Source organism: Mucilaginibacter sp. NFR10 (genome assembly GCF_900100445.1).
Classification (GTDB): Bacteria; Bacteroidota; Bacteroidia; order Sphingobacteriales; family Sphingobacteriaceae; genus Mucilaginibacter; species Mucilaginibacter rubeus.
The window spans coordinates 1-57,671 of sequence record NZ_FMTV01000013.1 but is presented as its reverse complement, the minus strand read 5'-3'; the positions used below and the strand labels follow the sequence as shown (position 1 = coordinate 57,671).

At 43.3% G+C, this 57,671-nt stretch carries 50 protein-coding genes and 1 rRNA gene (1 of these 51 running past the window's edge); 13 read left to right on the top strand and 38 right to left on the bottom strand.

Features of this window, described 5'->3' with window-relative positions; all coding sequences use genetic code 11:
• The 7 genes from BLP33_RS25945 to BLP33_RS25915 all read right to left on the bottom strand — a co-directional run.
• Positions 1 to 543: the 5' end (the start) of a gliding motility-associated C-terminal domain-containing protein gene (locus BLP33_RS25945; RefSeq protein ID WP_175490125.1), read on the bottom strand. The gene continues 2,190 nt to the left of window position 1, outside the view; only the first 543 of its 2,733 coding nucleotides appear in the window; its start codon is at positions 541 to 543; the stop codon falls past the left edge of the window.
• A gap of 636 nt (positions 544 to 1,179) precedes the next feature.
• Positions 1,180 to 2,664 (bottom strand): oligosaccharide flippase family protein, encoded by a 1,485-nt coding sequence (locus BLP33_RS25940; RefSeq protein WP_090534694.1) that lies wholly within the window; start codon positions 2,662 to 2,664, stop codon positions 1,180 to 1,182.
• Complete coding sequence (locus tag BLP33_RS25935) at positions 2,661 to 3,797, bottom strand: glycosyltransferase (RefSeq protein ID WP_090534692.1); 1,137 nt, start codon at positions 3,795 to 3,797, stop codon at positions 2,661 to 2,663. The genes BLP33_RS25940 and BLP33_RS25935 overlap by 4 nt, the downstream gene beginning before the upstream one ends.
• 1 nt (position 3,798) lies before the next feature.
• Entirely contained in the window at positions 3,799 to 4,566 is a 768-nt protein-coding gene (locus BLP33_RS25930) for a class I SAM-dependent methyltransferase (protein WP_090534691.1), read from the bottom strand.
• 254 nt (positions 4,567 to 4,820) lie between these two features.
• Positions 4,821 to 5,852, bottom strand: a complete 1,032-nt coding sequence (locus tag BLP33_RS25925) for a LamG-like jellyroll fold domain-containing protein (protein ID WP_090534689.1) — start codon at positions 5,850 to 5,852, stop codon at positions 4,821 to 4,823.
• A gap of 121 nt (positions 5,853 to 5,973) precedes the next feature.
• Positions 5,974 to 7,977 carry a M56 family metallopeptidase gene (locus tag BLP33_RS25920; RefSeq protein WP_090534687.1) on the bottom strand — a complete coding sequence of 668 codons (2,004 nt, stop codon included), beginning with the start codon at positions 7,975 to 7,977 and terminating at the stop codon, positions 5,974 to 5,976.
• 2 nt (positions 7,978 to 7,979) lie between these two features.
• Complete coding sequence (locus tag BLP33_RS25915; RefSeq protein ID WP_090534685.1) at positions 7,980 to 8,351, bottom strand: BlaI/MecI/CopY family transcriptional regulator; 372 nt, start codon at positions 8,349 to 8,351, stop codon at positions 7,980 to 7,982.
• 157 nt (positions 8,352 to 8,508) lie between these two features.
• Between BLP33_RS25915 and BLP33_RS25910 the strand changes: the two genes are divergently transcribed.
• On the top strand, positions 8,509 to 9,912 hold the full coding sequence (locus BLP33_RS25910; protein ID WP_090534683.1) for an MBL fold metallo-hydrolase RNA specificity domain-containing protein: 1,404 nt from the start codon (positions 8,509 to 8,511) through the stop codon (positions 9,910 to 9,912).
• 142 nt (positions 9,913 to 10,054) lie between these two features.
• Here the strand turns inward: BLP33_RS25910 and BLP33_RS25905 are convergent, their stop codons facing one another.
• The 12 genes from BLP33_RS25905 to BLP33_RS25850 all read right to left on the bottom strand — a co-directional run bounded on the left by BLP33_RS25905 (position 10,055) and on the right by BLP33_RS25850 (position 22,195).
• Positions 10,055 to 10,909, bottom strand: a complete 855-nt coding sequence (locus BLP33_RS25905) for an NAD(P)-dependent oxidoreductase (RefSeq protein ID WP_090534682.1) — start codon at positions 10,907 to 10,909, stop codon at positions 10,055 to 10,057.
• Between the two features lie 87 nt (positions 10,910 to 10,996).
• Positions 10,997 to 11,569 (bottom strand): Crp/Fnr family transcriptional regulator, encoded by a 573-nt coding sequence (locus tag BLP33_RS25900; RefSeq protein WP_090534679.1) that lies wholly within the window; start codon positions 11,567 to 11,569, stop codon positions 10,997 to 10,999.
• A 153-nt stretch (positions 11,570 to 11,722) separates the two neighbouring features.
• Positions 11,723 to 12,148, bottom strand: coding sequence for a hypothetical protein (locus BLP33_RS25895; protein WP_254780272.1), 426 nt, complete (start codon positions 12,146 to 12,148; stop codon positions 11,723 to 11,725).
• 105 nt (positions 12,149 to 12,253) lie between these two features.
• Positions 12,254 to 13,006 (bottom strand): SDR family oxidoreductase, encoded by a 753-nt coding sequence (locus BLP33_RS25890; RefSeq protein WP_090534708.1) that lies wholly within the window; start codon positions 13,004 to 13,006, stop codon positions 12,254 to 12,256.
• A 143-nt stretch (positions 13,007 to 13,149) separates the two neighbouring features.
• Positions 13,150 to 13,890, bottom strand: a complete 741-nt coding sequence (locus BLP33_RS25885; RefSeq protein WP_090534677.1) for an SDR family oxidoreductase — start codon at positions 13,888 to 13,890, stop codon at positions 13,150 to 13,152.
• A 298-nt stretch (positions 13,891 to 14,188) separates the two neighbouring features.
• Positions 14,189 to 15,118, bottom strand: a complete 930-nt coding sequence (locus BLP33_RS25880; RefSeq protein WP_090534675.1) for a helix-turn-helix domain-containing protein — start codon at positions 15,116 to 15,118, stop codon at positions 14,189 to 14,191.
• Between the two features lie 122 nt (positions 15,119 to 15,240).
• Positions 15,241 to 16,701: a DUF4097 family beta strand repeat-containing protein gene (locus BLP33_RS25875; protein ID WP_090534674.1), complete on the bottom strand. Its 1,461-nt coding sequence runs from the start codon at positions 16,699 to 16,701 to the stop codon at positions 15,241 to 15,243.
• Positions 16,682 to 17,257: a hypothetical protein gene (locus BLP33_RS25870; protein WP_090534672.1), complete on the bottom strand. Its 576-nt coding sequence runs from the start codon at positions 17,255 to 17,257 to the stop codon at positions 16,682 to 16,684. The genes BLP33_RS25875 and BLP33_RS25870 overlap by 20 nt, the downstream gene beginning before the upstream one ends.
• Complete coding sequence (locus tag BLP33_RS25865) at positions 17,254 to 17,814, bottom strand: RNA polymerase sigma factor (protein ID WP_090534670.1); 561 nt, start codon at positions 17,812 to 17,814, stop codon at positions 17,254 to 17,256. The genes BLP33_RS25870 and BLP33_RS25865 overlap by 4 nt, the downstream gene beginning before the upstream one ends.
• Before the next feature lie 472 nt (positions 17,815 to 18,286).
• Positions 18,287 to 18,817 (bottom strand): AAA family ATPase, encoded by a 531-nt coding sequence (locus BLP33_RS25860; RefSeq protein WP_090534669.1) that lies wholly within the window; start codon positions 18,815 to 18,817, stop codon positions 18,287 to 18,289.
• A 193-nt stretch (positions 18,818 to 19,010) separates the two neighbouring features.
• The gene (locus tag BLP33_RS25855) at positions 19,011 to 20,318 is read right to left on the bottom strand and encodes a M20/M25/M40 family metallo-hydrolase (protein ID WP_090534667.1); all 1,308 of its coding nucleotides are present in this window, start codon (positions 20,316 to 20,318) and stop codon (positions 19,011 to 19,013) included.
• A 2-nt stretch (positions 20,319 to 20,320) separates the two neighbouring features.
• Positions 20,321 to 22,195: a M61 family metallopeptidase gene (locus BLP33_RS25850; RefSeq protein WP_090534664.1), complete on the bottom strand. Its 1,875-nt coding sequence runs from the start codon at positions 22,193 to 22,195 to the stop codon at positions 20,321 to 20,323.
• Between the two features lie 258 nt (positions 22,196 to 22,453).
• On the opposite strand from BLP33_RS25850, the gene BLP33_RS25845 reads away from it, so the two are divergent.
• Positions 22,454 to 22,735, top strand: a complete 282-nt coding sequence (locus BLP33_RS25845) for a hypothetical protein (RefSeq protein WP_090534662.1) — start codon at positions 22,454 to 22,456, stop codon at positions 22,733 to 22,735.
• A 102-nt stretch (positions 22,736 to 22,837) separates the two neighbouring features.
• Here BLP33_RS25845 and radA read toward each other — a convergent pair whose 3' ends face one another.
• From radA to BLP33_RS25830, 3 genes are all read right to left on the bottom strand, one after another.
• Complete coding sequence (gene radA, locus BLP33_RS25840; protein ID WP_090534660.1) at positions 22,838 to 24,250, bottom strand: DNA repair protein RadA; 1,413 nt, start codon at positions 24,248 to 24,250, stop codon at positions 22,838 to 22,840.
• A 103-nt stretch (positions 24,251 to 24,353) separates the two neighbouring features.
• On the bottom strand, positions 24,354 to 26,639 hold the full coding sequence (locus BLP33_RS25835) for a hypothetical protein (protein ID WP_090534658.1): 2,286 nt from the start codon (positions 26,637 to 26,639) through the stop codon (positions 24,354 to 24,356).
• Positions 26,569 to 27,594, bottom strand: a complete 1,026-nt coding sequence (locus BLP33_RS25830) for a hypothetical protein (protein ID WP_090534656.1) — start codon at positions 27,592 to 27,594, stop codon at positions 26,569 to 26,571. Before BLP33_RS25830 ends, BLP33_RS25835 begins: the two co-directional genes overlap by 71 nt.
• 148 nt (positions 27,595 to 27,742) lie before the next feature.
• Between BLP33_RS25830 and BLP33_RS25825 the strand changes: the two genes are divergently transcribed.
• Positions 27,743 to 28,120, top strand: a complete 378-nt coding sequence (locus tag BLP33_RS25825) for a barstar family protein (RefSeq protein WP_090534654.1) — start codon at positions 27,743 to 27,745, stop codon at positions 28,118 to 28,120.
• 74 nt (positions 28,121 to 28,194) lie between these two features.
• Here BLP33_RS25825 and BLP33_RS27250 read toward each other — a convergent pair whose 3' ends face one another.
• The gene (locus tag BLP33_RS27250) at positions 28,195 to 28,362 is read right to left on the bottom strand and encodes a DUF3606 domain-containing protein (protein ID WP_139160080.1); all 168 of its coding nucleotides are present in this window, start codon (positions 28,360 to 28,362) and stop codon (positions 28,195 to 28,197) included.
• A gap of 133 nt (positions 28,363 to 28,495) precedes the next feature.
• Here BLP33_RS27250 and BLP33_RS25820 point away from each other — a divergent pair, with 133 nt between their 5' ends.
• On the top strand, positions 28,496 to 28,735 hold the full coding sequence (locus BLP33_RS25820) for a hypothetical protein (protein ID WP_090534652.1): 240 nt from the start codon (positions 28,496 to 28,498) through the stop codon (positions 28,733 to 28,735).
• A 154-nt stretch (positions 28,736 to 28,889) separates the two neighbouring features.
• On the opposite strand, the gene BLP33_RS25815 is transcribed toward BLP33_RS25820, so the two are convergent.
• The 5 genes from BLP33_RS25815 to BLP33_RS25795 form a co-directional block, all read right to left on the bottom strand.
• Complete coding sequence (locus BLP33_RS25815; protein WP_090534650.1) at positions 28,890 to 29,129, bottom strand: hypothetical protein; 240 nt, start codon at positions 29,127 to 29,129, stop codon at positions 28,890 to 28,892.
• 66 nt (positions 29,130 to 29,195) lie between these two features.
• Positions 29,196 to 29,879 carry an SAM-dependent methyltransferase gene (locus BLP33_RS25810; protein ID WP_090534706.1) on the bottom strand — a complete coding sequence of 228 codons (684 nt, stop codon included), beginning with the start codon at positions 29,877 to 29,879 and terminating at the stop codon, positions 29,196 to 29,198.
• Positions 29,880 to 30,306: 427 nt separating this feature from the next.
• A complete protein-coding gene (locus tag BLP33_RS25805; RefSeq protein ID WP_090534648.1) occupies positions 30,307 to 31,857 on the bottom strand; it encodes an Rne/Rng family ribonuclease in 1,551 nt (516 codons plus the stop codon).
• A gap of 310 nt (positions 31,858 to 32,167) precedes the next feature.
• On the bottom strand, positions 32,168 to 33,022 hold the full coding sequence (locus tag BLP33_RS25800; RefSeq protein WP_090534646.1) for a tetratricopeptide repeat protein: 855 nt from the start codon (positions 33,020 to 33,022) through the stop codon (positions 32,168 to 32,170).
• A 12-nt stretch (positions 33,023 to 33,034) separates the two neighbouring features.
• The gene (locus BLP33_RS25795) at positions 33,035 to 33,331 is read right to left on the bottom strand and encodes an HU family DNA-binding protein (RefSeq protein WP_090534644.1); all 297 of its coding nucleotides are present in this window, start codon (positions 33,329 to 33,331) and stop codon (positions 33,035 to 33,037) included.
• 395 nt (positions 33,332 to 33,726) lie between these two features.
• Here BLP33_RS25795 and mutY point away from each other — a divergent pair, with 395 nt between their 5' ends.
• Positions 33,727 to 34,773 carry an A/G-specific adenine glycosylase gene (gene mutY / locus BLP33_RS25790; protein ID WP_090534641.1) on the top strand — a complete coding sequence of 349 codons (1,047 nt, stop codon included), beginning with the start codon at positions 33,727 to 33,729 and terminating at the stop codon, positions 34,771 to 34,773.
• Between the two features lie 24 nt (positions 34,774 to 34,797).
• Positions 34,798 to 35,208, top strand: coding sequence for a single-stranded DNA-binding protein (locus BLP33_RS25785; RefSeq protein ID WP_090534639.1), 411 nt, complete (start codon positions 34,798 to 34,800; stop codon positions 35,206 to 35,208).
• A gap of 90 nt (positions 35,209 to 35,298) precedes the next feature.
• Here the strand turns inward: BLP33_RS25785 and BLP33_RS25780 are convergent, their stop codons facing one another.
• Both BLP33_RS25780 and BLP33_RS25775 read right to left on the bottom strand, forming a co-directional pair.
• Positions 35,299 to 35,793 carry a hypothetical protein gene (locus tag BLP33_RS25780; protein WP_139160079.1) on the bottom strand — a complete coding sequence of 165 codons (495 nt, stop codon included), beginning with the start codon at positions 35,791 to 35,793 and terminating at the stop codon, positions 35,299 to 35,301.
• 112 nt (positions 35,794 to 35,905) lie between these two features.
• A complete protein-coding gene (locus BLP33_RS25775; protein ID WP_371328335.1) occupies positions 35,906 to 38,089 on the bottom strand; it encodes a S9 family peptidase in 2,184 nt (727 codons plus the stop codon).
• A gap of 108 nt (positions 38,090 to 38,197) precedes the next feature.
• On the opposite strand from BLP33_RS25775, the gene BLP33_RS25770 reads away from it, so the two are divergent.
• Positions 38,198 to 39,730 carry a serine hydrolase gene (locus tag BLP33_RS25770; protein WP_090534633.1) on the top strand — a complete coding sequence of 511 codons (1,533 nt, stop codon included), beginning with the start codon at positions 38,198 to 38,200 and terminating at the stop codon, positions 39,728 to 39,730.
• A 251-nt stretch (positions 39,731 to 39,981) separates the two neighbouring features.
• On the opposite strand, the gene BLP33_RS25765 is transcribed toward BLP33_RS25770, so the two are convergent.
• The gene (locus BLP33_RS25765; protein WP_090534630.1) at positions 39,982 to 41,352 is read right to left on the bottom strand and encodes an NHL repeat-containing protein; all 1,371 of its coding nucleotides are present in this window, start codon (positions 41,350 to 41,352) and stop codon (positions 39,982 to 39,984) included.
• 223 nt (positions 41,353 to 41,575) lie between these two features.
• Here BLP33_RS25765 and BLP33_RS25760 point away from each other — a divergent pair, with 223 nt between their 5' ends.
• Positions 41,576 to 42,040 (top strand): DUF4920 domain-containing protein, encoded by a 465-nt coding sequence (locus tag BLP33_RS25760; protein WP_090534629.1) that lies wholly within the window; start codon positions 41,576 to 41,578, stop codon positions 42,038 to 42,040.
• Positions 42,041 to 42,063: 23 nt separating this feature from the next.
• Here the strand turns inward: BLP33_RS25760 and BLP33_RS25755 are convergent, their stop codons facing one another.
• Both BLP33_RS25755 and carB read right to left on the bottom strand, forming a co-directional pair.
• The gene (locus tag BLP33_RS25755) at positions 42,064 to 42,711 is read right to left on the bottom strand and encodes a hypothetical protein (RefSeq protein ID WP_090534627.1); all 648 of its coding nucleotides are present in this window, start codon (positions 42,709 to 42,711) and stop codon (positions 42,064 to 42,066) included.
• A 99-nt stretch (positions 42,712 to 42,810) separates the two neighbouring features.
• Entirely contained in the window at positions 42,811 to 45,627 is a 2,817-nt protein-coding gene (carB, locus tag BLP33_RS25750; RefSeq protein ID WP_090534624.1) for a carbamoyl-phosphate synthase large subunit, read from the bottom strand.
• Positions 45,628 to 45,956: 329 nt separating this feature from the next.
• Between carB and BLP33_RS25745 the strand changes: the two genes are divergently transcribed.
• Complete coding sequence (locus BLP33_RS25745; protein ID WP_090534622.1) at positions 45,957 to 46,484, top strand: hypothetical protein; 528 nt, start codon at positions 45,957 to 45,959, stop codon at positions 46,482 to 46,484.
• 2 nt (positions 46,485 to 46,486) lie between these two features.
• On the opposite strand, the gene BLP33_RS25740 is transcribed toward BLP33_RS25745, so the two are convergent.
• The 3 genes from BLP33_RS25740 to panC all read right to left on the bottom strand — a co-directional run bounded on the left by BLP33_RS25740 (position 46,487) and on the right by panC (position 48,815).
• Complete coding sequence (locus BLP33_RS25740; RefSeq protein ID WP_090534620.1) at positions 46,487 to 47,458, bottom strand: energy transducer TonB; 972 nt, start codon at positions 47,456 to 47,458, stop codon at positions 46,487 to 46,489.
• 25 nt (positions 47,459 to 47,483) lie between these two features.
• Positions 47,484 to 47,834 carry an aspartate 1-decarboxylase gene (panD, locus tag BLP33_RS25735; RefSeq protein WP_090534618.1) on the bottom strand — a complete coding sequence of 117 codons (351 nt, stop codon included), beginning with the start codon at positions 47,832 to 47,834 and terminating at the stop codon, positions 47,484 to 47,486.
• Positions 47,835 to 47,984: 150 nt separating this feature from the next.
• The gene (gene panC, locus BLP33_RS25730) at positions 47,985 to 48,815 is read right to left on the bottom strand and encodes a pantoate--beta-alanine ligase (protein ID WP_090534617.1); all 831 of its coding nucleotides are present in this window, start codon (positions 48,813 to 48,815) and stop codon (positions 47,985 to 47,987) included.
• 153 nt (positions 48,816 to 48,968) lie between these two features.
• Here panC and BLP33_RS25725 point away from each other — a divergent pair, with 153 nt between their 5' ends.
• The 4 genes from BLP33_RS25725 (at position 48,969) to BLP33_RS25710 (ending at position 54,093) form a co-directional block, all read left to right on the top strand.
• Entirely contained in the window at positions 48,969 to 49,793 is an 825-nt protein-coding gene (locus BLP33_RS25725) for a glycogen/starch synthase (RefSeq protein WP_090534615.1), read from the top strand.
• A 66-nt stretch (positions 49,794 to 49,859) separates the two neighbouring features.
• Positions 49,860 to 51,212, top strand: coding sequence for a DUF4270 family protein (locus tag BLP33_RS25720; protein ID WP_175490124.1), 1,353 nt, complete (start codon positions 49,860 to 49,862; stop codon positions 51,210 to 51,212).
• A 190-nt stretch (positions 51,213 to 51,402) separates the two neighbouring features.
• Complete coding sequence (gene glmS / locus BLP33_RS25715) at positions 51,403 to 53,238, top strand: glutamine--fructose-6-phosphate transaminase (isomerizing) (RefSeq protein ID WP_090534611.1); 1,836 nt, start codon at positions 51,403 to 51,405, stop codon at positions 53,236 to 53,238.
• Between the two features lie 84 nt (positions 53,239 to 53,322).
• Positions 53,323 to 54,093 carry a TerC family protein gene (locus BLP33_RS25710; RefSeq protein WP_090534610.1) on the top strand — a complete coding sequence of 257 codons (771 nt, stop codon included), beginning with the start codon at positions 53,323 to 53,325 and terminating at the stop codon, positions 54,091 to 54,093.
• A 298-nt stretch (positions 54,094 to 54,391) separates the two neighbouring features.
• Here BLP33_RS25710 and BLP33_RS25705 read toward each other — a convergent pair whose 3' ends face one another.
• Positions 54,392 to 56,809, bottom strand: coding sequence for a glycoside hydrolase family 31 protein (locus tag BLP33_RS25705; RefSeq protein ID WP_090534607.1), 2,418 nt, complete (start codon positions 56,807 to 56,809; stop codon positions 54,392 to 54,394).
• A gap of 578 nt (positions 56,810 to 57,387) precedes the next feature.
• Positions 57,388 to 57,499: ribosomal RNA gene (gene rrf, locus BLP33_RS25700) — 5S ribosomal RNA — on the bottom strand.
• Between the last annotated feature and the right edge of the window lie 172 nt (positions 57,500 to 57,671).

The window sequence follows — 57,671 nt, the reverse complement described above, 5'->3', positions numbered from 1 at the left end:
AGTATCATTGTTTAGCACCGGCGGGTCATAGTTTTTTGATACAGCACCCGAAATATCATTAAATGTTGCGTTATCTGTGGATGATTGCCATTGATATGAAAAAGTACCATCGCCCCCCCCGGGCGCACTGCCTGTAATAGCTGTTGGATTGCCTGTTGAACAAAATTGGGTAACAGCCGGCGCTACTATCGTATTGTTGTTTACCGCTGCTATCGGCCTTACGGTAACATCATAATAAGAATCATAATCTACTACGCCGGCGATAGAGATCTTGCGGCGAAGGCTGTATACAATACTCGAAGCAGATGTATTTGTTAACGAAGATGTGATATAATCTTTTTGAGTATTTGCCGACGGCGCATTTACCCAGTTCCCGTTGTTATTTATTTGCCATAGATAACTGTCGGGCACTGTGTTTTTTATATCGCCGTTAAGTACAGCTGCAGCAGCGGAGCAAATGGTAATTGCCTGCAGGGGGGCAACCGTAATATGGTATGTAGTAAACCGTGGTTCAACAGACCGCGGCTCCGTGTTAACAGTCAATGGGTTTTCAAATGCCCGGCTAAAACCAGCGGACGGGAGAAAAAACAGGCAAAATATTGCCCATAATACTATTTTATATAGAAGTGCAGGTTTAGGGTGCATAGCTTAAATTAACGGATAATGATAATAATTATCTTTCATATTACTAAACTTTCAAAATATTTAATCACTAATCAAACGGTTTCAACGCCAACCAGCGTTAAGTTGACCCAATCAGTTATGTTAATTAATTATTTTATTGTTAATCCAGGTTTATTAATAACGTTATATTACAACGGTATCCTAAGCCCTTCTACGATATAATTAATTATAATGTTCACATTATCAAAAAATTTCAAACTAAGCTTTACTGCAATTGAAGCTGTTACAAATTTTACCTTTTAAAGGTGAGTGCAAACCCGTACCGGTTGAGTGCATGATGTAAAAAACCATGAGTTATCGATAATTCAATTTACATGAAGTACATTCAATAAGGGACTGATGAAGGGCAACCTGCGCCGGTAGCGGTTTTATTTAATTAACCATAAACGGTAAATGCGGCCCGGCTAATAACATAAACGGCAATATTATTGTGAACGCGGCGGCAATAAAACTATATAAAGGCCTGGAATACTATAGCAATTAATACAACTTAACTCATACCTTTTTCAGGATGCGATCAAATACTATATTAATATCTTCTGAAATTTTTAAAATATATGCCAAAAACACGTAAACCATGCCCACGATAACCGATCTGTAAATCATATCTGCAAATAGATTCTTTAACGAGGGAAGATAAAGCCCGATAAGCAGGCAAACCGTAAAGATCAGTAATATATATACGTGTGCCATTGCGAGAGGCTGCAGGTTAAACTTAATTTTAACAAACAGCCAATAAGCAAAGTTTAGTACAAACATGGTGATCAGGTATGATAAGGCAGCTCCCATCATACCTAACATAGGTATCAGAACCAAATTTGACAGCACACAAAAAACCACCCCCGAAACAATAAAAACAGTGGTAAGCTTGTAATATTTAGATACATTCATGATGTAGCCATTTAACCCTCCTGTCATATCAACCAGAAAGGCCACGCCCACTATAATAAATACATTGAAATAATTGGCGTACTCAGGTTTATGTAACAACATTATAATAAACGACCTGTTAATAACCAAGCCTATGAAAAGCAGGCAGCCGATAAGCATTTGTACTACTGATGTTTTGTAATAAATTTTACCAATCTTGGCCAAATCATTAGTAACCCATGACTGGGCTATGATCTGCAGTGAGGTGCGGCTCAATGCCTTGGCCGGTAAACTTATCACTACCGCAATGGCGAAAAACGTACCATAAATACCTACATAACTAAATGACTCTTTGGTAAGCATGCTCAGCATCAGGGTATCAAGGTTCTGGATCATTACAAAGGAGCTGCCACTTAATACCGTAAAAATGCCATAGCTCAAAAACGTTTTTCTTTCGCTTAGCAGCTGAGCACCAACAGTCGAAAACTTAAAGTGCCGGCCTTTGCTAATATAGGCAAGCAACACCAATACAGCCACCAGGTTAGCTGTTATATATATCATCAAAAAAACATGATAATCAACCAGCTTAATGGCTATGAGCAAAACGCCCGCGGTTGTGAACAAACGTAACCCTACTTCGCGCAAAAAGGAAGAAAGTACATTTTTAAATACCGTAAGCGCCAGGTTTTCCAGAACAGAAAATACCAGCGTAAAAAATGACAAAGGAATAAGGTAATAGAAATACCTGATTAGTAGCGGAGCTCCATTCTTATTCTTATAGTAACTAATAATAAAATCCTTAAAAACTACAAAAAGCACCGTGAAGATCGCAAAACCTATCAGGCTCCAAACAGTAACAAAAGATGCGAAACCGCCATGTTTTTTATCGTCGCTGCGATAGTAAGGGAAATATTTAAGAATGATATTACCAATACCTAATCCTGCAAACTGTGCATAAAGCAGCGATATAGTCCCCATTAAAATAAAAAAACCGATCTCTTCTGTGGTAAGGATCCGCTGAAAAAGAATGATAAGGTTAAAGAAACCTAAAGCAACTCCCGCATACAATATGAGGCTGTTAAAAAATCCCTGTTTTTGTAATAGGTTCATTTAATTTTGTTATTGCTGATGCTGCTTTGGATAATATGATCAAGCAAAGCGATGCGCATGTGAATATCATAATTATTAATCATGTGGTTCCGCGCCGCTTTACCCATTTGCACGGATAATTCAACCGATTCCGCAAGGATGCTCATTCTTTCGGCCATTCCGGCTATATTGTATTCATCAACCAAAAAGCCTGTCTCGCCATCAATAACAGCTTCCTTGATTCCCGAATGGCGGGTTGAAACTACCGGCAAACCTGATGATGATGCTTCGAGCACGGTAACCGGGGTACCTTCTTTGTCGCCATTGGCCGCTGTAACCGAGTGTTGTACAAATGCCCGCATGGTTTTCATTAACGTGCGTATTTCTTCAGGCTTTAATACCCCGGTAAGCGTAACCTGCTCATTAAGCCCAAGGTTGGCAATCAGCTCCCGGGTTTCATCAAACAGCGGTCCGCCCCCAACCATCCACAGCCTGGCATCGGGGTGTTTTTCCTGTAAAATTTTAAAGGCCTTAACTAAGGATTGAGGAGATTTTTTTTCAACAAAACGCCCTACGAATAAAAAATCTTTAGCGGAGGCTGATGTATCAAGTAAAGGGAAAGCAGCAGTATCCACTCCACATGAAGCGGTAAACACTTTATCGGCAGGAGCCCCCATTTCTTTCAAAGTAGCAGCCATATCTACCGATACAGCAATAAAGGCACTCGCGTACTTAAATGCATCCTGGTAAAGTTCGGCATACTCAGCAACTGTATCGCGATGATAAACATCGGCTCCATGAAAATGAATAATCAGGAGAACTCCGGCTAATTTACAAGCTTCAGTAACAGATGCGCCAACCATGCCATATTCAGCAAATACAGCATCTATTTTATGCTCTTTTAAATATTTATACAAGGCGCAGGTACGTACCTTGATATTTTTCCTCTTAAAGATTCTTTTTTGGATGAGATAACTCAGCAAGCCCAGTTTTGAGCGGATCAGGGTTTTACCTTCATGATCATAAACAGGAAAGGCGCCGCCGTATAAAACTTTTTTATTACCAGCCAGGCCATCAATATGCGCTTGTATGAAGGTCTCGGAAAAAGCAGACTTATTGGGCTTTATGATGCATAAATTATACGCCTGGCTCATTTCAACCTAACTTTTTACGGACATAATACCGGCGGAAGAAACTGCCCATTTTATACATCGCCTTATTAAAGATCCTTCGGCTGCGTTGTGACGCGGTTACCGGTTTTGGATGAAAGAACGCGGCTTCGAAATCGTCATTTTTTTCCAATACGATGTGTGCATAGTCGCCTACGTTCCACACGTTTTTGAGTTCGTACAGGATTACCTCAGTACCAGTATCTGCAGCCAATTTACCAATAACCTCAAAAGATATATGCTCATCAACAGGCTGCATGGTTTCGGGCTTATTAACTAACGACCATTTTAAGTTAGCCGGTGTAGGGACCGTTAAAACAATGCGGCCTTTATTGCGCAATATTTTTGCAAGCGCGGCATGAACAGCAGGCCTGTCTGTAACAGCTATATGTTCATACACATCCATAAAAACAATCAGATCAAACTGCTCATTAAAGGTATCGGGGGTAAGGATGCTTTCCTTAAAATTGAGCTTGCTGTCGCCAAAAAGCTTTTGAGCAATCTGGATAGACATCGTGCTGATATCAATTCCAGTAATAACGGCATCGGGCCAGTATTTACGCATCCGCGAACATATATTGCCCATACCACAACCTACTTCCAAAATGCGGACCGGTGCTGAAGGCGTAAAACGCCTAATAGTTTCCCACCCAAACTCAATACGAGGGTTCACTACTATGTAATCATTAAGCTTGTTTTTGACGTGCTCATCATAATAAGACACAACGTTTTCGCGGTTCGGATTTTCAGTCATTACAGAGGATATAAAGCTATGCTTTGCAGGTACAAAGTTAATAAATAATATTAAAGGGGGTTTTGGGCAACAATTATACAGATAGCGCAGCCACGCTGTACCTGCGTTTTATCTTAACAAAGGTGTATAATCGGTCGTAGCATTTCATGCGGCTAAATTAACAGTTTTATTGTAGTTTTTCACGAGTAGGCTTTAAAGTGAAACAGGTTCTTCCAAAAGGAAAAACCTGTTTCACTTTATTAATATGGTCGGAATTAATGTATTGCAGTATACAGTTTTTTAATTTCTTTATCCGAAAGCACCCTGTCATACAAACGCATATCGTCCAAAGCGCCTTTCAGGAAGTATCCGGGAGAGGGTACATCAGGATTATCTTTACCAATGTAAGCGTCTGCGGCTATCGTGATATTTGGAGAAGCAAACCCGTCAAATGTACTATCTTTTACACCATCAATATAAAGCGATAGGGTGTGAGTAGTATAATTATACACAGAGGTTACCATATGCCAGTTATTCAAAGCAACAGCTCCACTGGTAAGTATTGTTAAAGGACTGGCTCCTTCGTTAAAGGTAACCAATCCCAAACCACCCTGCCCGGTAGATACAAAGTCATACCCGGAGATAGAAAGATTCCATCCATTACCTAACCCTGGCAATCTTTTAGCTATTATCTGTGAAGCAAATGAATTATTATATGCATCAAGCTTCACCCAGGTAGTAATTGTAAAATCTGTATGAGATAGCCTGAGTGTTTGTTTGTCTTTGACAACGATGTAGCTATTAAATCCATTAAAATAGTAAGCACTATTAGCATTCCCAAATCTATCAGCAACCTGTGTTAAATTATATCCGGAGCCATTGTTACCGTTGCCAGACACGTCAGATGTATTGGCGCCAAAAGGATAATAAGCTATAAGGCCAACCTTAAGGCTGTCTTTAACGGTTACGATACAGCTTATTGATTTTGTTTTTTCAGCATTGCTCACCGAAACTTTTGCATTTCCTTCACCTTTGGCTTCGATACGGCCTAATTTGCTAACAGTTATAATTGAGGTATCTGATGACAACCAAACCAGCTTCGTTGTGTCAAAATTTATAGGCCGAACCTTTACGTCTAATTGTACTGCCTGCCCGGTATACATGGTAAGCGTATCCCGCAATGAAATTTCACTAAGAGTTTTTGTACTGTCGGTTACCGGTTTAGGTTGGTCTGCAATTTTGGTACAGGACGTGTGTGCAAATGCATATAATGCTACCAGCAACGACAAAGGATAAAATTTCTTCATATGATAAGGTCATGGTTGTTAGCTGCAAATATAATAAGTTCATCTCAGTTACAAAAATTCCCACTGTCACCTCATCGCATTTTATAATAAATTAGTGTTAAAGTCGCATATTTTGCCGAAATTAATTATCCTTTATAATGGTTTTCATTGCTGCCTTTTTCTTAGCAGCTGTTTTTGTAGTCACCAGCACAACACCATTTACGGCCCTCTCGCCGTAAATAGCCACAGTATTTTTATCTTTTAACACACTTATCTGTTCGATATCGTTCGAATTAATTTTACTTAACGATGTACCCTGGGCCAGGGCTACCCCATCGATAATAATCAAGGGCGCTAATTTGCTATTATACCCGTCTCCAATAATGATATGAGATTTCGTAGTATCAGTAACCACTCTACCTTCGTAAATAACCTGATTGCCCCCGGATGGATTTTCAACTGCACCAGTTTTATTTTCCCCCGCTTTTGCAGGCTTATCACCCGCCAGTGTAAAGCTTATCGGTACTGAGTACTGCACTTTTACCGGTTTTCCGTTTTGGATTCCCGGTTTCCAGGCCGGCGATATACTAAGCACTCTTAAAGCTTCCTCGTCGCAACCTGAGCCTATCCCTCTTACAACCTTCATGTTTGATAACGACCCATCTTTTTCAACAACAAAAGTTATGATCACCCGGCCTTGAACATTATTATCACGGGCGGCTTTGGGATACCTCAGGTTAGTCATCAGGAACTTTCCAAACGCTTCCAACCCACCCTTAAACTCAGGCACCTGCTCAACTGATGTAAATACCGGATCAGAACCTGATTGAGCCGAAGCTATTGAGAATGTTACTGGTGCAGTAGTCTTTGTAGTGTCATCGCTGGGAGCAAGCGTAAAACTGATAGGCACTGAATATTGAGTCCTTACCGTACGATTTCCCTGCATACCGGGCTTCCAGTTAGGCGATAGTTTTATCACCCTTAATGCTTCGTTATTCAGATCATCCGTAATACCCTTTACAATCCTTTCATTTGAAAGCGAGCCGTCCCTTTCAACAACAAAAGTGATGATCACCCTTCCCTGGATCTTTTGTTCTCGGGCTGTTGCAGGGTATTTTATATTGGTAGATAAAAATTTACCAAAAGCCCCCAGCCCGCCCGGAAACTCGGGCAAACGGGCAACCGCAGTATATACCGGTGAGGTATCAGCTGCTACAACCGGCCTTTCAAGTTTAAGAGGCTCATCAATAGTAATCTCCGCCACTTTACTGGCCGGCGTCGAGAAAACTTTATCGGCCTTAGTGTTGATGACCGTAATGGTATCACTATTATTAATTGTAGCTGATGACAGTACCATCATCAAAATAAACAGAGGGGCCGACAGTCCGTATTTAATAAGCGTTATGCGGTGCGATTTATTTTTTTGCAACATGATAATACGTTCTTTCAACAAACTTTTGTTAAAAAATGAATTAACCAAGTTGTGTGAAGGCGTATTAAATGTTTGGCTTAAAAGCAGCATGGCATAATCGGCCTTATCAGTACCGGCTTCAACAGCATGCCTGTCGGCTATAAATTCGTGAATATGCTTGATCGCCCGACGATAGAAATAAACAATCGGGTTAAACCAGTTAATGATCATCACCAGTTCAACCAGCAACACATCGGCCGAATGCCATTGTTTGGCATGTACATCCTCATGCGTGGCAATTGCTTCATTGGCCTCCCCATCGGCATTTAATTTCACGGTTTTGAAAAAGGAATAGGATACCTGTGATTGCGGCTGACTAATCACCTTTTTTAGCTTAAACAACTGCCAGATCAATCTGAGCGATAAAAAAACGATACCCGCCGCATATATAATAAACAACACCTCCCCTATACTAATAGGCGATTTTTCAATAGGTTTAAAGTGATAAACCAATACCGGGCTACTGTACAGGGTATACTTTACCTGCTGGGTAATAAATAGATTTTGCACCCAATCGGCCTGGATAACGGGTATCATAAATGATAGTAAAGCGGCACTTACCAGGTAAAGCCTGTTAAGCTGAAAAAAGGTTTCTTTACGAAGCAAAAGCACATAAAACCCGTAAAACAGCAACAGGTATATGTTTACCAGTAATAAATATTGCCACCAGTTCATAATTACTTTTCTTTTAGTTTTTCAATCAGTTTCATGATCTCATCGGCCTCTTTCAGGTCGATCTTTTCTTTCTTTACAAAAAATGAAAGCATACGGTTAACAGAGTTGTCAAAATAACCGCTCAGTAATTTGTCGGCAGCAAAATTCTGGTATTGCTCCTTGCTGATTACCGGGTGATACTCATGACTTTTACCAAACGCTTCATGCCCAACAAAACCTTTTGTTTCCAGGATCCGGATAATTGTCGATACCGTATTGTAAGCTGGCTTGGGCTCAGGTAACTGTTCGATAACGTCTTTAACATACCCTTTTTTTAACTGCCAAAGCACTTGCATAATCTGTTCTTCGGCGCGGGTTAACTCTTTAATTTCCATGTGCGTACTTTAAATATTAATACCTCGTGTATTAATGTGTTTAATTGGTTAAACTAAGGTAAGGGATGTATTTTAAATTTGCAACTAAATTTTTAGTTATTAATTTCTTAAACTTTAAATCATCATATTCGTTGTGATACTTCATACCATTTTATAAATGAACATAACCTTCCATGGTGCTGCCCGTAACGTAACCGGCAGCAAGCATTTACTCCGCTTAAACGACGGTACCAGCATATTATTAGACTGCGGCATGTTCCAGGGACTGGGCGAGCAAACCGAAGAAATGAACGAACATTTTGGCTTTAATCCCAAAGGTGTAACGCACATGATCCTTTCGCACGCCCATATTGACCATTGCGGCTTAATTCCGCGGCTGGTTGCCGAAGGGTTTGAGGGGAACATTTACTGCACCCCGGCCACAATGGACCTTACACGCATCCTGCTGCTCGATTCGGCAAAGATCCAGGTACAGGACACCGAGTATAGTAACAAACACCGCATCCGCAAAGGCTTGCCGCTGCTTAATCCTTTGTACACCGAAGAGGATGTGATGGAGGCCCTTCGCCTGTTCAAAATTGTTGAATATGGCGAAGAGTTTGAAATTACCCCATCCGTAAAATTCAACTTTACCGACGCTGGGCATATTCTGGGCAGCGCGGCAGTGCATATTACTGTTGCAGAAAACGGTAGGGATACCCACATTACTTTTAGCGGCGATGTTGGCCGTTATGACGATCTGCTGTTGAAAAACCCGCAAACATTTGAGCAGGCCGATTATATTTTACTGGAATCAACCTATGGCGATTCGCTGCATAAAGAACTGGGGCCTATTGAAGAGTCACTACTGGAGATCATTAAACAAACCTGCGAAGTAAAAAATGGCAAGGTGATTATCCCGGCATTCAGCGTTGGCCGTACGCAGGAATTATTGTACGCCTTAAACGGCCTGGAACTGAAAGGCATCCTGCCGGATGTTCCTTATTATGTAGATAGCCCGCTATCGGAAAAAGCAACCGAAGTATTGATGAACCACACCGAGGTTTATAATAAAAATGTGCAGGAAGTTTTAAAAACCGATGCCAATCCTTTTGGATTTAAGGGTTTGCGCTTTATTGAAAGTGTGGAGGAATCAAAGGCGCTGAATAACGATCCGCGGCCCTGCGTCATCATTTCCTCATCGGGCATGGCCGAGGCCGGAAGGGTAAAGCACCACATTAAAAACAATATTAATAATCAAAAGAATACCATTTTAATGGTTGGTTACGCAGAACCAAATTCATTAGGCGGCAGGTTATTGCGCGGTGACCATGAGGTACACATTTTTGGTGAAATGTATGAGGTAAAAGCCGAGGTCCGCTCCATTAAATCAATGAGCGCCCACGGCGATTATGACGACCTGCTCCATTTCCTGGCCTGCCAGGACCCCGCATTGGTAAAAACCATATTTCTGGTTCACGGCGAGTACGAAGTGCAGCAGCATTTTGCCGGGAAAATAAAAGCGCACGGTTTCCATCATGTTGAGATCCCGTATCAGCACCAGAAAATTAATTTGGAGTAAATCATTACTAACAAGTGCTTTATCTTAACCGTCATCCTGAACTTGTTTCAGGACCCCACAGGACAGGTCGTCCACACGCATGGCTTACACCTTGCATGTGAGGTGCCGAAATAAATTCGGCATGACGCGTAGTAGGTTTTTACTACTTTCCCACCTGCTTTATCACCGCGATAATATCCTCTTCGCCAAAAGCAGCTTCGGCGGCCTGGTAGGTTTGATAAGCAGTTTCGCCAAGCGGGGTAGATAAACCGAGGTCTTTAGCCAGGCGCAGATCTTTGGCGATATGTTTTAATGCAAAAGCTGCGCTATAATTATTATTAACAATGGCATCGCCTTTTATTTTGATGAACGGGCTGCCCAGGGCACTGTTACCGATCAGCGTAGTTAGTGCTTCGGCTTCAATGCCATTTTGTTGTGCCAGCGTTATTGTTTCGGCAAGGCCTTGTGCAACAATGCCAAGCAAAGTATTAATGGCCAGCTTAGCCGCGTTACCTGCGCCGGTGCCACCAACCAGCATAACCAGTTTACCCATTTTTTCGAGGATAGGTTTAGCCTGCTCAAATGCACCCGCCTCGCCTCCCGCCATGATAACCAGCATGGCATCCTCCGCCTGTTTGACACTGCCTGATACCGGGGCGTCCAGGTAATAATTACCTTGAGCCTTGCATGCGGCTGCCATCTCCTTACTGATAGCAGGCGAAACTGTGCTCATGTTAATGATTATTTTGCCGCTTACTTTTGCGGCAAGTAAACCTTCATCACCATGAAAAATATCATTAATGGCCTTATCGTCTGATACCATGATAAAAAGAACATCAGCAGCATTCAACAATAAGGCAGGCGAAGCAGCTATACCAATGCCCTGTGCCTTAAACGCCTCTTCCTTATCCTTGCTTCGGTTATAAACACTGAGCGGATATCCGGCTTTAATTAATTGCTGCGACATTGGAACGCCCATTTTACCTAATCCTATCCATCCTGTTTTAACTGTATTCATAATAGCTATTTTGTTTTTGTTTTATATAGATTTTATTGATGTCAATTTCTCTCTTCTAGTCATCTAAACAGACGACAAAAAACCTAATTACCGAATATTTTTGCGGATGCGGCTCAACGATTGAGGCGTTACGCCAAGGTACGACGCGATATCGGTAAGTGACACTCTCCTGGCAACCTCGGGCTGCCGCTCCAAAAACAACCGGTACCTTTCCGACGAGTCGTAACCAAGATAGGTGTTGCGCGTTTTTATCTTCTCCATAAGCGTATGCTGCGAAATCTGATCGATCATTCCTTTGAGATAAGGCAGCTCTTCATATAAAGCCAGCAGGTTGCTTTTGCTAACAACCAATAGTTCTGTATCGCAGGCGGCCTGAATACTTTCATCAGCGATCAGGTTGTTATTAAAGCTGTACAGAATGGTGCAAAACTGATTGTCCTTTAAAAAGAAATAAGTAACCTCATTTTCCTTCTCATTTCGCGCCATAATACGCAGTATGCCGTTGGTAATAAAAAAGAGCTGTCTTGCTACATGCCCCAGCTGCAAAAGCGTATCCCCTTCTTTAAATTTCATTGGCTCAAAGGCTTTTAGTATGAGCTCCTGATCATCAACCGGGATAGGTTTTAACTGCTGTAACCTGGCTATAAGTTGCTGTTGCATGATACAAAGATCAGGTAAAATTGAAGTAAAAGCATCAATAAAAAAAGTCCTTGCGAGGAACGAAGCAACAAGCCTCCTCTAAATCCTCCCCTGAGGGAGATTTTTATTTATCTCATTTTAAAGCCCTTCCTTCCGGGGAGGGTTTGGGTGGGGCTAACCCGCCTGCCCTATTTCCAATTTACTGATCTTATTGCCGGCACCAATCGTAAACTTAAAGTAGGTTTTGAAATCGCCCCACTGGTCGCTGTGAAATTTGCCGTATAGGTGCAGCCCGCCTTGCTCCACCTTATCGATACTGGTAAAACGTTCATGGCCTAAAGCTTTTTCAAAAAAACTTTTAAAGTCCATTTTATTACCATCATCAAAAAGCTGGGCATCATTGGTGAACAAAGCAAACCAAGCTTGTCGGTCACCGCTTTGCAGGGCATCGATGGCTTGTTTCACTACCGGGTTAGTTAACTTTTCGGCATTCATGGTATTGACGTTTTGGATAGTTGAAGTAGTTGCTTTTACAGATTGAGCATTTACAGCAGAAGTAATTAGCGTGCCGTATATGATATAATGATTAAGCGTTTTCATGACATGGTAGATGTATAATCAAATAATGCTGCTTTTTGAATTAAATACAGGTAGCAGCTTATAGCTATGACTATAAGCTGCTACCCTATGTTACTAAACTGACCATTAATTTGTTGCGCCGCCATTTACCAACAGGTGTTGTCCGTTCACAAATGATGAAAGATCGCTGGCGAAAAACTCGGCCACATTGGCCACATCTTCAACTTCGGCCAGGCGGCCCATCGGACAACTGTCAAGCAATTGTTTTCTTAATGCGGGGTAACTATCAGCTTCGGCAAAGATACCTGAATGATCAACAGCAAACGGTATTATAGAGTTAACTGTTACACCACGGTGACCAATCTCTTTCGAAAGAATATCAACCAAATACCTTGGCGTAGTTTTGCTGCCGCCATACACCGCCATTCCGGGTACCGGGAACGAGGTGGTGCTTGAAGCGATGTAAATAATGCGGCCGTTATCCTCAACATTTTTGGCAGCCTGCTGCATAGTAAAGTAAGTGCCTTTTGTATTAATGCCAAACACACGGTCGAACTGTTCTTCGGTAAAATCTGTTACCGGGGTTTCCACCAGTTCGATACCGGCGTTAGCTACTACGATATCTATTTTACCAAACGCTTCTTTAGCTTCTTTAAAAAGCCTTTCAATATCAGCTACTTTACTTACATCGGCCTGCACAGCAATTACGTTCGCCCCCATCGCTTTGATGTTGCTGACCACTTCATCGGCCGATACTTTATCGCGCGAATAGTTGATCACAATATCGGCACCTAATGCTGCATAACGTTCTGCAATTGCTTTACCTAAACCACGGGCCGAGCCGGTTATTACCGCTACTTTATTATTTAATGAGTTCATGATTGTTTTTTTGATTACACCGATGAAGTTTGATTTCACCGATTGCGTTAATGATTCTATGATTATTATTCCTGTCTCTCGCTGTCTTGCTTCTTGACTCTTGCCGTCTTGCTTCTATCATTCCCCCTTCAGGGTTATGGGGCTTACGCCATTGCACCATTAGCCCCGATATTTTGTGCTGAAATCCATTTAGCATCGTCGCTTGCCAGGAAGGTTACTATTTTGGCAATATCTTCAGGCTCACCGATGCGGTTAAAGGCTGATAATGATGCCAGGCGGTCAATGATTTCCTGTGGCTTGCCTTTGGTAAACAGTTCGGTATTTGTTGGGCCCGGAGATACTGTGTTTACGTTGATGCCCCTTGCTCCCACTTCTTTGGCAAATACGCGGGTTAATTGCTCCACCGCACCTTTGGTGGCTACATAGGTAGCATAAGTTGGCATCATAACGCGGGTAGTGGTTGATGAAAAATTGATGATACTGCCGCCATTGGCCAGTTTAGTTGCGGCTTCGCGCATGGTATTAAATGTTCCGCGAACGTTGATATCAAACTGGCGGGTAAAATCCTCGTCGGTAGTGTCTTTTATTAATTTGGTAATCATGATGCCGGCGTTGTTTACCAGTACATCAATTTTGCCGTAATGAGCTATCGCTGCGTCAAACATAGCTGCTACTTCATCGGCTTTGCTTACGTCGGCTTGCAGCGCAATGGCGTCGCCGCCTTGTTGTTTGATGGAGTTTACGGTTTGGTCGGCTGCTTCTTTACCGCCTGCGTAGTTGATAATTACTTTAGCGCCTTCGGCTGCTAATTTGTGGGCTACTGCTGCACCGATGCCTCTTGAGGCACCGGTTACTAATACTACTTTTGATGCTAATGTGTTCATGGTTTCCTTTGTTATTTTATTTGTGTTTTGTTGTCGTTGATTGACAATACAAAGGTGGCAAGGGCGAGGCCCCTGAATGATACACATATCAAAGCATTACATACGAATATCTAAGAAGCTATTTAAAAACGATAATTTCCAAATGTAGAGACGCATCACATGCGTCTCCCGCATGCAATTTTCGCATGCCTTGCCTATGGAACGCGGCTTATCCTACGGGAGACGCATGTAATGCGTCTCTACAAAAACCAACCTGTCCTGATGAGATTATAAAAACAGGGATTCCCGGCGATATTAGCTATATCCCCGCATGCGCCTTCCTGAACAGCACCGGCGACATATCCGTATGCTTTTTAAAATAATTACTGAAATGGGTAGCTTCAGAAAAACCCAGGCGATATGCAATTTCTTTAATGGAGAGTTTCGAGTTCTGCAACAGGGCCTTGGCCTCAGCTATAGTTTTTTCGGCAATCCAGGTGCTGATGGTTTTGCCCGTTTTTATTTTGATAACGTTACTCAGGTAGTTGGGATGAAGGCTTTGCGCGTCGGCGTAGTCCTGCACCCGGAAAGCCTGTTCAGCTGTACCATTGCTCAGGTCGCGGTAATGTTTTTCAAGCAGGCGTTTAAAGTTTTTTACAATTTCCGAGCTCCGGTTGCCTTCATATATCGGGTTATAATCTTTCCAGAAATATTCTTTGAATTTTAACAGCACCACCACAAACAGGTTACCGATGATCCGGTAACGATATGGGCTATCTGAATTATACTCTTTCAGAATTTGATGGTATAAAATATCAAACTCTTCAAAAACTTCGGGCGTAAGTACGCGGGCCGGGAACGTTTCGGCCAGCAGAAAAGGAAACTCATCAAAAATATTGGCGTGTACGTTTTCCTTCAAAAACGATTCGCTCAGCGTAAACAGGTATACATCGCCAATACGCTCCCAGTTAAACGAACGGAAATGGCCCGGATTGGTAAAGTAAATAGCTCGCGGCTGCAGCTTATGATTTTGCTCATCAATGGTATAATCACCACTCCCATCTTTAATGAAGGCAAAAACAAAAAAGTTAAGCCTGCTCAAGGGCGATTTAAACGGCATCGGCTGATTAATATCTTTCAGGTTAAAAACCGTAAAATCGGTATGTTTTATCAGCTCAAGTGGTAAGCCCAGGTGCTTGTATTGATCATAAAGGGTATTAAAGATCTGTTTTTCACTATCCTGGTGCATGGGTGAGATGTTTACTCCAAAGCTATGAGGGATACGGGAGATTTGCAAGACGCAGGCGAATCAATAAAAAAACGGCGCATCAGTTACGATACGCCGTTTTCTATTGTACATCTAATACATTTTTAATCAAAACTTACGCTGCCGTAACTGGTACTGATGGTAATGGTTTTATCACTACCACCTTTACCTAAATGACCTTTGTAGGTTTTTGTCGGACTATAGCCACGTTCACCGTCGGCAGGGGTTTTACTGGTGATGTTAACATCATGGCCGCTATAGTTAAAGCTACCGTAGTGAACAGTGATATCAAAATCAGCATTCTGGCCGTCGCTCACTCCCAGTTTTACACTTGAATATGATGAATTAACCGAAAGATTTTTCACATTTTTATCAACCTCACCAATGTTTAACGCCCCGCTAAATTTCACATTTATATTACCGGATGTGGTGATACGGCCAATTTTTGCTGAGCCGTAGCTTACATCAGCATTGAGTTTATCACAATCACCAAGATTAAGGCTGCCATAAGCTACATCCAAATCGCTGCCTGTAAGGGTGCCGATGGTTGCGCTGCCATATTTAACCCTGATCTGGTTACCGGGATTAGTTAACGCTTTGGCGCGAAGACTGCCGTATGAGTTGTTAATACTCAACTTACCAGCAAGATCGGGTAACTCGGTACTGCCGTATTTATTGGTGATGGTAAGCGGATTTTTAGCGGGCATATAAACTGTGTAATTGATATCAAGTTTGCGGAAACCTGATTTTTTCCCAAAAATTGATCCCCAAAAATCATTCCCATCATCACCCTGGTTAATATAAGTTCTGAATGAAACACCTGCCCCATCTTTACTATCCCGAATACTTACGTTATCGAGCATTTTTTGTACTTTATCAGCATCAGTAGCCCCCGCTACAATCTGTACATCAACTTTAACTTCGTTTTTAGGCCAGGTAAATACTGTTATTTTACCATATTTATTATCAATGTTGATCACATCGTTGCCGTCAACATTATAGCTTTTGCTGTAGCTTTTGGTTTTTTCAACTATATCGCCGTTTTGTACCTGCTTTTCATAGCGCTCATCACCATCGTAACTGTAGCTAAAGTTCTGGTCGAAGTTTTTAAAGCCGAAGTTTATATTAGGACTAAGCATCTCAAATTTATCGGCAAACTTCAAGCTGTCAAATCCTTTAAACTTCATTTTAAATTTTAGCGTGTCGAGCTTTTTAAGTTTAAGGCTATCCTTAAACTTAAAAGCAAGCTGTTTGTTCAGCTTCAGCATATTTTGCATTTTAAAATGCAATTGCTTTTGCTGCTGCACGCGCAGGTTGCTCATTTCCTTTTGCAGTTCGCGCATTTTGGCGTTCAGCTCCTTCATTTTTTGCTGATATTCCTTGCTGTCGGTTACCGAAGTCCAGCCATCCCCGTTCAATTCAGCGGCGGGAGACGGTGTAGGAGGCAATTTTGGCATTGCCGGCGCAGGCGGGGCTGCAGGACTTACCTGTGCAAAGTTTGCTGTACTTATGGCTAATAAGCCGATAAGCATAAGCAGGGCCGGACTAAATATCTTTGGTTTCATTGTTTTGTTCCTTTTTCATCTGGTTAAACTGTTCAATTACATTTAATTGCTGAGTTAGCACCTCGGTTTGTATTTGCAGGTTCCGGATCATTGCACGTAAAACACGTTCCTGGTTAGGGCTGGTGGCTAAATCATTGTTTAGTTTTTTATAGGTGGAATCCATCTTGGCTATCTCGGCGCTGAACTCCTTGTATAGCTGAGGATCATTTTTAGATGCTGATTTAAGTTCGGTAAGCTTGGTTTCAACAAGCGATGCATAGCGCACCTGCTGTTGGGCGTACTCGGGGTTAATAGCGGCAAGGTCAACGCCTTTTGTTCCTTTTTGGCTTTGTATATATATGCCGAAGCCTATACCCATTATGATGATCACCGATGCGGCCACTTTTAGCACGAAGCCCAGCGAAAAAGTCTTTGCTTCCAGCTTTTTTGGCTGCTCCTGCTCCTGTTCCAAAAAATTGAGCTGTGCCTCAATTTTACCCCACAAATCTGCCGATGGTTCTATTTCGTTAAATTCCTCGTTATTGTCGTGCATGAAATCTTCAAATCGCTTGCTCATGATACTTGTCCTTTCCTGTTTAAAATTTCAATTAACTTTCTTTTAGCTCTCAAAAACTGGGTTCTTGATGTGTTTTCTGATATATTCAATATTTGACCTATTTCTTCGTGGTCATACCCTTCAAGCAGATATAATGATATCACCACGCGATAGCCATCGGGCAACTGTTTCATGCCTTCTTTTACCCTGGCAACCTGGTACTGCAGGTCTTCATCGTCCCAGCTCTCGTCATCGGCAATATTTTCAAGATGGCCATCTTCCAGCTCAACCAGTTCCAGCTTTCGTTTGCGCAGCAGGTTGATCGACCGGTTTACAACGATCTGCTTAAGCCAGAGGCCAAATGTGGTATCCTGCCTAAAATCCTTCAGCTTGGCAAAGGCATCCACAAAAGCTTCCTGCAGCACATCTTCTGCTTCGGCAATATCGCCCACTATCCGAAAGGCCACGTTCAGCATAGCTTTCGAATACAAACGGTAAAGCTCATAACAGGCTTTTTTGCTCCCCTGTTTGCACTCAATTACCAGGTTGTAATGTTTATCAATATATATTGCTTCCAAATTCGCGACCGGCTTCAGGTTAATAGACGCAAGGCATTTTGCAACGTTGCACGTATGTGAAAAATATTTTTTTAATAAGGAATAATTTTTTTGACAGTTTTAAGTTAAGATGGATTTAGATAAGCAAATCGCCTGAAAAATGCCTGACAAAATAGTTTGATAAAACAGCATAATCAAGACGTGTCATTGCTTCGTTCCTAATGATACACTCATAAGTTATTGATTATTAAATATATTTTAAAAATTAGCCTATAAATATGGGCGTTGCCTGCGGCCCGTGCTATGCGCTCATACTGCACAGGCATTAGCCACAAGGCCGGTATCCGCTCCTATCACTAACGCGGCCACCGCATAACATCACTAAAATATATATTGTACACGTTATCACTTTTTTTAGGATTTCACATGGTGGTTCCTCCAATGAGGCTTTTTTAAACATCATCTGCACATCATCCAGCAACATCTTTTAATCCTAAAAATCAGGGTTCAGATATTCATCCACCGCTTTCACCGCATTATCATACCTATCCTGCCCAAGGCCTGATATTACTACATACCGGGCGTTGAGCGCCTGGAGTTCGCGGTGCCAAACGTTCATGAAATATGCGCGCTTGGTTGGGAAATTGCGCAAGGGATCATCCTGCCAGGGCAGATCGATATCCAGCAGTAAATAAAAATCATAAGGATGGTAGGGCAATTCGTCAAGCACCTCCTGCGGGGCGCTGCCAAACATTTCCTCGCTCCAAATTTTCACTGTTAAAAAAGTAGTATCACAAATCAGGATCCCGTTAGCTTGTGGTAGCAGTTTTTTTTCGAGCGCCAGCTGGCCATGAAACATATTCACCTCATCCTGCCAGGTGCAATCGCCAATGAGATTGGCACAATACTCGCGCGAATACTCGGGTACAGCCAGAGTATTGTAATGCGCCGCCAAATATTCAGACATGGTAGATTTACCTGTTGATTCGGGGCCTACAACTGCTATTTTGAGTATTTTGTTCATGAGGTAAAATTACATTAAATAAAAATCCCCTCATGGGAGGGGGCGCGGTGGATGGTGCGGCCGCAGGGGTGTGTTCTTCGCGCGAAGAGAAACACACCCCTCCACCCCTCTCAAGAGGGGAATCGCACAAGGCCTTCGCGTTTAGCGATGGCTTAGTTATTTTATCGAAACCAGACTACCTCTAATCTCTCCTCTACTCCGTTTTCTTCGGAACCCTTGTTGGTGTATCCTGGCCCGAAACTATAGTGCGCGAGCTTAGGGCTATCGCGCGGATGGTCGAAGTGATATTATTCACATCCAGCGAACTAAATTCATCGCCAACAGTATGGTATAATTTGTCAATATCGATCTGGTCGGTTGAGATGGTGTGGGCCGGTACGCCAACTTCGGCCAGCGACGCGTTATCACTTCTGTAAAACAGGTCCTGGTCCGGGTAAGGGTCCGGGTAAAACTTAAAGGCTGTGCCTTTCAGGTTCTTCTGCAGGATCTTGCCAAAATCAGATCTTTCAAACCCGGTAATAAATGCCGAGTTAGTGCCAAATTTAGATGCCTTACCAATCATTTCGATGTTGAACATGGCAACTACCTTATCTGCATCTATTTGTTTGGCAAAATACTGCGACCCGTATTCGCCAATTTCTTCGGCAGTAAAGGCTACGAAAATAAGCGTACGGGCATTATTGTTGAGCTTTTTATAATATTTAGCCAGGCTCAATACAGCGGTTGTGCCCGAAGCGTCATCATCCGCGCCATTGGCAATGCTGTCTGTTACGCCGGGTTTATCAGGTTTGATAATCCCTAAGTGGTCATAGTGTCCCGAAAATACCACATATTCATTCGGTTTGGTTTTCCCGGGGAGGATACCGGCAACATTAAACAGCGGCAATTCTTCATTTTTGATATCACAGTTAACATCAAACAATGCTGTGTTATCGAACTTGCCCAATACAAATACCAGGGGCTGCTTTACTGTGCCTTTAAAATTTGTGCTGCCTGTCCCCAGGTACGACTTAACCCGGCTAAACAAGTCTTTAAATTTAGGGTCGATCAGCAAAAGTGTTTTTTTGCCGCTTTGTGAAGCTGCCCGGTACTCGGTCCTGAAATTTTTATCCGCACCAACGGTAACTACCTGTACATCTTTATCGCTTGCCCATTTAAACGAATCCGTACTGCTTGCAAACGCGCTGTCGGCAGCAATAGTCTTACCATCGATGCTTACAGTCAAGCTAACAGGGGTCGACCGTACCATCGTAAAGTTTTGACGGTAACCGGTATTGCCTGCCATAGGTTTAAGACCGGCCTTTTTATATTCGCCCTCAATAAATGTAGCGGCCTTTTCAATGCCCGGCGTAAAAGTGGCCCTGCCCTGCATATCATCGGCCGACAGGGTTTTGATAATCCGGGTTACATCATCTTTACTAATGAGTTTATTAACATCTTGCGCAAAACCATAAGCCGAAACGCTTAACAATGCCGCTGTTATTATCGAGATCTTTTTCATAGTTATTTGACTTTTGATTGCAGCCAGTTGTTACGGAAAGTTTCCTGCTCTTTGCTCAATTGTTTGCCTGCCTTTTCAAAGGTTGCCACTTCAAAGTTGGGGTTTTCCTCAAGCGTTATCGTAGTTTCATGGGCACCGGTCCGGTTTTTATAGTTTACCATGATCTTATCGCCCGGCTTTTTATCGGCAATGGCATCACTAAACCCTTTCTGATCTTTAATATCTTTTCCATCAACTTTCAGGATCACATCACCCGCATCGATGCCTGCTTTGTAAACCGGGGTGCCTATAGTCGTGCTCGACAATATTGGCAAACCTTCGGCATCCGCGGCGCGTACCTGCCCGGCGCGGCCACGGCCCGGCGTAACTGCCAGCGGACCGGCCCAACCTTTGCCCGGCTGTACTTTACGCAGTACCAGGCCTGCTTTAGCCAATAGTTCTTCGTAATTGTTTTTATCGGTCCCGTTAATGTAACGCTTAAAGAAATCAGCAGCAAATTTGGGGTTGTTGGTTACTTTGCCCAAATCGGTTTGGAGATCGGGAATGGTATACGGTTTCATTACCTTACCGCGTGTAAGCCAAACAGCACGCATGTAATCATCAAGCGTCATGTTAAAATCGCTGCGGAGGCGAAGGTCGAGCGCCAAAGCGATGGCGCCGCCATAAGTGTAATAACTGGTAAAATCGTTAACGTTGTTGTTAGGATCTATAGATACACCAGCATCGGCAAAAACCGAATAGCGGCTCATTTGGGCGGCCGAATATTTGGCAGCGGCAGGTGTGTTTAAGATCTGGTTTACCAAACCGGCAATGGTTTTGGTATAATCATCAACCGTTACAAAGCCGGCGCGGGTAAGTAATAATTCGCCGTAATATTGCGTAAAACCTTCGGCAAACCAAAGCTCACTGCTCATGTTGGCGTGTTCAAAGTTAAAAGGCTCCAATGATTTTGGGCGGATGCGTTTTACATTCCAGCTATGGAAGTATTCATGAGCATAAACACCCATGAGATTATTTTCAAATCCTTCAACCTTGGGTGCCGGAATAGTTATAGAAGTGGAGTTACGATGTTCCATACCGTCGCCTGATACAGCAGGATTTACATCGCTAACAAAAGTGTACTCGCCAAAATCATAAGTGGGCAGTTCGCCAAATACGGCTTTTTCTTCCAACACCAGCTTCTGGATCATCTTGCCGAAGTTATCAATCACACCCTGGCTATCGTCTGAGTGCATGGTCAGGTTTATTTTTTCTTTCTTACCATCGGTATTTACTACTTCCCAACTGCTAACGTTGTAATTGGACAGTTCGGTAGGGCTATCCATCATATATTGCAGATTGGGTGCGCTGTACACATTTGAGCCTTCATGTTTAAGTTGTGAAGCTACTTTCCAGCCGTATTTATCAATGTCGTTAAACTCAAAGGTAAGGGGGCGTTTATCCTGCCCTACCACCCACATAAACGTGGCGGGCATATTCAGGTGGGCATGGCTCGGATCGATAGAAGCATAAGTGCCATCGGTCCAGTTGCCAAAAAGTGTATAGCTCACTTTCACCGCTGCCGGGTGTTCTCCCACTTCGTAAACATCGCCTTCAATTTGGGTTAAAGGCAACTCCTTACCGTCAACATCGGTAGCTTTAACGTTATAAATATTTTTACCAAACTCATGGGTTGCATACCGGCCGGCAGATGAGCGGCTCATCCGTACCCTGAAAGCGCCTGATGGTGCCTGCGGAATGGTCATGCTTATCTCAGCCTCATGATGGGCGGCGTTTGGGAATGATATGGAATAATAAATAGCTTTTTGTGGTTCCTGCTGTGCCATAGTACTGCACGCAAGTACCGAGGCGGCGGTAAAGAGTAGTAATTTTTTCATCAACTTAAATTATCTGCGCTGAAATTACTATTAAATCACGAAAAAATAATATCAATATTATTATGCAGAAAATCGTTCTTAAAATAGGTAATGCAATCAGCAGGCGGATAAAATGATTTTTTTTTCGCTCACTTCTACATGTTAATTGTGGCAGGTTTAAAAAGCGTTAGCGTAAAGAACCCCTAAACCCCATTTAAAAAGGCTTAATCCGGTCGCATTCATTTTATTATATGTACATTTAAAGAAATTTGCCGGCTTATGATCCTTTTTTCAAAAAGAAATCTATACTACACCGATTACCAATGGACTACTTACATCCCGAATGATCCACGTGTAAATGGCAGGCCCGATCATACTGCGTTCAATAAAAATGAAGGGAACGAAATGGTATACCTGATCAACAAGTTAATGATGATATGGGATTATCGTTTTGCCAACACCGGCAATAAAATGGAAAAACTGATCCACGATAAGCTACCGGCCGAAATCTCCAGCCAGGAAGATGTGCAGAACTGGCTTAAATTAAACCTGAAATTTTAGGCAAAAAAAGCTAAAAACGGAATGCTTAAAGCTTAAAGCAGGAATAGCAGGAAGCAAGTTAATCGCTTTTCGCTTTGGGCGTTCGGCTTTAAGCTTCCGGCCCTATCCAAACAATAAGCTAAAAACCTCTTCAATACTGCTCACAATCTTAATGTCGATATCATAGCGTGACAGATCCATCCGCTTTTTATCCTGACCGCTGGCAGGGAGGTTGTATTTAGAGATAAAGATCTGGTTAAAGCCAAGTTTCTGCGCTTCGGCAATACGCTGCTCAACACGGTTCACCGCCCTAATCTCACCAGAGAGACCGAGCTCCCCAGCAAAGCAGGTTTTGAACGGAATGGGCATATCCTCATGCGATGATATGATGGCCGCCGCCAAACCAAGGTCAATAGCCGGGTCCTCAACCCTGATACCGCCGGTAATATTCAGGAACACATCCTTTGCACCCAACCTAAAACCGCAGCGTTTTTCCAATACAGCCAACAACATACTCATACGTTTGGTATCGAAGCCTGTAGCAGTACGTTGTGGCGTTCCATAGGCCGACGCACTAACCAAGGCCTGGGTCTCAATCAGCATCGGCCTCATACCTTCTAAGGTAGCCGAAATAGTGATGCCGCTCAATGGTGTTTCCCGGTGCGAAAGCAGGATCTCCGACGGATTGGACACCTCCCGTAATCCTTCCCCCATCATTTCGTAAATACCCAATTCGGATGCCGAGCCGAAACGGTTTTTGATGGTGCGCAATATGCGGTAAACGTGGTGCCTGTCGCCCTCAAACTGCAGCACGGTATCAACCATATGTTCCAGTATCTTCGGACCTGCTATCATACCATCCTTGGTAATATGACCAATTAAAAATACCGGCGTCGAAGTCTCTTTGGCGAAGCGAAGCAATTCGGCAGTACACTCCCTCACCTGTGATACACTACCCGGCGTCGACTCGATATGTGCCGAATGCAGAGTTTGGATAGAGTCGATCACTACCATATCAGGTTCTAATGATTCTATCTGTTTAAATATGTTTTGGGTGGATGTTTCCGTCAGTATATATGCCCCCTCGCCTATGACTCCCCCTTCGGGCGAAGCTAACCTTTCGGCCCGCATTTTTATCTGTCTTTCACTTTCCTCGCCCGATACATACAAAACTTTTTGGTTTGGCATATTGAGCGCAAGCTGCAGCATCAGGGTTGATTTGCCTATGCCCGGCTCTCCACCTATCAATACCAGTGAACCGGGCACTATCCCTCCTCCCAAAACGCGGTTAAACTCTTTATCGGGAGTTGGCACACGGTGCTCTTCGGTATAAGTGATCTCCGTTACGGCCACGGGTTTATTGGCCCGCTGCTGACTGGTTGACGCTGGCTTCCAGGCAGGTACCGCAGCGTTGCCTTTTTCAATCACCTCCTCAACAAAAGTGTTCCATTGCTGGCATGACGGGCATTTACCCAGCCACTTGGGCGATTCAAAGCCACAGCTTTGACAAAAGTACGCGATCTTGGATTTGGCCATTATTAATCAGATGTGCAGATTACAGATGTGCAAATATGCAGATTAATTTGATTTTTACTAAATTAATTAGCAAAATGCATTGATAAATGCTACTCAATTACTTTTATTTCTTATCCGCATAGATCCTGAAATAGCCACACTCCTTAAGCGCTTCTTTGTAATAAGCCGTATTATTGTATTTCTCTTTTAACTGTGCGAAATATTTGTGATACGCATCGGTAACAGGCTGACTGGCTTTTATGTCGGCAAACTTATCGGCACCTTTAAATTCCGGATCATTATATATTTCATTCAGGGCACATTTACTCAGCATAAATGTACAGCGGGCTCGCTGTTCATCTGTAGTGGCGTTTGTGCGGGCCAGTTGATAGTACTTCATCGCAATTTGCATCGATGTCAATTTATCATCCATGCGCTGTTCGCCTTCGTAATAATAGCGGCCGGTTGGCCCGGTAGCTACCACATCCGATTCGTAAAACAACCGGGCGTTACCGTAATACGTGATATTGTAATAGGCATTCGCAATGGCATAAGCATTACTGTATACGTTTTTGCCTTGCTTAATTTCTGTATTTATAGTATTAAGCGTTTGCAGAAAACTTAGCGGCGTATATTTTTGCTTTTGCGGGGCTGCATGATCACAGTCATGGCAGTCAGCTAATCTACCGGTAAAGGGGTTGCCTGCAAGCACAAAATCTTCGGGCTTCATTTTTTTGAGTTGAGCAATAGCTTCAGGTAACTTTTGCTGATAAACCAATGTGATAGCTTGATGGTAATATAAATTGTTAAGGGTTATAGGATAATAACGCAACATCGTTTGTTCAAAAGCAGTTTTTTCCGGTTTATTTAACAGATCTATCATGTGTTGCACCCTTGCGCTATCCGCATAAAAATTCTGTGCATTGTTGTTAAAGCATACCTCCTTGATTAGGTTGCCTTGCTTTTTATAAAGCCGTGATATGGCAAGGTTACAAACCGAAATGGCATTATCAAACCGCAGGTTTTTGATCTTAATCTTACTATCACGCAGGTTGGCAAGCCAGTTAAGGGGCTCCGTTAATTTTGCCTCCGCAGTGGCATCCATTTTTTTAAGGTTTTTGATATATAACATCAGGTCGAGCAACTTGCCCTGCGCTACAATCATTTTATCGCCGGCAGGGAACTGGCTTTTTGCCGTAGTATAAAACTTACCGGCTGCGGTGTAGTTGCTATCCAAAAAGTTAAGGTAACCTGCCGCGAGGTTCCAATAGTAAGGCTTGGCTGTATTATTTTTAAGGGCAATGTTTTCAACAAGCCGTTTACCCTCGTTATCGGATTTTATTACCGAATCGGCAGGTTTACCATCTCCTGATGAGGCCTCCCTGATATTAATCAGACGGCTTAGCAGCAGGTCCAGCTTTTCGGATTTTGGGTTGATAGTCGCGATAGTTTTTATAGCCCTTGCGACATCATATTGTACCCCCATCATATGCCACAGGGTTATTTTTTCTTCCGGCGTTTTGGCAAGCCTGAGTGTGGCATTCCAATCACTTTCATTTTGCGGGTGGAAGCTCCAGAAGCTCGGGATCTTTAATTTATAAGTGTAATCATAACAAAGGCTGTACAGGTAGTTTGATAGGGCGTAGTTTTTTTGCCTGTAATAATATCCGGCTACATAGCCCATTGTACGGTAGTAAATGAGGTTTTTAGGAAAATGATCTTTGAACTGATTAAACAAGCTAACAGTTATTGCCGACGACGAATTATCCAGGAAGTAATAATAACGAACGGCTTGAAACCATAAACGCTCCTTGATAAAAGGATCTGTTTCGGCATCGAAGGCACTAATCAGCGTTGAAGCCAGCTTTACCGGCGAATGATTGGGCTTTACCTTATCCCACGAATAATATTGATCGTTTACCGAATAAACCTCACTTATTTTGGCCAGCTTAAGGTAGCTATAAAAAGCTTTGAGCATTTTTGCCGATACAGTACCAGTACTCATAACGGGGTATTTAGCGGGCAATACTTTGAGCGCGCCAGCTGATTTACGGGAAATGGAATCAACAGCGCCGGCACTGGCTTTAATAAGCAGGTACTGAAGTGACGCTTTGCTGAATTGATGGTTAAAATGATCGTACCATTCGTCAACAATAATATCGTTATACCAGGTATTGCTCCCATCAGTATAGCCTAAGCCATAGTAAACTTCGTTACCCGTGTAAAAGAAGGGGGAGTATTGCTTGTTGACAAAATATTCGGGGGAAAAAACTGAATATTCTTCCTCATACGAGTCGGCACAGGCCCAGATTACGCCCGCTATCGTTAGCGTACAAAAACTAAAAACGAGCAGAAATTTGCGTAAGGGTTTCCTGGTTAAATTTTGAAAGGTCGATATTGGCCAGTTCATAGTAGATGATGGTTGTATGTTTTTGTTTAGGCAGATGCTGTGTTAATTGTTTGGCGGCAGCATTCAATGTATTGCTGTCCGTTTCTTCAAGTTTAAAAATATCATTTTGTTTGATATAAATTCCATCAAGAAAAAAGCTTGTTGTGGCCCGGTAGTTTGCCGGCCCTTCAATTGGTTCAAAATGAGCCCGATCAGTAAGTTGCCTTCGCCCTATTTTTCCATATACCTGGATCACCCGGCCCTCCCTGATATGGATAGCCCAGGAAAATAAGGGCAAAGCAATATCCAGCTTCAGGGGATAGCTACCCAGGTAAGCGATGTACTTATCCGCATCATCGCTATTGTATATTGAATTGGGCTGCTGCAAATCGGCGTTGAGCTTGCCCATGTTGTAAAACATCAATACCCCGCGGTCGGCAGGAGGCACACCTGTACGGTCTTTAAATTTAACCTGGTGCAGGCGGATGGTTGCTTCCAGTTGTTTTTGATTCAACTTTTTAAAAGCAGTAAGGAAGCTGAAATATTTTATCCGTGTACTTAACGACCAATCGCAATCAATTTGTACTTTGGTATAGTTGATCTTCCTTTCCGCGGCCAGTTCATTTATTAGTTTATTGCAATGGCCGGCAAGGGCAGCAACAGCGGTATCGGCAGTGTTTTCAAAGGTTTTGTTGGTGATGTAGATAACCGGGGTAATATTTAAGCCCGCCGGGAGCTCATTGAGTTGCACAACGGCATTCGGGTATGAACGTTGTTCCTGATCATTCCAGCTTACATCAAAAAAACGGATATAGACATTATTGCCGGTTTGTTTTAATAAGCCGGCTTGTTGTTCGTTGAGCTTGAAGCCGGTTTTCCAGTAATAGAATGCAGTTGAGGCATTGCCGGGTTTTTTACAGGAGGTTAATGTAGATAGCAAAACTATAACTGTAAGCCAACCAAGAGATTTAAACATATTGAAACAGCAGACTATTTTATCGGAGTAAAGTACGGGATTTTTCGATAGATTGCTGAGGTGATACATGACTTATACTTTGCATGCGAACCACACAGCGCGGCCTTGCTACAGCGGAAAGCATAGGTTTAAGATAACGATCTACGATATGAAAAACATTCTTTTTATAAATGAACCTGATCTATACTTTGATAAAGATGAATTCATAGCCTGCCTTCCTGAAATTGACGGAGAAGATGAACTGTTAAAAGAGCTGGGTGCGGTGCTTAAATTTCCCGGTTATTTTGGACATAACTGGAATGCCGTTTACGATTGCCTGTGTGATTTTCATTGGATAGAAAAGAAAGGAGTTGTACTGGTGCATAATCTTATGCCCATGCTTACCGAAGAAAAACTAAAAGCATATATAGAGGTACTTCATGATGCAACTAAAAGCTGGGGCATTGATGAAGCACATTATTTTAAAGTGATTTTTCCTGTAAAATCAATGCCATTTTTAGAGTATATTTTAATGAATCTCAAATAAAAGCCCAGAACTTGTTTTGTACTGGTCGAAGTACGCTGTCGCTTAACTTCGACCAGTACAAGACCATTAATACCTTACCTATTCAATTTCTTTTCAACCGCACTACGTTGGTTGGAGCCTGCTGATTTTTTTGCCGCTTCCACCTTTTTTGCGGTTGTTCCTTCTTTGCGCGCTTCATAGTTCAATTCGTGTGGTTGCTCTGATACAGAGTTCCTTTCCACTTTTACGCCTCTTTTTGACATAGCTTTTCTTATTAGATGTAACATATTAACAACGCTACATTTCAATGGTTTTAACCACCGAGTAAATAATTGTCTTTTTAAATTAATTACAACTAAATGAAATGTAGCTTGTTCAGCTATAAAGAAAAAAGCTATGAAAAACCTATTTGCACAAAAAAACAATACCGGATTATGGATCACAGCCGGCATAACAGGAGTTTTGGCAGCAGGCGCGGGGATCTGGTTTTACTTCCGTGGCAAAAAATCAGATGAAACAGCCGGCTCCCAACAGGAACACGTTCAGGATTATCTGGAAGCCAAGCACCCCAAAAAGAAAAAACATAAAACCGATGTGGATGAGCTGGCAGACCTGGTACATCATCAGGCAACCTGAAAAGACTGTATGCCCCTACTGGTCGGAGTTAAGCAGCCAGCACACCTTCGACCAGGAGGGTTGCCGGCACGAACCAAGCCGGAAGCAATACGACAACTATTATTAATTAAACGTTATCTGTGTGAAGGAAACGTACCGGTATTTAAACAAGTATTTACTCTTCTGATGTTAGCATTACAGCGCACAGCGCTCTTATGGTTTCAGCTAACTTGCCTTCGGCGTTTAATGCTATAAGTTCAGTCTCCCTAAAAACCCGTTTATGTGATTTCCCCTCGTGCTTTGCCTCAATAGTAATAAAGGCTTCGGCGTTTAAGCTATCAGGGCCTGATCTCGTTACCTTTAAAACTTCGAAGTTTGGCTCGAAAATCTCTTTTATTTTATCAATTATCTCCATATCTCAAAAATAAATGTATTGGTTTTAAAAAACATCAGATCTAACCGGGCTATTTTTCACATTTACTTATGTCTTGCTTTTAATAACCAACATTTGATTACCTCCTTTTTGAAATTCGTAATCCACTTTTTGTATATCAATATTAAAATCGCTGCCAAGCACCTCAAGTAATTCGTCAAAAAACACTGGAGCCCCGGCATTGAGGTTTAATATTGGGAAGATCCGCAATTCGGGGCATATGCGCATGATCTCCCGTATCGTTTCTGTATGAAACTTTAACCCCAGATTATCATACAGCAATAAAAAATGGGAGCTTAAACCCAACTCAAATGCGCTATCCGCGAAAGAGGTTTTAACGGGCATGGCATGTTTAATATATCTTTGCCGAAAGCAGTCCTGGTCAAAATCCCGCAGAAAATGGTTCATCGCGGTCATTCTTATTTCCTGCAGTTCTTCCACATCTTTAATGTTGTTCCAAACAAACTTATCGGCGTTAGCCCTCACCTGGCCTATCACTTCTACACAGGTTTCATCAATCCGTTTTCGGATGTCATCAGTCGAAAATTGATATAAAGGATCAATGGAGATAACCCGCTTACCCATTGCGTGCATCTCCGCATTAAAACTTGCCGGACCATCACCTATACTGACAATCTTTTTGGTAACATCATTGGCGCTAAGGTTAAACATTTGCTGATATTCGGTAAACGTGCGGCCCCAGGGCACAACGTTATTTAGTTCAAAAGCCATTATTGTAATTTTGTTATAGATAAGAAAACGGGCCCTTATAACGATGCCGCCGGCGGGTATTAAAAAAGGGGCTAATACTTGATAGTCGTTATGATCCCGGCTGCACAAAGCTGTGACGCCACCAATTGAGTTTAGGTATGTTGGAGTTGATCATTGATGGGCAAGATATGATTAAAGACTGATAATAGCAGGTTTGTTATTTATTCCAAATGCTAACCAAGATAAGGCTGATGTCATCTCTGCTGCCATAAGGCTAAGGCTCCTGATACATATGCCGAACACAGCGACAGCCACGACAGGTAACACTGTTCTTAATTGGATTTCAAGGTACCTTAAAAACCAAAAAGAGCAGGTGCTCATCCAACACCTGCTCTTTTTAAAGATCTTTAATTTTGTGCCATTTTCAAACAGTTGCACTTCTGAATTTTTACAGTTTAATTTCTTCGTCTTTTGATGAGAAGAAATGGAATTCCGTGATCTGATACGATGGGTTACTTTTAACCTTTATCCATTGGCCATATTTGATAAACCACTTCATTTGGCGGTTATAGATACCTTTTTTAATAAAGGCTTCAATATATGGGTGCACACACAGAGTTATTCCTTTTTCGTTTTGCTCGGTAAGGATGTAATTGAAATTGTTTTCAATATCATCCATCAGCAAAATGGTTGGCCTTATAGTGCCAGTTCCGTTACAGGTAGGGCAAACCTCGCTGGTAACGATGTTCATTTCGGGCCTTACCCGCTGACGGGTGATCTGCACCAATCCAAATTTGCTCGGAGGCAAAATGGTGTGCTTGGCACGGTCGTACTGCATTTCGGCACGCAGAAAATCAAAAAGCTCCTTACGGTTCTGCGGTTTGTGCATATCGATAAAATCGATCACCACAATGCCACCCATATCGCGAAGGCGTAACTGCCTTGCAATTTCTTTGGCAGCTTCTTTGTTTACCTGGTAAGCGTTCTCTTCCTGGTTTTCTTTGCTGGCTGTGCGGTTACCGCTGTTTACGTCAATGACGTGCAGGGCTTCGGTATGCTCAATTACCAGGTAAGCGCCACCGGCAAGGTTAACTGTTTTACCAAATGCGCCTTTAATCTGCTTTTCGATACCGAAATGGTCAAATATAGGCTCCTTATGCTTGTGCATGCGGACTATGCTCTCCATATCGGGCGAGATTTCATGAATGTATGACCGAATTTCTTCGAACATACTATTGTCATTGGTATAAATGTGCTGAAAATCGGGGTTCAAAATATCCCTGAGGATAGTTGATGTACGCCCAATTTCGCCCAATACCTTTTTTGAAGGCTCAACAGATGGCAGCTTGGTAATAAACTGTTCCCATTTCGAGATCAGGTCAAGCAAATCTTTCTGTAGTTCATCAACCCCTTTACCTTCGGAAACTGTACGGATGATAACGCCAAAATGCTTTGGCTTAATGCTTTCAACTACTTTACGGAGGCGTGTACGTTCAGTATTGCTTTTTATCTTTTTCGAAATAGAAATTGCTTCCGAAAAGGGTACTAAAACAACATACCGGCCCGCTATCGACAGGTCGGAACTTAAACGCGGCCCCTTAGTTGATATGGGTTCTTTAGCTATCTGTACCGGGATAAGCTGGTTTTTGGTCAATATCTCGGAGATTTTGCCTCCTTTATTGATATCTGCCTCAAGCTTAAACCCATCCAGTAGCTTTGACTGATATCCCCCGCTACGTACCTGCTTGGTTAGTTTAAGCAGGCTCTGCACCTGCGGACCAAGATCAAGATAATGCAAAAAGGCATCCTTCTCATAGCCAACGTCAACAAAGGCGGCATTTAAACTGGGCATGATCTTTTTGATGCGGCCCAGGTAAATATCGCCAACTGTATAGTTGTTGCTTACCTGTTCTTTGTGAAGCTCTACGAGTTGTTTATCCTGTAATAATGCAATGGTAGCCCCGTTGGGGGATGAATCGATAATTAATTCCTTTATCAATTGCTACTCCATTTCTTATAACGGTAAAAACCGTGTGTTAATAAGTGGGTAAAAAACACTAATAAATAAAAAGTACCCACCCCGGTTTGGGGCAGGTAAAATCACTAATGTTTAGTCTTAAGTCGTTGGTCGAAAGTTTAAAGTCAGAAAAAAAGACTTTGTACTTAAGACTAAGAACTATCGACTTAACATAAATGCTTATTTCTTTTTATGTCTGTTTTTTCTTAAACGTTTTTTACGTTTGTGGGTAGCCATTTTGTGTCTTTTACGTTTTTTACCGCTCGGCATAATAATAATTTTAAAATGTGTGTTAGTTATTTAATTCCTTAATATATCCATCAATGCGCTGACTGAAAACAGGGTCAGGCATCATTTCTTTGCATTTCTGGTAAGCGTCAATAGCTTCCTTTTTCATGCCTAATTGCTTATAGCTTTCGGCTAAATAGAAAGTAGGTTCCAGTTCCTGCTTTTGCGCAAGCAGTGTTTTAAACCTGCTTACCGCTTTTTCATACTGACCCGATTTCATGGCGAACATACCTAAGTTAAGGTTAGCGTTCCAATTTTTCGGGTCTTTTTTAACAACCTCAAGCAACAGCGCTATACCCTGCATAGGGCCTGCTGCGCCATTAACGTAAGCTATGCCCAACCCGGTTTTGCCTTCAAGGCTTTCGGGTTGTAATTTCAAAGCATTTTGAAATGCTTCGGCAGCATCATTCGCAAACGCAGGTTGAAATAAAGTATCCTGTGTAAGTTTATATGCATCATTAAAACGGTTACCTGCATTTATCCAGTCTTGTACCTTGTTTTCTTTACGGGCTAATGCCTGGTAATAAAACGCTGCAGGTGCGGGCTGGTTAACATCATCCCAGTGCTTGGCAAGCTGCGCTTGCAAAGATGGCGCATCTGCGTCTGATGCTTTTTTTAACTGGGCTTCAAGGTCATTGATCTTAGCCGCCAATGCATCCCCAATAGCTGCTTTGGCAGGGGCCGACACCATATCAACGGTAACATTAGCTGCCGGTTTAACAGCGCCTGCAGAGGCGGCCATGGCCGGTTTGCCGTTTTTATCGTCTTTTGGTTTTACCAAACCTTTTACGGGCAACCAATACAAATAGCCCATAATAACAACTACGGCTGCACTAACGACTATTTGTTTTTTATTCATGATGGCGTATAATTATTTTTTGCTGGTTTTGTTACCTGACTTTACTTTCTCAACAAAAGTTTTGGCCGGTTTAAAGCTTGGCACAAAGTGCTCAGGGATAATGATGGCAGTATTTTTTGAAATGTTACGTGCTGTTTTCTTAGCTCTTTTTTTAACCACAAAGCTACCGAACCCTCTTACATATACGTTTTCGCCGCCAACCATTGAGCTTTTAACAACTTTGAAAAACGCCTCAACAGTTTCCTGCACGTCTACTTTCTCTATACCTGTTTTTGATGAGATTTCAGTTATAATTTCTGCCTTAGTCATATCTTATTTACTTAATTTAATTTTATAAATACTTAACTGTTTTGGGGTTGCAAAAGTATTGCTTTATCCGTTAACAGCGAAATATTTATCCGTTTTTTTTTGCCAGGGCCGTAAAACCTACATTTTCGTTACAATTTTGAGTATGAGAGGCTTATAAATTACTGGTTAAACATCAATTTGCCGGTGTAAAGAAGTGTGAAAAAAAGTGTGAAAATCTATCAATCCAACTGGTAGCAAAGGCCTTGTACTTTCACAGGTTAGTTGCCAATATTTATCGCCTGATTTTTAAATATTGATTGTCTGCTTCATGACTATGCCTCCTGCCCTCTCCTCTTGCTTCCTGATTCTTGCCTTCTTGTTTCCTGCCTTCTTGTTTCTTAATTACTTTTACAACAATGAATTTTACCGACGAAGTGGTACAATGGTACTTAAACAACAAACGAAACCTGCCCTGGCGTAATACTACCGATCCTTATGTGATCTGGCTATCTGAAATCATACTGCAGCAAACCCGGGTAGAACAGGGTATGCCATATTTTTATCGCTTCCTGGAAAAATATCCTGATGTAAGCAGTTTTGCCGCTGCTCATGAAGATGAAATCCTGAAGCTGTGGCAGGGACTGGGTTACTACTCCAGGGGGCGCAACATGCTTAAAACAGCCCGGCTGGTACAGGAACTCCATAACGGCCGTTTCCCGGATAGCTATAATGAACTGATAAAACTAAAAGGTATTGGCGAATATACGGCTGCCGCCATCGCTTCGTTTGCGGCTAATGAAGCCAAAGCCGTGGTAGACGGTAACGTTTATCGTGTACTGGCGCGATACCTGGGTATCTATGAACCAATCAACTCAACCGGGGGTAAAAAAACATTTCAACAGACTGCCACTGATTTTCTTAATAAGAAAATGCCGGGACTGCACAATCAGGCCATGATGGAGTTTGGCGCCATGCTGTGCAAACCTAAAAATCCGGCCTGTGGTATTTGCCCTGTCCGCCTGGGCTGCGTGGCCTTCAACACCAATGCTGTAGCCGCACTTCCGGTGAAATTAAAAACTGTAAAAGTGCGTGAGCGCTTTTTTAATTATTTCCTGGTAACCAACGGCGACACCATTTTGATGAACAAAAGGGGCGATAAAGACATCTGGGCCAATATGTTTGACTTACCTATGGTAGAAACAAGCTCACTTTTAACCCTGACAGCGCTATTGAAACAACCCGAAGTTTTAGCTGTTTTTGGTGATGATATTGAAGCTACTGAAATCTCGCCGGTGCATAAACACATCCTTACCCATCAGCGGCTTTTTGTAAGGCTGATAAAAATCAAAAACCAGCCACTCAAAACGCACGAAAACTGGGTTAAAATTAACGTTCAAAACCTGCCGGAGTTAGCTTTACCAAAAATCATTTTTATATTATTAAAAAATATTTTTAATTTGTAAAATAATTTTGCGTTAATTTATGGCATGTCTGGAATAAACAAAGTAATACTCGTTGGCCACTTAGGCAAAGACCCTGAAGTGCGGAATTTAGAAGGTGGCGTATCTGTTACGAGTTTCCCTTTAGCTACTTCCGAAACTTTTAACAAAGATGGCCGCAAGGTTGAACAAACCGAATGGCATAATATTGTAATGTGGCGGGGACTGGCAGAAGTAGCGGCCAGGTTTCTTTCAAAAGGGAAGCTGGTTTATATTGAGGGCAAACTCCGCACCCGCTCATTTGAGGATAAGGAAGGTATAAAAAAATATACTACCGAAATTGTGGCCGAAAACTTCACTATGCTTGGCCGCAAGAGTGATTTTGATACCGAGCCGTTAAAATCACCCTCAAAAAATGGGGACTCGTTTATAGATCATTTAAATGCCGAAGACTATTAAATTACCGATACTTACTAAAACATCCCAAAGAAAAAATGCCGGTAACACTTGTCACTGGCATTTTTCATATCCCGCAGAATTATAAATCGGTTATTGCTTAAAATAGTTCACACCCTGTGGCGCGGTACAATCGTCGGCCGGTCCGCATATATATGTCAACGTAAGTACATTCCCTCCGGCATTTAAAACCATAGTGTAGTTCGCCGTTACCGCAATGACGTTGCTAACCGCCGCCAGTTCGGAAACCGGACCAAAAGCATTGTTTTTATTTTGATAATCGGTTATATCATACAAGGTTAATATCGAATTCTGGATTTTATACTTTCCAACCCTTTTTGACGCTGTTCCGATAAGCTTTTTGGAAACCGAGTCGATACTGGTCACAGTACCTTCAAATGTGTGATCGGTTTTAAAATCGTATTCATATTGTGTCCATTGTTTTGAAAAAGCAGCAGGAACAATCCATTTTCCGGATATGTTTAGCTCGCTGTTTGTTGCCCTCTCTTTATGGCAGCCCCAAAAAGCGGTTACTAAAACAATGGCTAACAAGCCTAACACTTTGGCAGGATTCGTAATTTGTTTCATATCAATGATTACGCTCAAAAAAAGCATAATGATACAGCAGCATATTCTTTTTCCCGGCAAACGCAAAAGCCCTCATATAATGGACTATATGAGGGCTTTGCCTGTTAATATGTTATCTTCCTCCCGGAGGGCATTTAGCTTTCAGATACTGTGTAAATAACGTGCGCAAATGCTGTGTTGTACCTTCGCCTTCCGATATCGAGTGCGTACGGTTAGGGTACGACATTAGCTGAAACTGCCTGTTGTATTTCACCAGTTCATCAATCAGCAGCTCGGCATTTTTGTAATGCACATTATCATCGCCCGTACCGTGAATGTAAAGCAGGTTGCCTTTCAAATTCTTAGCATAAGTAACCGGCGAACCTTTGATAAACACTGCACGGCCGGCATCATCTGTTGGTACGCCCATGTAACGCTCCTGGTAAATGTTATCATAAGTAAGCTGGTTGCCTACCGCCGCTACCGCTATCCCTGTTTTATAAATATCTCCATACTGGAACATCAGGTTAAGGGTTGATGAACCGCCACCGCTCCAGCCGTGCACTGCTATACGGGCTGAATCGACAAATGGCCATTTAATGATCTCTTTGGCAGCCATAGCCTGATCGCGGATGTTGATGATACCTATGTTCTTGTAAATAGCCTTGCGCCAGGCTGTGCCTTTAGGGGCTGGAGCGCCACGACCTTCAACCGACATGTAAATATACCCGTCATCGGCCATACTGCCTTCATACAGCCTGTTACGGCCTGTCCCCCAGGTATCCGTTACGGTTTGTCCGGCCGGTTCGCCATAAACGGTAAACAGTACCGGGTATTTTTTATTGGGGTCGAAATTGGTTGGCTTTACCATCCAGCCGTCCATTTCAATGCCATCAACAGTTTTTACTTTGAAAAACTCGGGTTTATTTTTAGCGTTTTTATCAATGGCTATTACGGTACCGCCGATATGCTTGTGAGCTGGCAAACTGATCACCTCGCTTTGCGGGTGGGTATAGCTGTTGCTGAAATTATGCAGCGCAACCTTGCCATTCGGCGAAATATCATAGCTATGCGTGCCCGGTTCATCAGCAGGCGAAACACGCTCGGCCGTGCCGCCGCTTAATTTTATTTTGTAAAGATATTTCTGTGTAGCATTATCCGGCGAAGCAATAAAGTATACATAACCCAGAGCTTCGTCGATCATGTCGATGCCAATCACATCATAGTTACCTTTGGTGATCAGGCTTTCTTTGCCTTCGCGGGTTATTTTATACAAATGGCGCCAGCCGTCCTTTTCGCTCAGCCATAAAAAACTTTTACCTTTTTCAATCCAGCCCCAGCCTACCGGGTCGCCGCCGGCTACACGCGCTTTAACGTCAATCCATGAATCGTTGTGTTCTTCGCGGATTACGCGGGTGGTACCGTTTGACACGTTGCCTATAAACACGCGGCTTTCATTTTGTGCACGGTTTAGTTGTTCAAGAATAACTTCGTTTGAGTTATCGGCCCATTCCATATTAGGGATGTAATGCTGCACAGCATCGCCGGGTACATTGATCCAGGTAGTTGTACCGGTAGCGGTGTTAACAACGCCCACTTTACATGAGCTTGGATCTTCGCCCGCAACAGGGTACTCAACCGGCACAACATAGGGATAAACCGAATCGGTGGTGTTCAGCATCAAATAGGTTTTGATCTTGCTGGCGTCTAATTGCCAGTACGCAATTGATTTGCTATCCGGCGACCAGCGGAAACCATCTCGGCAGCCAAACTCTTCCTCATAAGCCCAGTCAAAAGTACCGTTGATAAGCGTTTGGGTACCATCGGTAGTTAATTGTTTTACTGTGCCATCGGCCAGGTTTTCCATGTAGATATTATGCCCGCTTACGTAAGCAGCTTTACTGCCATCGGGCGAAAATTTGGCGAACATCAGTGACGATGCCGGCAGGTTTTTACCTAACTGCCAAAGTTTTTTGGTGTTTGAATCATAAACCCAGTAATCGCCGCGGGTATCATAACGCCATACTTTTTTGGTATTGGTATTAATGAGCACTTTTTTGTTATCATCGCTCACCGTAAACCTTTTAACACTGATAGGCGCTTTGCCTGCAGGCGTCAATTCTTCTTTGGTGATAAAAACAGTTTTTTTTGAGGTATCGCGGGCATCGATCATGATGATTTGCCCGCCGGTTATACGGTAATACTGGTAGCCGTCTTTTGTCCAGTTAACGGCGGCCCGTTGCGCCCGGGCCGTATTTTGCAGTAAGATTAACAATAGCGCAGTAAGGAAAAATAATCCCGAACGGTAAAATTTCATATACATTTAGTTTGAATTAATAGAGCGGCGTTATTTTTATTTATTAAATAACGTCACTGTAAATTTTGCGTTAAATTAGCACAATAAAGAACTCTAAAGCCCTCTGTAATGAAAAAAATACCTCTATTGCTCGCTGCTTGCATGTTATTTTTCGCATCGGTAAATGCCCAGCGGGCCGACAGGAGCAAGTTCATTAAAGACAGTTTAGACCTATATATCAGCAAGGCCTTAACCAACTGGCGCGTGCCAGGCATAGCTGTTTGTATTGTGAAAGATAACAAGGTTGTGCTAATGAAAGGTTATGGTATTAAAGAGCTTGGCCTCATGAACAAAGTTGATGAAAATACCCTGTTCATGATAGGCAGCAATACCAAGGCTTTCACGGCAACAGCGCTTGCCATGCTGGAGGCAAACAAAAAACTGTCATTAGATGACAAGGTAACCAAATACATACCTGAATTTAAACTGGAAGACAAAAACGCAAGCGACCAGGTAATAGTGCGAGATCTCCTTTGCCACCGCCTCGGCTTCCGGACATTTCAGGGCGATTTTACTTTTTACAATACCAACCTTACACGCCAGGAGGTAATTCAGCGTTTGGGCAAGCTTAAAGCTACTTATCCGTTCCGTACACGCTGGGGATATACCAACGCGGCATTTTTAACGGCCGGCGAGATCATTCCGAAGGTTACCAACGGGCACTCATGGGAAGCTTACTTAAAGGAAGCCATTTTTGCACCACTGGGCATGGGCAATACTTTGGCCCTAAGCAAGGATTTGCCAACATCCTTAAACCGCACGGTGCCGCATACTATTGTCGACGGCAGGCTTACGCCAATCCCTTATTGCCAGATAGATGGGATCGCACCTGCGGGATCTATCAGCTCATCGGTAAATGACATGAGCAAATGGGTACTTGCTTTACTGAACGACGGTAAGGTTGGGCAGCGCCAGGTGATCCCTTCCGCAGCCATCCAGGCAACACGTGTGCCGCAGGATATCGTGAGTAGTGTTCATCATATGAATGGCGAAAATAACTTTGAGCTTTATGGCTTAGGCTGGTTTATCCAGGATTACTCGGGCCACAGGCTGGTGATGCATGATGGCGGGGTTAACGGCTATTTGTCGTCAGTAACGCTTTCGCCGCAGGATAACCTGGGCATCATCATATTAACCAATACCGATCAGAACCAGTTGTTTGAGGCCCTGCGCTGGGATATTTTAGATGCTTATTTCAAACAACCCTTCCGCAATTACAGCGAAGGTTATTTAAAACAATACAAAGCCAATATCGCAACCGAACAGGCTGAAGATAAAAAGCTGAAGGATTCTGTACTTTTAAACCCCAAACCAATGTTGTTGCCAAACAAATACATTGGCAAGTACAGCAACGATTTTTATGGCAGCATGGAGGTTACCCAGGGCGAGGGCAACAACCTCGAAATGCGCTTTGAACATCACCCTAAAATGTATGCCTTGCTAAAACCACTGGGCGGTAACCGCTTTTATGTGACTTTTTCTGACCCTACACTGGGGAAAGCTGTATTTCCGTTCATGGTACAAAACGGCGAGGTTACGGGAGTACGCGTAAAAGTGGCTGATTTTGTAGAGCGGGGCGCGTATGATTTTAAGAAGAATTAAAGCAGGGTTAAATAAGATAAAGATGAGCTAACAAAAGCGTGGGATTGTGCGGCTCCCCTCTTGAGAGGGGCGAAGGGGTGTGTCTCTGCTTTGATAAGCTAATTACATAAACACACCCCTGCTAACGCTCTCCCCTTCGCGCCCCCTCTCAAGAGGGGATTTGAAAATTTAAAAATCCCACATAAAAAAGCGGAATAATTTTTCCCGAAAGAAAAACTATCCCGCTGAAAAAATATCTAAACAATTAAATCTTATTGCAGCACAATCTTACGGATGCGGTTGTTATAATAGTCGGCTACGTAAACATTGTTGCCGGCATCAACTGCAATACCCTGCGGCGAATTAAAAATCCCTGCAGTGCCCACACCTTCTACAAAACCGCTTGTTCCGTTACCGGCAATTACTTTTAATACTTTATCCTTGGTAATCTCCAGGATCCTGCCATTCTGATCGGCTATGAAGAGATTCCAGCTTTTATCAAACGCAATGGCCGACGGGTTGCCAACAACTCCGGTCCGTTTATTACCGCCAACAAAAGTAGTAACAACGCCCGCCGGGGTTATTTTACGAATGGCATGATTAAGCGTTTCGGCTACATATATATTATTATTGGCATCAATAGCTATGCCGTTAGGCTTATTGAAAGTAGCGCTGGTTGCGGTTGCATTATCCAGGTAACTTGCGCCCCTGCTGCCTGCAAATGTGGTAACAACACCTGCCGGGGTTATTTTGCGGATCAGGTTATTACCCAAATCGGCCACAAAAATATTTCCGGAGCCATCAATTGCTAACCCGCGCGGACTGTTAAACGTTGCTTTGGTGCCCGTACCATCGGCATATCCGGCATCGCCGCTGCCTGCAAAAGTGCTTACCACACCTGCCGGGGTAATTTTACGGATATTATTATTGCCGTAATCGGCTACATAAATATTGCCCGTTGCATCGGTAACCAAACTTTGCGGAGCATAAAACTGCGCGGCAGCTATAGGGCCATCAACATAGCCAATGCTACCATTGCCCGAAAGTGTAGTAACATCTCCTGCTGCAGTAACCTTGCGTATGGCACTGTTAAATGAATCGGCTACATAAATATTGCCGTCGGCACCCACGGTTATCCCCTGCGGACTGTTGAAAAGAGCGGCGCCGCCCAAACCGTCAACAAAGTCGGCCGCGGTATTGCCCGCCAATGTGCTAACTGTTCCTCCTGTCGATGTTGTACCATCGCCGGTGGTAAACTGTACCACTTTACCGTAGCCTGTACCCGCGCTGTTTACAGCATATGCCCGTGCATAATAAGTTGTTTTAGGGCTTAAACCGGTAAGTTTTGTAGTATAAGCGTACAGAATTACCGTATCGGTGGTTTTCTTATCGGCAGTAGTAGGAGTTTGATTGGTGGCGCTGTAACAAATACCGTAGCTGCTCAGGCTTACGTCAGTCGATCCATTAAATAAACCGCCTGTATAGGCTATGGTTCCACTTTCGGTAGTAACCACATCCATTGTGGTTAAATCAGGCACGGTTACAGGCGTAACGTTTCCTTTTTTACCACAGCTTGTGCCGGCCAAAGCAACGGCAAATAAAAACGCGGCAAATAAAATTGTTTTGGTAAAGCTTTTTTTCACGAGTTAGTTTAAAAGTTATATGTAGTAAGTAAGCAAAATTAACTTATCAATACGTAGCAAATTACTTTAAAGTAACATTTTAACAAATATTAACATACTTATTACTTACCAAAAGGCTCCGCCGCCCTGCAAACGCAAATAAAAACGATTAACTGTTTTTATACGGGGGCAAAACCATCAAATCCCGGCAACATTTTTGGTGTATGCCTGTTATTAATTTACTATGAAACTCATAACGCTGTTCATATCCATTTTGATAGCCAATACAGTTATTGCACAAAAACACGTGCCGCTGCCCCACGGAATGATATTTGGCGAAAAGCCCGACACAATAGCCTTAATGCCCGCCTCTAAACTGGAAGCTTTTATGGGAAAAAAAACGCGGATCACTACGGCCGTTAGCGGCAGGGTTATTAAAGTAACCAAAGAAAAAGGTGGCTGGTTTGAAATGGATGCGGGTAACAACCGGGTTATAACAGCCCATTTTACCAATGCAGGGATAAACCTCCCCAGGCAATTGGCGGGCCGTACGGTAATCATTTCGGGGATAGCAGCCAAACTATTTATTGCCGACGACCTGCAGCACATGGCCGGCGATACGGTTAGCGGCAAAAAACAGCATAAGGTAAATACCAACCCCGGCCGAAGGGTCAGCTTTGAAGTAAAAGGATTAATGGTAGATAAATAAAGCTATTCAAGCGGGATAAACACCTACCCGTTTGTTACAATGAGCTGCCTTAATTTTTCAGAAACCTCGTTTTTGTTTACTGCAGATGCTTCGCGTTTGCATTTCATATAATGTTCACGGGCAATTTTTTCGGCCAGGTCGCCGATGGTTTTTACATGCATCTCTTTGCCAAAACGTCCGGCCAGCCTTAAACCTATCCCGGCTATTACCATACCGGCAATACCTATGGCCAGGTAATAAAAGGCCAAAACAAAGCTAACCACCAATATCATGGAAAACAGGTTAACTATCCATTGCTTGGGCTGAAGCAACCGGATCTGGAAACCCATCTCTTCTTCAATAGCGGCCACAGCCTCAATACGGCTATCGCGCGGAAAAAGATCAGCGAGTTTGGTTTGGGGCTTTATGATATCCTTATCATACCCCGATGATGCATTGATGGCATTACGGAGTTTGTAAAACGCCTGCTGTGTGGTACAGCCATCATTTGTTTTTTTTACTTTTTCAACAACAACGTCGCAAAGTTTACCAAAGTTTTGCACATCGTTTACCGATGTATCGTTTAAACTGATGTTAAATGATTTTTCAATTTTCATTAAAACACCATCCATATCTTCAGGATCAACACTCTTCAGGTTGATTTCCTGACCATTAGCCGTATTAACTTTCAATCTATAGCAACTAAATACAACAATAGTGAACCTGCAATTAGGGTTGCAGGTTCACGTTATTAGCAATTAAACTACAAAGGCTGCAATTTAATGTTTTAATTATTTACTCAAATACATTGATTTCTCTTTGTACAGGTGTCTGAAGTATGGGTCCTGCAGGTTAGGGATAAAGCGGATAGCCTCACCTGTTGATTTCATCTCAGGTCCAAGCTCCTTGGTAACTTCAGGGAACTTATCAAACGAGAACACCGGTTCTTTGATGGCATAACCCCAAAGCTTGCGTTCGATGGTAAAGTCGCTCAGCTTATTGGCCTCAAGCATAACTTTTGTGGCTATGTTGATGTATGGCACATCATAAGCTTTGGCGATGAAAGGCACGGTACGTGAAGCACGCGGGTTGGCCTCAATCACATATACCTTATCATCCTTAACCGCGAATTGTATGTTAAGCAAACCGCGTACGTTAAGCGCTTTAGCTATCTTTTTGGTATATTCTTCTATCTGGTGGATTACATTGTCCGACAGATCAAACGGAGGCAATACAGCGAATGAATCGCCCGAATGGATCCCCGCAGGCTCAATGTGTTCCATGATCCCAACAATGTGTACATCCTCACCATCGCTGATCGAGTCAGATTCGGCCTCGGCGGCACGGTCAAGGAAGTGGTCGATCAGCACGCGGTTGCCCGGCAGGTTGCGCAGCAGGCTTACCACTGCTTTCTCCAGGTCTTCGTCATTGATCACGATACTCATACCTTGCCCGCCTAATACGTAGCTTGGGCGTACAAGTACCGGGTAACCAACCTTGTGGGCAACTTCAAGCGCTTCTTCCGCACTTTCGGCTACACCGTATTTAGGGTAGGGGATGTCAAGATCTTTCAGCAGGTCGGAGAAACGGCCGCGGTCTTCCGCAATGTCCATGTCATTGAATGATGTACCGATGATCCGGATGCCGTGCTCGTGCATTTTCTCGGCCATTTTAAGCGCAGTTTGGCCACCCAGCTGAACAATTACCCCATAAGGTTTTTCAAGCTCGATGATCTCGCGTACATGCTCCCAGTAAACCGGCTCAAAGTACAGCTTATCGGCCATGTTAAAGTCGGTTGATACTGTTTCAGGGTTACAGTTAACCATGATGGCTTCAAAGCCTGCTTCTTTAGCAGCAAGTAAACCGTGCACACAACTGTAGTCGAACTCGATACCCTGGCCTATACGGTTAGGGCCTGAGCCTAATACGATGATCTTTTTCCTGTCAGATGCTACCGACTCATTTTCGCCTTCGTAGCTTGAATAGTAGTATGGAGTTTTAGCAGGGAACTCGGCAGCGCAGGTATCAACCATTTTGTAAACGCGGTGCATGCCCAGGGCTTTGCGGCGCTGGTAAACATCTTCCTCGGTTACGTTACCTAAAATGTGTGCTATCTGCACATCAGAGAAACCTTTTTGTTTTAGCGTGTACAGAAACTCCTCAGGAACGTTGTTCAATGAATAACGGCGAAGCTCTGTTTCCAGGTTAACCAACTCCTGGATCTGGTTCAGGAACCAGCGGTCGATCTTGGTTACTTTACGTACCGATTCGATTGGCACACCAAGGCTCAGGGCGTCATAGATGTGGAATAGCCTGTCCCAGCTTGGGTGCTCAAGGCTGGCCATGATCTCTTCGAGGTTGCGGCTCTGACGACCGTCGGCACCTAAACCGGCACGACCGATCTCGAGGCTTTGGCAGGCTTTCTGCAAGGCTTCTGTAAAGCTGCGGCCAATGCCCATCACCTCACCTACCGATTTCATCTGCAGGCCAAGTTCTTTATTAGCGCCTTTAAACTTATCAAAGTTCCAGCGAGGTATTTTAACGATCACATAATCCAAAGTAGGTTCAAAATAAGCCGAAGTGGTTTTGGTGATCTGGTTTTCAATTTCATCAAGGTTGTAACCTATCGCCAGCTTAGCAGCAATTTTAGCGATTGGGTAGCCGGTAGCTTTTGAAGCAAGGGCTGATGAGCGTGATACACGCGGGTTAATCTCGATAGCGATGATCGCTTCATCGGCAGGGTTTACCGAGAACTGCACGTTACAACCGCCGGCAAAGTTACCGATGGCGCGCATCATCTTGATAGCCTGGTTACGCATTTCCTGGTAGCAACGATCGCTCAGGGTCATGGCAGGGGCTACAGTGATCGAGTCGCCGGTGTGGATACCCATCGGATCAAAGTTCTCGATAGAACAGATGATGATCACGTTGTCATTGCTATCGCGCAGCAATTCCAATTCGTACTCTTTCCAGCCTAATACTGCCTGTTCAACCAATACCTCGTGGGTTGGTGAAGCCTGTAAGCCACGGTTAAGGGCAGCGTCGAAATCTTCTTTTTTGTGAACGAAACCCGCGCCTTTACCACCCAGTGTATAGCTTGGGCGAATAACCAGCGGGAAGCCAATTTCCTGCGCGCCTTCTTTACCTTCAAGGAAAGAGTTGGCGATTTTTGATTTGGCAACCCCTACGCCGATGTCAACCATCAGCTGGCGGAAAGCCTCACGGTTTTCGGTTTTTTCAATGGCGGCAATATCTACACCGATAACTTTAACGCCATATTTTTCCCAAATGCCGCGTTCAGACGCTTCGATACAAAGGTTCAACGCGGTTTGACCGCCCATGGTAGGCAGCACAGCGTCTATCTGCTGTTCGGTTAAAATCTTCTCAATGCTTTCGCAGGTGAGCGGCAGAAGGTAAACATGATCGCTGATAACTTTATCCGTCATGATAGTTGCCGGATTGCTGTTAATAATAGAAACGGAGATGCCTTCTTCTTTTAACGAGAGAGCGGCTTGTGAGCCGGAATAATCAAATTCGCAAGCCTGGCCGATAATGATTGGGCCGGAGCCAATGATCAGAACGGATTTGATGGAGGTGTCTTTGGGCATAGGGCTTTTTTTAAGTCAAAAGTTCTAAGTCAAAAGTCAAAGGCTGCTAAGCCTTTAAACGGTTTTTCCTATGCGCTGAAAGCCAAGAAATCCCGACTTCAGCGTCGGGGTGCAAAGATAGAGTTTTAACAAACACCATTCATGTTTTTTTTCAGATTTAATATTGTCGCCATAACACCGGGCCTTTTTTAAGTTTCGGAGCACATTTTCTTAAAACAATAGGCTTACTATTTCCGTAAAATCTCACTATATTTACTTACAGCCCGGCCTGTAATTTCCAATTGAACCTGTAATTGCGCCAGGGCGCAAATACGTTATATTTAAGGACTATGATAAAGAAGTCTGTTTTTCCGTTGCTTGCGGCTATTTTATTTTGGGGCAGCTGTGCTATGCTGCAATCAGTTGTTAAATCAACATTCCCGTATACCGCTACTATGGTTATCCCGGCGTCGGCCAAAGTTGATGAACCTGAAACCGCAATAAGCACGGGTAACAGCTTTGACCAGGATTTTACTAAAGATGGCAACAATGCCAGCAGGATAAGCGAGGTGCGCATCATATCAGCCAAACTGCAATCGAGCGACCCATCAGATTATAACATTGGCAATATAGCGTCATTAAGGGTATACATGGCTAAAAATGATGGCAGCGAAGAGGTGATGGTGGCCATACGTAAAGATATCCAACCCAACGCCGGCAACAGCATAGTACTTGACATTGACAACTCACACTTTTTAGACGAACTGGTGCGGCAGCCAAGCGTGCGCATCCGGATGGTTTACCGTCTGCGTAAAGCTACGGCAACTGATGCGAGCCTGAAGGTATCATTAGGAATTGGATCGTACCCGGCTAATTAAGCTTACCTGCCTATCGCAAAAGAAACCGGCACGCTGTATCTAACCCTAACCGGAACGCCAAATTGTGTTCCCGGAACCCATTTTGGCGAGTTATTGAGCACCCGCACAGCTTCATCATCAATAATGGGAGCAACAGATTTACTCACTTTAATATCTGTTAATGTTCCATCCTTTTCTACAACGAAAGAAAGTACCACAGTACCTTCAATACCCTTACGAAGGGCATCATCGGGATATTTGATATTATTTGATAAAAACCTGCCGAAGCGCTCAAGTCCGCCTTTAAATTGCGGAGGCACCCCACGAGATTTCAGGTAAGTATTAACTTTTCCCTCTTTAGTTGTCGCTGTGCCTGATATCAACACCCCGTTATCATAAATTTCGGTAAAAGTAGTTTTGAAGTCTTGAAAATCACCTTTCCACTGTCCATCGCGTTTACCGCCTTTTACAGGTCCTTCTTCTTCAACATAACCAAATTTGTTATCGTAACCTTTAAAGTAGCCATTACCTTCAGAAACCTGGTCGTTTCCCAACGAATCTTTATTGGCTATGATGAGGTAATTGCCAGACCTGTCGGCTGTACGGTCTTTATTATCTTCGGGATACGAAAACTGCGCGTATAACCTGCCATTGGGATAAAATTCCATATCCTCACCTGCCTTTACCCCGTTTTTATAGCTGATAACCGATTGCTTTTTGCCATTAGCATAGTAAGTAACACATTGCCCTTCAAATTGCGGCGGATCGATCTTTACAGATTTTCCGATGAGTTTTTGAGAGCCGCTGGGATAAAATTCAAAAACATTATATAGCGTTGAAGCCGAGTCTGGCTCACGCACCACACGGATATAGTCGGCACTATCACGTATACCAACATACTTACCGTTATTTTTTATAAAGTAAACGTTTTGGCGCTGGGCATAGGCCCCGGTTGCAATAAGAAGAAAAAGGGTGATTGTAAAAAGCGGTTTCATAAATTGCGGCTTAGGCGCCGCTAATTTACTTAATCAATTTATTATCTGAATCGGGAAATATCAAAATTGGCTCATAATTCCGGGCTTCTTCAACCTCCATGTAGGCGTATGACATAATGATCACAATGTCGCCAACCTGTGCCAGGCGGGCGGTAGCGCCGTTAAGGCATACGGTGCCTGTTCCGCGTTCGCCTTTGATAACATAGGTTTCAAAGCGGGCGCCGTTATTATTGTTCACTATCTGAACCTTTTCATTGGGGATGATATTTGCAGCCTCAATCAGGTCTTCATCAATAGTGATACTGCCCACATAGTTCAACTCGGCCTGCGTTACCTTAACCCGGTGAATTTTGGACTTTAATATTTCAATTATCATGGCGCAAAGTTAGGAATATTTAGTTCATGGTTCATAGTTGATAGTTCATAGTAATTGTTAGCTGATTGTAAATAGTTTATGGTTATTCTAAACCAACCCACTACCAGCAATTTTGCTAAAAACCATGAACCATGATCTATGAACCACACGCTACCCAATCAACACATTATCAATCAATCTTGTTTTACCTACGCGTGCTGCAACAAGGGCAACAATAGTTTCGGATGCAGGGGTGGCATGATGCAGCGTTTTGCCATCGGCTATTTCAAAATACTCCAGCTCAACGCCGGGTTCGCTGCCGATCATTTGAGCTGCCTGCTGTTGCAGGCTGTCAATTTTTTTAATATCGAAGTTTTCCTTAACCCAGTTAAGTGCTTTGGAGAGAATGAGCGAGTGTTCCCTATCATATGGGGTGAGGTGGATGTTCCTTGAGCTCATGGCCAATCCGTCGGGCTCACGCTCAATCGGGCACATCACCAGCTTAACGGGCATCTCCAACACCTCAACCATTTTACTGATCACCATAAACTGCTGATAATCCTTCTGCCCGAAAAAAGCGATATCGGGCTTCACAATATTGAACAGCTTATTTACTACCTGAGTAACTCCCTGGTAATGCCCGGGCCTGAATTTTCCTTCCAGCAGGTATTCCAGATCGCCCATGTCAAAATGCCATTTTTCATTATCAGCATACATCTCGGTAACCTGCGGATTAAACAAAATATCGCAGTTAACTTCTTCCAGGCGGCGGATATCATCTGTTATAGGGCGGGGGTATTTTTCAAGGTCCTTAGGATCGTTAAACTGTGTAGGGTTTACAAAAATACTGCAAACAACCTGGGTGCTTTGCTGCTTTGCCAGTTCAATTAAACCCAGGTGCCCTTTGTGCAATGCGCCCATGGTTGGTACAAAGCCAATTACTTTTACCGGCTTACGGTTAAAATAATCGGTTATCTCGTTTTTTGTGCTGAATATTTTCAACGTAATAGGTGTTACAAAATTTGGCAAAGGTGTACAATTGATTAAAAATAACCAAAAGTTACTTGCATAATTCGTTGGCAGTTTATATAATAATAGTTATATTTGCAAACTCAAATTTTTTGACTTCTTTACATTTTAAATACTGATTTAGTGATGGGTAAATCTAAGCTTTTGTTTATAACTCATGAAATGTCCCCTTTCCTTGAACTCACAAAAATTGCTGAAATAACACGCCAACTTCCGCAGGCCATGCAGGAGAAAGGTTACGAAATCCGTATCCTTATGCCGCGTTTCGGCAATATCAATGAGCGCAGGAACAGGCTTCATGAAGTGATCAGGTTGTCGGGTATGAATATTATTATCGACGATAATGATAACCCGCTGATCATCAAAGTAGCATCTATCCCGGCGGCGCGTATGCAGGTGTATTTTTTGGATAATGAAGAATATTTTCAGCGTAAGCATGTGTTTGCAGACAAGGAAGGTAAATTTTACGCCGACAATGACGAGCGTATGATCTTCTTTTGCAAAGGTGCATTAGAAACTGTTAAAAAATTAGGCTGGGCGCCGGATGTGATCCATTGCCATGGCTGGATGAGCGCGCTTGTGCCTGTTTATCTAAAAACAACCTACAAAGACGATCCTACATTTAAGCACTCAAAAATCATTTACTCTATTTATGAAAATGATTTTAAAGAGCAATTGCACAATGACTTTGCTACAAAAGCCATCATGAGCAATATGAACGAGCAACATGTGGAGCCGTACAAAGGCGGTACCAATTCGGCCTTGTATGCCGGTGCAATCCACTACTCAGACGGTATCGTTTTGGGCAGCCCTGATATTGATGCAGATGTGTTAAATAATGTTAAAAACAGCAATAAATCGGTTTTAGAATTTGATTCTACCGCAGATTTCGAAAATTATTACAATTTTTACGACGAAATTACCAACGACGAATTGGTGGATGTTGCATAAGACTTAATATTATATATGAAATTTTTCCGATTAGACTTATTGACCCTGTTAATAAGTCTTTTTATTTTGAACAGTTGTAAACGCCAGGATGGTATTGGTTTGGGCGTCAATGATCAAAACGAGATCAATGGCAACCTGATAGTTGATACCAACATCGTTATTAACACTGTTGTTGATGACACCGCGGCTACCTCGGGTCAAAACCGGACACCGCTTGCCAACTTTACCGACCCGGTATTCGGCACAACAAAAAGCATTGTTGCTTTAGGTGTTAACTTGCCTAACGGCGCCGCTTACACTGTTCCTGCAGGCACCCTGACAATTGACTCGGCTGTACTTGTGCTTAGATATTCGGACGGTTTTTATGGTGATTCGCTGGCTTCACGCTATAAAATAAACGTGTATCAGCTTCAACAAAAGGTAGAAAGTAAATCCTACTACAGTAATAACCACTGGGATGCCGACCTGGGCACTTTGCTTGGCTCCAAGACCTTCACAGCCCGTACGCATGATAGTATCACCATAGCACGCATCCGTACCGACACATTAGATACCGTTCAGCGCGTAGCACCTCAGTTACGTGTGCCGCTTAGTAAAGCCTTTATCTATAACAACCTGTTTAATGCAAGCGGTGCTGTACTTGCATCACCAACAACTTTTCAAAGTACTGTAAAAGGCCTTTACCTTTCATTAGACAAGGCACAGGCCAGCGATGCCGGCGGTATTATCCAGCTTAATCTTGCATCATCTCACATTGATGTTTTTTATAAGGTTGTTACTGCCTCCACCAGTACAACATCCAGCGCCATTGATACGGCATCGGTAACCCTGCCGTTCTTTAACCGTGCTGCCGAAATTACCCATACCTACAGTACTACTATCCAGGCAGCACTGAATAATACGACAACATCACAAAATACTGTTTACCTCCAGGGGCTTGCAGGCTTAAGGGCTAAGCTTAGTTTCCCGGGCCTTGACAAGCTTGTTGACTCATCGGTAGTATTAAACCGTGCCGAAATTGTGATAACACCACGTGCCGGTTCAGGTGTACCTTATGCGCCTTTACCTAAGCTTACCATGTACAAGCTGGATATAGCCAAACAACGGGCACTGATACAGGATGCTTCGGCAAGTGACCCGCGTTCGCAAACAAGTTTATTTGGCGGCCGTTATGATCGTACCAAAAAAGAATACCACTTCCTGGTTACAGCTTTTGTTCAGGACCTGATCCGTAAAAAGACTATAGATTATGGTACTTATATTGCCCCGGTTGATACTACACTTATTAACACCACAACAGGTATTGATGTGGGGCCGTCAACACAAACGGCAGCCCGTACGGTAATAGTGGGGAGTGATAAGTCAACCCCGGGTTATAGCATCCGCATGAACATCATTTACACCAAGGTGCGCAAGTAAGATATCTCTCAATAAACAAAAGAATCCCCGCTTAGGGGATTTTTTTGTTTAAGACAAACACACTTCTTAAAATACTTTTTTAAGTATTTCAAAACTTCCTCATTTTCTAAAAAAATCAAAATAATTATTGCAGATATGTGTTATATAGCTGTTTATTTTGCGGCGTTTAACATTTATACTTGATTATTTTATGTGCGGAATTGTTGGTTATATAGGATTCAGAGATGCTTATCCCATCGTTATAAAAGGGCTTCACAGGCTTGAATACCGGGGCTATGACAGTGCCGGTGTTGCCCTGCTTGATCATGACCTTAAAGTTTATAAAAAGGCCGGCAAAGTTGAGGACCTTGAAAATTTTGTGAAGGGGATTGACCTGAAGGGGACAATTGGAATGGGCCATACCCGCTGGGCCACCCACGGCGAACCGAGCGACCGTAACTCGCACCCCCATTCATCGGGCGACAGGAGGCTTACCATTATCCACAACGGTATTATTGAAAACTATGGCGTGATCAAGGAAACCCTTGCTGCAAAAGGCCATGTTTTTAAAAGCGATACGGATACCGAGGTTTTAATACACCTGATTGAGGATATCCAAAAAGCAACCGGCCTTGATTTGAAAGACGCCGTGCGCGTGGCTTTAAACAAAGTAATTGGCGCATATGCCATCGTTATCATGAGTGCCGATGAGCCCGATCTGCTTATTGCAGCCCGTAAAGGCAGCCCGATGGTAATTGGCGTAGGCAAAGGCGAATACTTCATAGCTTCAGACGCTACACCTATTGTGGAGTACACTAAAAATGTGATTTACCTGAATGATAACGAAATTGCCTATGTACACCGTGAAAACCTGCTGGTAAAAAACATCGACAATTCGGTACAGACCCCCTATATCCAGGAACTGGACTTAAAGCTGGAAATGCTGGAGAAAGGCGGCTACGACCATTTCATGATGAAAGAGATCTATGAGCAGCCTCGTTCCATCCGCGACTGTCTGCGCGGCCGTATTTACCCTCAGCAGGGTAAAGTTCAGTTGGGTGGTATTAAGGAATACACCGAGAAGCTTAAAAACGTTGACAGGATCATTATCGTGGCCTGCGGCACCTCCTGGCATGCAGGTTTGGTAGGCGAATACCTGATTGAGGAATATGCGCGTGTGCCGGTAGAAGTTGAATATGCCTCCGAGTTCAGGTACCGCAACCCAATCATTACCGAAAAAGACCTGGTGATAGCCATTTCCCAATCGGGAGAGACAGCAGATACCATGGCCGCCATTGAACTGGCTAAGGAAAAAGGCGCTACCATTTTCGGCATTTGCAATGTGGTCGGCGCATCTATTCCGCGTTTAACGCATGCGGGCGTTTATACCCATGCCGGGCCCGAAATTGGCGTAGCATCCACCAAAGCCTTCACCGCCCAGGTAAGCGTGTTAACACTAATAGCTTTTTATATAGCCCAGCAGCGGGGTAAAATCACCCAAAGCAAAATGGTTGAATATTTAACCGGCTTAAACGAGATCCCGAACCTGGTACAGGAGGCGCTGAAATCAAACGAACATATCCGGCAAATCGCGGCCCGGTTTAAAGATTCGACCAATTGCCTGTTCCTGGGCAGAGGCAGTTCATTCCCTGTAGCCCTGGAAGGCGCTTTAAAGCTCAAGGAGATCTCCTACATCCATGCCGAAGGTTATCCCGCCGCCGAGATGAAACATGGCCCTATCGCTTTAATTGACGACGAAATGCCTGTAGTATTCATCGCCACTAAACATTCATCGTACGAAAAGGTGATCAGTAACATACAGGAAGTAAAAGCCCGCAAAGGCCACGTAATTGCTATTGTATCCGAAGGCGATACCGAAGTAAAAGGCATGGCCGATTATGTGATAGAAATTCCGCAAACCAATGAGGCGTTTGTACCGTTAGTTGCAACCATCCCGCTGCAGTTACTGGCTTATCACATAGCTGTAATGCGCGGCTGTAATGTTGATCAGCCCCGTAACCTGGCCAAGTCGGTTACCGTTGAATAAGGAATAAAATCAGATTTTTACCAGCCCCTGCCAGTAACGGCAGGGGTTTTGTTATTTTTGGGAAGAAACAAATACCTGCTACCTATGAGTTTTGAAATGTTTGCCCAGGCCGAGTCCTGGATTTCCCTGATCACACTTACGCTTTTGGAGATCGTTTTAGGGATCGATAACGTGATATTTATTTCCATCCTGTCTGATAAATTGCCTGCCGCCCAGCAAAGCAAGGGCAGGCGGATTGGTTTGGGCATGGCCATGATCACCCGTATCCTGCTGCTATTATCCATTAGCTGGGTAATGACGCTTACCGCCCCCTTGTTTAACCTAAGTTCGGTTTTGAGTATTACCAGCCCGGAATGGGTTGAAAAATTGGCTATTTCCGGCCGCGACCTGATCCTGATCATCGGCGGCCTGTTCCTGATCTATAAAAGTACTGCCGAGATCCACCATAAAATTGAAGGTGAAGAAGAAAACGAAGGCGCAGTAAAAAAGCATTCGTTCTGGGGCACAATCATCCAGATCATGCTGCTGGACATCGTCTTCTCGCTCGATTCGGTGATCACCGCCGTAGGAATGGCCAGACACGTGGAGATTATGATCCTGGCCGTTGTTATAGCCGTAGGCATTATGATGTGGGCATCAAACGGGGTAGCCTCATTTGTAAACAAGCACCCTACTGTAAAAATGCTGGCCCTGTCATTCCTGCTGCTGATTGGCGTTTCGCTTTTGGCCGAAGCTTTTGAACAGCATATCCCTAAAGGCTACATCTATTTCGCCATGGCGTTCTCTGTTTTGGTAGAGGTGCTGAATTTAAAAATGAAAGCGAATAAGGGAAAGAAGGTGGTGAAGAAAGGATAATAAAAAAACATCTCAATGTGAGTATTTAAATCCGGTTATCTCTGAAGGAGAAATGACAAAAGGGGCCTGTCAGTCTGAGCCCGTCGAAGACTCGCGCGCAGAGGCCTGCCCACCATGCTTCGAGAACCTCAGCATGACACCTCTTCTTTTATTATGTCATGGATAGATAACGCGTTAGCCCCTTTAAGTCTCCCCAAAAAAGGGAGACTTAAAAAGCGGCATTTCTTAAAGTCCTTTCCTTTGGAGAGGGTTTGGGTGCGGCTAACTCGATGAATGACTTAATGACCCAATGACAAATCTATAGCGCCACTACCATCGCTTTACCTGCATATTTAACAACCTTATCAGCCTTGGCAGTTAAAGCTACATCCGAGCCATGAGCGCCTTTAACCATCACAATATTAAACGTGCGGCTTTTCAGCTGGCCCGGAAAATGACCTTTAGTATCGGATATGCTAAGTTTACGTGTTTTATCGTTCCAGCTTAACGTAAATGTAGCTGATTGTCCTTTTTCGTAATTGTAGTTATCGTTTTCATCCTCATAAAACTTAAATGAGGCATTAGCGCCGGGGTAAATCCGAAGCTCGATATTGCTGTTTGGTTTTTCGGTAGCATATTCAACATCCGGGCCCATTGGTATAATTGAGCCTGCTTTTACATATAATGGCAAAATCTCGATAGGTGCCGCGGCGCTGATGGTTTGGCCGCCGTCAAGCAGCTCGCCAGTCCAGAAGTTATACCATTTGCTGGCGGCAGGCAGGTAAACCTGGCGGGCCTTGGCTTTTTTATCCGCATCACTTGAAGTATATAGTTGTTCGGTTACCGGGTTAACCATAAAGGCCGGCCCAAACATATACTGGTCAGGAATGCCGTAAACCTTGCTGTCGCCGCGGTAATCAAATGCCAGCGAACGCATAATGGTATAGTTATCGTTAGTTACACGGCCTGCCAGTGAGTAAATGTATGGCATCAAACGGTAACGGAGTTTATCAAAGTTAAGCAGGATCGATCTTGTATTTTCATCCCAGTTTTTGCTGAAGATAGCGCGCTCACCTTTACCGTGGATGCGGAAAATAGGGCAAAACGTACCGAACTGGAACCAGCGGGTAAATAACTCGCGCTTATCCGGCTGCGACCAATCGGCAGGTTTCCAGTGATAGTGATAACCGCCGATGTCTGACGTCCAGTAAGGGATGCCAGAGGTACAGGTATTAATACCTTGTGGTACCTGGTCTTTAAAATCATGAAAAGTACATTCAATATCGCTCGACCATAATGTAGAGGCGTTGCGCTGCTCGCCGGCAAAAGACTGCCTTACCAAAAAGAAAGCACGTTTACCCGGAATATCCCTTCGCCAGCCTTCGTATACGCCTTTGGTGTGTTGTAGGGAATAAGTGTTAAAATAATCAATGCCCTTGCCTATAGCAAAATTACTTTGACGGCGGGCGTCAAGCAACGCGCCATTATCCGGCTCGCACTGATCAATCCACCAGGCATCCCAGCCGTAGCGCTTAATGAGGCTGTCGCGGGCCTGGTCCCAGTAAAGTTCACGGGCTTTAGGGTTATGGGCATCGTAATAAGTATCAAAAGTATGGGTAACCACGTTATCCCAGGTGATATCAGTTAAACCTCCCATTTTGTTCAGCGCGTCATAGTTAGGAGTGCCTTTGCCAAACACCGGCCAGATGGAGATCATGGCGTGGATATTGGCCGCGTGCAAAGCATCAACCAATTTTTGTGGATGCGGGTAACGTTCCGGTTTCATTACATGTGAACCTATCGGCAATGGGTCCCAATAGTACCAATCCTGCACAATCACGTCAACAGGGATGTGATTATTGCGGTAATTATCCTTTACAGTAAGGATCTCGTCCTCGCTCAGATACCTGTCCTGCGATTGAAACAAACCGTAAGCCCATTTACCAAACATCGGCGCTTTGCCGGTAGCTGTACGATAAAGATCGATGATATGGTCAAAGCCAGGGCCGTAAAAAAAGAAATAATCAACCTGTTTACCGCTTTCGGATACATATTTAAATTTAGTGTTGTCCGCTTCGGCACCATAAAAATTACTGGCCGAATAGTTATCCCACATTAAGCCATAGCCTTTTGTTGATACCAGCACCGGGATAGCACCTGTAAGATATTTAATAGCCAGGTCCTGGTTACGGCCTTTATAATTGATCGACATAGAATCTAAGGGATGGCAGCCTAAACCAAACAAGGCCTCATCCTTCGGCGACGCAAATTGTGTAGTAACGTTATAAGTGCTGATCCCCGCGATGGTTGCCGGAGTAATGGATTTATTGTCGCTGTCTTCGGCAGTAATCACGTTACCCTTCAAATCGGTATAGGTGATAGCATTGGTAGCCTTATTGATCTTTACTTTCAGCTTTGCCGTAGTAATAACCACCTCGGTTTTCCCATCAGTAACCTGGTACGCTGAGTGCTGAACCCATTTATTACTCACAACCAATGATGACTTGGTCTCAAAAGCATCAAAGATGGTATATTTTACTTCAACGATATCGTCCCTGCGGATAAGCACTTTCATCAAACCTTTGTCGAGCGTGAAAGCAACGCCATCAGCCGATTTTTTGAAAGATTTAATAACTGCCATAGCCGGCATGGCGGACAAGCCAACCAAAAGAAAAATGAACCACGCAATCGATTGCCTAACTTTTGCGCCTTTATGAAATACCTGTTTAAACATCATGATTATCACTGATTTGGTTTATACTGAGTGTGAGATTAACACTTAATTTGACACCGTGAATATAACTTACTTTTTTTAATTGGAGTAATTTTTTTATTGTCGAATTATCAGTTAGCTACTATAAGCCCCGAATATTGAGTATATCTTAAAGGTGATACAATTACCACGCCTTTTAATCAAAGTGGTGATACTATATTGTCAGTGTTCCAATGTTAAAAACAGGGTGTTCTACTAATGGAATGATGTTTTATAACTTACTGATTACCAATAGCAATCTGTTCATGTCGACTGAAAGGAGGTTTTGGCCCGTTCGTAACAATCTGCTTATAAATATCATTATTGCGCGAAATTTAACAAGTGTTCAGCCTTATAAAATGGGACAGTTTTTTTACCGGTGACGATGCCTTCGCCGGGCCACCGGGTAAATACTTTTTTAATTCCCCCACAATTTTTCTGCTTGATCCGTAAATAGTTGATTGGCGGGATTGAGGCAGAATTATGAAAAAAGCTTGTAAACGCAAAAAAGCCTTAGTAATTAGCTAAGGCTTTTGCAATGTTGCACCATTGAAGGTGATAAAGGGTGGCACCGACCTACTCTCCCACGTTTTACCGCAGTACCATCGGCTCTGGCGGGCTTGACTTCTCTGTTCGGAATGGGAAGAGGTAGACACCGCCGATATAGGCACCTGAATTTCTTTTTATTAAGGTGAAAGCTTAAAGGTAAAAGGTTAAAGGTTTCTTACCTTTCGCCTTTATCCTTTGGCCTTTCAGCCTCATAAATGACATATTATTGAAAGAAGGAATTGAATGTAGAGAAAACAACAGCTTTGTTGTTTGTTTGTGGTTGATAGTTCATGGTTCA

Excerpts from the sequence above, each read along its gene's own strand:
- BLP33_RS25940 (WP_090534694.1), bottom strand. The coding sequence starts at position 2,664 with ATGAACCTATTACAAAAACAGGGATTTTTTAACAGCCTCATATTGTAT.
- BLP33_RS25935 (WP_090534692.1), bottom strand. The coding sequence starts at position 3,797 with ATGAGCCAGGCGTATAATTTATGCATCATAAAGCCCAATAAGTCTGCT.
- BLP33_RS25930 (WP_090534691.1), bottom strand. The coding sequence starts at position 4,566 with ATGACTGAAAATCCGAACCGCGAAAACGTTGTGTCTTATTATGATGAG.
- BLP33_RS25925 (WP_090534689.1), bottom strand. The coding sequence starts at position 5,852 with ATGAAGAAATTTTATCCTTTGTCGTTGCTGGTAGCATTATATGCATTT.
- BLP33_RS25920 (WP_090534687.1), bottom strand. The coding sequence starts at position 7,977 with ATGAACTGGTGGCAATATTTATTACTGGTAAACATATACCTGTTGCTG.
- BLP33_RS25915 (WP_090534685.1), bottom strand. The coding sequence starts at position 8,351 with ATGGAAATTAAAGAGTTAACCCGCGCCGAAGAACAGATTATGCAAGTG.
- BLP33_RS25910 (WP_090534683.1), top strand. The coding sequence starts at position 8,509 with ATGAACATAACCTTCCATGGTGCTGCCCGTAACGTAACCGGCAGCAAG.
- BLP33_RS25905 (WP_090534682.1), bottom strand. The coding sequence starts at position 10,909 with ATGAATACAGTTAAAACAGGATGGATAGGATTAGGTAAAATGGGCGTT.
- BLP33_RS25900 (WP_090534679.1), bottom strand. The coding sequence starts at position 11,569 with ATGCAACAGCAACTTATAGCCAGGTTACAGCAGTTAAAACCTATCCCG.
- BLP33_RS25895 (WP_254780272.1), bottom strand. The coding sequence starts at position 12,148 with ATGAAAACGCTTAATCATTATATCATATACGGCACGCTAATTACTTCT.
- BLP33_RS25890 (WP_090534708.1), bottom strand. The coding sequence starts at position 13,006 with ATGAACTCATTAAATAATAAAGTAGCGGTAATAACCGGCTCGGCCCGT.
- BLP33_RS25885 (WP_090534677.1), bottom strand. The coding sequence starts at position 13,890 with ATGAACACATTAGCATCAAAAGTAGTATTAGTAACCGGTGCCTCAAGA.
- BLP33_RS25880 (WP_090534675.1), bottom strand. The coding sequence starts at position 15,118 with ATGCACCAGGATAGTGAAAAACAGATCTTTAATACCCTTTATGATCAA.
- BLP33_RS25875 (WP_090534674.1), bottom strand. The coding sequence starts at position 16,701 with ATGAAACCAAAGATATTTAGTCCGGCCCTGCTTATGCTTATCGGCTTA.
- BLP33_RS25870 (WP_090534672.1), bottom strand. The coding sequence starts at position 17,257 with ATGAGCAAGCGATTTGAAGATTTCATGCACGACAATAACGAGGAATTT.
- BLP33_RS25860 (WP_090534669.1), bottom strand. The coding sequence starts at position 18,817 with ATGAACAAAATACTCAAAATAGCAGTTGTAGGCCCCGAATCAACAGGT.
- BLP33_RS25855 (WP_090534667.1), bottom strand. The coding sequence starts at position 20,318 with ATGAAAAAGATCTCGATAATAACAGCGGCATTGTTAAGCGTTTCGGCT.
- BLP33_RS25850 (WP_090534664.1), bottom strand. The coding sequence starts at position 22,195 with ATGAAAAAATTACTACTCTTTACCGCCGCCTCGGTACTTGCGTGCAGT.
- BLP33_RS25845 (WP_090534662.1), top strand. The coding sequence starts at position 22,454 with ATGATCCTTTTTTCAAAAAGAAATCTATACTACACCGATTACCAATGG.
- radA (WP_090534660.1), bottom strand. The coding sequence starts at position 24,250 with ATGGCCAAATCCAAGATCGCGTACTTTTGTCAAAGCTGTGGCTTTGAA.
- BLP33_RS25835 (WP_090534658.1), bottom strand. The coding sequence starts at position 26,639 with ATGAACTGGCCAATATCGACCTTTCAAAATTTAACCAGGAAACCCTTA.
- BLP33_RS25830 (WP_090534656.1), bottom strand. The coding sequence starts at position 27,594 with ATGTTTAAATCTCTTGGTTGGCTTACAGTTATAGTTTTGCTATCTACA.
- BLP33_RS25825 (WP_090534654.1), top strand. The coding sequence starts at position 27,743 with ATGAAAAACATTCTTTTTATAAATGAACCTGATCTATACTTTGATAAA.
- BLP33_RS27250 (WP_139160080.1), bottom strand. The coding sequence starts at position 28,362 with ATGTCAAAAAGAGGCGTAAAAGTGGAAAGGAACTCTGTATCAGAGCAA.
- BLP33_RS25820 (WP_090534652.1), top strand. The coding sequence starts at position 28,496 with ATGAAAAACCTATTTGCACAAAAAAACAATACCGGATTATGGATCACA.
- BLP33_RS25815 (WP_090534650.1), bottom strand. The coding sequence starts at position 29,129 with ATGGAGATAATTGATAAAATAAAAGAGATTTTCGAGCCAAACTTCGAA.
- BLP33_RS25810 (WP_090534706.1), bottom strand. The coding sequence starts at position 29,879 with ATGGCTTTTGAACTAAATAACGTTGTGCCCTGGGGCCGCACGTTTACC.
- BLP33_RS25800 (WP_090534646.1), bottom strand. The coding sequence starts at position 33,022 with ATGAATAAAAAACAAATAGTCGTTAGTGCAGCCGTAGTTGTTATTATG.
- BLP33_RS25795 (WP_090534644.1), bottom strand. The coding sequence starts at position 33,331 with ATGACTAAGGCAGAAATTATAACTGAAATCTCATCAAAAACAGGTATA.
- mutY (WP_090534641.1), top strand. The coding sequence starts at position 33,727 with ATGAATTTTACCGACGAAGTGGTACAATGGTACTTAAACAACAAACGA.
- BLP33_RS25785 (WP_090534639.1), top strand. The coding sequence starts at position 34,798 with ATGTCTGGAATAAACAAAGTAATACTCGTTGGCCACTTAGGCAAAGAC.
- BLP33_RS25780 (WP_139160079.1), bottom strand. The coding sequence starts at position 35,793 with ATGAAACAAATTACGAATCCTGCCAAAGTGTTAGGCTTGTTAGCCATT.
- BLP33_RS25775 (WP_371328335.1), bottom strand. The coding sequence starts at position 38,089 with ATGAAATTTTACCGTTCGGGATTATTTTTCCTTACTGCGCTATTGTTA.
- BLP33_RS25770 (WP_090534633.1), top strand. The coding sequence starts at position 38,198 with ATGAAAAAAATACCTCTATTGCTCGCTGCTTGCATGTTATTTTTCGCA.
- BLP33_RS25760 (WP_090534629.1), top strand. The coding sequence starts at position 41,576 with ATGAAACTCATAACGCTGTTCATATCCATTTTGATAGCCAATACAGTT.
- carB (WP_090534624.1), bottom strand. The coding sequence starts at position 45,627 with ATGCCCAAAGACACCTCCATCAAATCCGTTCTGATCATTGGCTCCGGC.
- BLP33_RS25745 (WP_090534622.1), top strand. The coding sequence starts at position 45,957 with ATGATAAAGAAGTCTGTTTTTCCGTTGCTTGCGGCTATTTTATTTTGG.
- BLP33_RS25740 (WP_090534620.1), bottom strand. The coding sequence starts at position 47,458 with ATGAAACCGCTTTTTACAATCACCCTTTTTCTTCTTATTGCAACCGGG.
- panD (WP_090534618.1), bottom strand. The coding sequence starts at position 47,834 with ATGATAATTGAAATATTAAAGTCCAAAATTCACCGGGTTAAGGTAACG.
- BLP33_RS25725 (WP_090534615.1), top strand. The coding sequence starts at position 48,969 with ATGGGTAAATCTAAGCTTTTGTTTATAACTCATGAAATGTCCCCTTTC.
- glmS (WP_090534611.1), top strand. The coding sequence starts at position 51,403 with ATGTGCGGAATTGTTGGTTATATAGGATTCAGAGATGCTTATCCCATC.
- BLP33_RS25710 (WP_090534610.1), top strand. The coding sequence starts at position 53,323 with ATGAGTTTTGAAATGTTTGCCCAGGCCGAGTCCTGGATTTCCCTGATC.
- BLP33_RS25705 (WP_090534607.1), bottom strand. The coding sequence starts at position 56,809 with ATGATGTTTAAACAGGTATTTCATAAAGGCGCAAAAGTTAGGCAATCG.